The sequence below is a fragment of the Planktomarina temperata RCA23 genome (assembly GCF_000738435.1).
GTDB classification, from domain to species: Bacteria; Pseudomonadota; Alphaproteobacteria; order Rhodobacterales; family Rhodobacteraceae; genus Planktomarina; species Planktomarina temperata.
In genome coordinates this window covers 918,322-975,992 of sequence record NZ_CP003984.1, presented here as the reverse complement: position 1 = coordinate 975,992, position 57,671 = coordinate 918,322, and the positions used below count along the sequence as shown (strand labels likewise).

The following is a 57,671-nucleotide window of genomic DNA, read 5'->3' as shown; positions in this document are numbered from 1 at the left end:
TTGGGTCATTCTTGCGGCGGTGGCGCTCCTGGCCATTTCAATGTTCCTGCCACTCAAATTTGTCCACCCCGTGCGCACGGAGCGCTGGCGCCCTCTGACCCTGCCCATTGCTTTGGCCTGGGTGGGCTTCGCCGCTTGGGCCGCTTGGGGCAATTTCACCGAGGTTTATTTGGCCAATCTCGGCTTGGTGGCCTGTTCGGCCTATCTTCTCTTTGCCGGCATTGCTCAGCAAATGAGTGCGAAACCTTAGAGACGGGTAAGAATTACCCCTGCAACGATCACCAGACCGGCCAAAATTTTGGCTGGCCCCATTGTGTCGCGAAAGAACAGCCAACCCAACAGCATCGCGAATAGAATGGAGCTTTCACGCAAAGCGGTGACCAGGGCAATTGGCGCTTTCGTCATCGCCCAAACCACAAGGGCGTAAGCAATAAAAGAAGCAAACCCGGCCAAAAGCCCAAGCGCCATCTGCCCACCCCCCCGCGGAAGAACCGAACGACCGCGTAACGCCAATATTGCGGGGGTGTAAAACACCGCAGAGAAAATCAGTAACCACGAGACATAGGCCAGCGCATCCCCCATCACCCGCGCGCCCATCCCATCCACCAGCGAATAGCCCGCCGTCGCGGCCGCAGACCCAAGCGCCAGCGGAATGAGCCTGCGATCCTCACCCGAGCTGAACACCCCATGCGCCATCAGGACAATCCCCAGTCCCAAAACCAATATCCCCAGCAGATCCAACCCGCGCAGCGAGTCAATGCCGAATGACAGGCTCACGATCAGAACGATCATCGGCGCAGCTCCGCGCGCAATCGGGTAGACCCGGCTTAAATCGCCACGCTCGTAAGCAAGGCCTAAGAACAGTTGGTAAAACATATGAATAAGGCCCGAGGCGATGAGCCAGAGCCAAGCCGTGCCCTGCGGCAGCGAAACAAAGGGGAGAATGCAAAGCCCAAAGAAGGCATGAGCCAAAGTCAAAAGCAGCATGCCCGATTGCTTGTTTTGTCCAGTTTTGACCAAAGCATTCCAGCCGGCATGCAGCAGCGCGGCAAACACCACCGAGCTGAACACCAGCCCAGTCACAGCGCCCTCACAAAATAAAGGGAAGCGGGGCGCATAGGGCGCCCCACCACAAAATCACAGCTCGCCCTAGCGCAACGCCGCATCGCAGCGCCCACAGACACCGGCGTGACTGTGTTGACCCACATCGGGCAAAATTTTCCAACACCGCTGGCATTTTTCACCGCTGGCTTTCGCAAAGGACACCGCCACCCTATCTGTGTCTTCTAAGACAAAGGCAGCCTCTGGCGCGGCTTGGGTCGAAATTTCAATGCCAGATGTGATACACAAATCGGCAAAACTCACAGACTTCAACACCTCGGCCACCTCTGCGGATACATAGACCACGGGTGCGGCCTCAAGGCTGGAGCCGATGTTCTTTTCACGCCGCTGCACTTCCAGGGCGCCGGTCACCACACGGCGCACCTTGCGGATGCTGGACCATTTCTCAGCCAAATCCGGATTGGACCAGCGCGATGGGGTCTGCGGCATGTCTTGCAAATGCACCGAACTGCCCTCCTCCGGGTGGCGCTCCAGCCAAACCTCTTCCATCGTGAAGGTCAGAACCGGCGCCAGCCAAGTCGTCAAACGGTGATAGAGAATATCCAAAACCGTCCGAGCCGCCCGGCGTTCTGCGGTATCGCCATCGCAGTAAAGCACGTCTTTGCGAATATCGAAGTAGAATGATGACAGATCCACGGTCGCAAATTGGAACAAGGCTTGGAAAACCCCTTGGAAGTCATAGGCTGAGTAGCCTTCCCGGACGGTGGCATCCAATTGCGCCAAACGATGCAATACCCATTGCTCCAGCTCAGGCATTGCCTCAGGCGCCACCTGATCTGACGGGGTGAAATCCGCCAGAGAGCCCAGCATAAACCGCATTGTATTGCGCAACCGTCGATAGCTATCGGCCACACCTTTGAGGATCTCCGGCCCAATCCTAAGATCACTGGTATAATCGGATTGCGCCACCCAAAGACGCAAAATATCCGCGCCATATTGCCGGGTCACATCCTCAGGCGAAACGGTATTGCCGATGGATTTGGACATCTTCATGCCCTTTTCATCCAGCGTGAACCCATGGGTCAACACGCCCCGATAAGGCGCGCGGCCCTGGGTGCCGCAAGATTGCAGCATTGAGGAATGAAACCATCCTCGATGTTGGTCTGTACCTTCAAGATAGAGATCGGCCAAGCCATCATCAGACCCATCTGCCCGGTCGCGCAACACAAAAGCATGCGTGGATCCGCTGTCAAACCAAACGTCCAAGATGTCGAACACCTGCGTGAAGTCCTCGGGTGCCACAATCCCGCTCAAGAAGCGCTCTTTCGCGCCCTCTTTATACCAAGCATCGGCTCCTTCGGCCTCAAAAGCCTCTAACACGCGGGCATTAACCTCTTCATTGCGCAGCAGATAATCGTCATCCGTGGGCAGGCTGCCGTTTTTGGTAAAACACGTCAAAGGCACGCCCCAGGCGCGCTGGCGCGACAACACCCAATCGGGCCGGGCTTCGATCATGGAATACAACCGATTGCGCCCGGTCGGCGGAGTCCAAGTGACAAGCTCATCAATGGAGGTCAGCGCCCGCTCGCGGATGGTCTTGCCATAGGTGTCTTGCCCATCGTTGACCGGCTTGTCGACGGCAGCAAACCATTGCGGCGTATTGCGATAGATCACAGGCGCCTTAGAGCGCCAGCTGTGCGGGTAGCTGTGCTTGATTTTGCCACGCGCCAACAAACCACCCACTTCGGCCAGTTTCTCAATAATCGCGCCATTGGCGTTGCCCTCTTTGCCATTGGGCTTGAGGATCGCCTTGCCGCCAAAGAATGGAAGATCCGCGCGAAAACGCCCATCTTCCATCACGTTATAGGTGATCACCTGCTCCAACATGCCCAAGTCGCGGTAGAGCTCAAACTCTTCCATGCCGTGCGAGGGTGCACAATGCACAAATCCCGTGCCTTCACTGTCGGTGACAAAATCAGCCGCGCGGAAGTCGCGAATATCATCCCATTCGCCCGCGCCACCTTCAACACCGTGCAACGGGTGAAGCAGCTGAATCTTCGCCAAATCCTCGGAGGTGATATCACAAAGGCGGCGATACATCGACGGATCAAGACGCGCACGGCCCAAGACATCTTCGGCCAGTGCATCTGACAAAATAAACCGCTCGCCGATCCGGGCCCAGCATTCCTCAGGCCGGCCGATCACCTCATACAGCCCGTAGGAAATTCCCGCGCCATAGACCACCGCCTTATTCGACGGCATGGTCCAGGGCGTGGTGGTCCATATCACAACTTTCGCACTGTCTAATGTCGCATCACCCGTGCCAACCACTTGAAATTTCACCCAAACGGTGAAGCTTTCCTTGTCGTGATATTCCACCTCAGCTTCCGCCAGGGCCGTTTTCTCCACAGGCGACCACATCACAGGTTTTGACCCTTGATACAGGGTGCCATTCATCAAGAATTTCTGAAATTCCGCCGCGATCACCCGTTCCGCATGAAAATCCATCGTCAAATACGGATTTTCCCATTTGCCGGTGATGCCCAGTCGCTTGAATTCATCGCGCTGGATATCGACCCAACCGGCGGCAAATTCGCGGCATTCCTGACGAAATTCGACCACAGGAACCGCGTCTTTATCTCGGCCTTTTTTGCGGTACTTCTCTTCTATTTTCCACTCAATCGGCAGCCCGTGACAATCCCAACCGGGGATATAGCGCGCATCTTTGCCCATCATTTGCTGCGAGCGCACCACCATATCTTTGAGGATCTTATTGAGTGCATGACCAATGTGCAGGTTGCCATTGGCATAGGGCGGCCCGTCATGCAGGGTAAAGCTCTCACGCCCTGTTTTCTCGCGCAATCGGTCATAGATACCTATCTCTTCCCAACGGGCCAGCCATTCAGGTTCGCGTTTTGGCAGGCCGGCACGCATGGGGAAATCTGTCTTAGGCAGATTGAGGGTGTCTTTGTAGTCAGGTGTTTGCTCGGACATATCTCGTCTCATCTTTAATAAACTGGGGAAAGGCGGCGCGGTGGGCTCCAACGCCTTTGGCCCGGCAGCTGCATTGTCACAGTGCCGGGGATATAATTCGTAGAATGATCAATATCCGTTCCATCTCGCGCCGGTTATAGGCCCCTCTGTGCCGCTGCACAACTGGCTTGACGCAGAGAGTTTGCCGCAGGGCAGAAAATTCCCTTCAGCGCGTCCGATCCGACAGGAAAACGCCCAAGAGTGCCCGCTTCATGAGGCCCGTCACACTGGGGGATGCCCCCGGCTGAAAGGCAAGGGGGCGGCACAGCTGCATGGCTGCAACCCCCACCCGCGCGGTCAAAGCCCCATTGATGACACCTTCGCCGAATTTTCTGGAAAACTTGGCCAAAACAGACCCTCCCGCAACCGACCCAATGAGATCATCACCAATGGCCACAGCCCCCGTTGCAATCACATGGGCCAAGACCAGACGCGTCAAACGCCAACTGCCAAAAAATCCTGAACGGCCGCCATATATCTCAGCAATCTTGCGGATCATGCGCAGATTGGTGACCAGAGTTGCGACCACATCCACCAAGGCGAGCGGCATCAAAGCGGTGAGGGTCGTGACCTGCCGGGCCGCGGCCTCGATCGTTTGCTCGGCCAAACGATCCAAAGGCGATAGCAGCGCGCGTTCTGCCGCCTCCATCATCCCATCGCCATCAAATATGTCTGGTTTTTGCTCCGCAAAACGGGCCATCTGCCAACGCAGCTCCTCCCGGCCACGGTAGAGTGCCTCAAGCTCGGCACAGACAAACTGCGCCTCGGCCAGCACCCCAGACCCGCGCGCAACGCTGGCCCTTTGCTGAATTTGATCAAGCCGCGTCAAACGGCGCAGGGCCGAGATTTCCTTGCCGACCAAGACCAAGGTCGCAACGCTGGCACCCACCAATAAGGCAACGGCCAACCACCCCAGGGCGGGAAAGCGCACGATCAGCCCGGTCAGAAATTCCCAGATGGCCAGGCACATACTCATCGCCACAAAGGCGCTGAAAAACCCAAAAGCCCAGCGCAGCGCCCGGCCAGGGCGGCGACCGAGCATCAGCGTTGTAGCCTGAAAATTGGTCGAGCGCTGCCCCGCATCCAGCCCCGCCTCAGGGATGGGTGGGGCGGTTTCAGGCGTCACATCTTGATCTGATGCCGGCAGCTCTACAACCAAAGGCGCATTGCGTTTCTCATCCATGGGTCTGCCTCCAACACAACATCATATCAGGCAGATTGTAATCATTATCCTGCCCATCACTGGTCTCCACCACCTGAAAGCCCAAGCTGCGATAAAACCCCTGCGCCCTCCGGTCACTTTGAAACACCCAAAGCCGAAGCTGGTCACATTGGGATTGCGCATAGCTCATGGCCGCGCGCCCAAACCCGCGCCTTTGAAACTGCGAGCGAATATAAAGCGATTGCACGATATCCCTTTCCAGAGCCAAAAATCCAACGCACTGCCCCCGCCAGTGCAACATCGTCACCTCAGAGTGATCCAGCAAGACACGGCCATAATCGGCCCGCTCCACCGGATCATGCACCGGAGGAATCCAGCTGTTCGCCAGATACCATTCCTCCAAAATTGCGCTGATCTCTGTGGCATCAGACAGGTCAGCCCGAGTGAAATGCAGGCTCACAAGACATCTCCAATCAAAAATTGCAGAGCTCGATCCAGGCGGATATGGGGCGGTCCGTAGCCCGGCGGCAAAGACAATGGCGCCGGAGCAAAGGCTTGATCGTGAAACGCACCCTCCTCCCACTGCGAAACGCCGGCCCGGGCTTGCGCCATAACCCGCGCGGGCGAGGCTGGAAACTCCCCGGGATAAAATCCCACGGTCTTACCAGACCCCAGCGCCAAGCCCTTTACGGCAGGCAAGCTTTGCCCGTGCCTATCCAAATCAATCTCAACCGTATTGCGCAGGGCCGCCATCGCGATTGAGCTGGTCAAGGCTCCCTTGAACCGCGCCGTGTCCCGCGCCGATTGCGTGAGCGCGGCCACCAAATCTTGCAATGCGCCATGCTGTAGGTGATGCAAGTGATCGGCCTTTGAGGCGGCAAATAAAATCCGGTCAATGCGCCGCCCGCGCAGCAATTCGCGCAAAAATCCCCGCTTTCCTGGACGAAACGCCCTCAAAATGCCTGTCATCGCCTGCTCAAGATCCGCGACGGCGGCCGGGCCGTCCGACAAGCTCTTCAGCAGATCCACCAAAACAATTTGCCGATCCAATTTCGCAAAATGATCGCGAAAGAACGGCTTCACGATCTTCTCCTGATAGGCCTCAAATCGCCGCTGCATTTCCGCACGCAAAGACCGCTTATCGCCCGCGCTCTTGGGCAAAGGCGCAAAGGTCAACACGGGGGAGCCGGCCAAATCACCGGGCAAAAGCATGCGCCCCGGGGTTAAATTTGAAAACCCTGCTTGCCGCGCCGCTGTGAGATAGGCCGCATAGGCTTTGGCCAATTGGGAGGCACTGACATCATCAAAGGGTTTTGCGCCGTCAACCGTGTTCAGTTTGGCGCAATATTCACTGGCCTGCGCGCGTCCTTCAGCCGATTGCAACGCTTGCTCTGACCACTGATCATAGGTCAAATCCAATAACCCCAAATCAAGCAGCCATTCGCCGGGATAATCCACAATGTCCAGATGCACCGTTTTTGACGGCGCCATGGCCGCGAACATCCCCTGCGGCGCGAGTTTGAACGACAGGCGCAACTGGCTGATGGTTTGGGTGCCTGGTGGCCATTGCGGCGCGGGGCGCAGTAAAGAATCGAGATTGGCCTCATAGTCAAAGCGCGCCAGCGTATCATCGGGCTGAGGCTGCAAAAAACTGGCCTGAATGCGCCCCTCACTGGCGGCCAAGAGCTGCGGCATCCGCCCTCGGTTGAGCAGATTGGCCACCAAAGAGGTGATGAACACAGTTTTTCCCGCACGGCTGAGCCCGGTCACCCCAAGCCGGATAACCCGATCAGTGAAACGCCCGGAGACCGCACCAACTGCGCTGCCTGCAGCATTGCCCAGGCGATCTGTCACTGAAGTTAAAACCATAGGGTCCCTTTGTCTTTGTCTCATAGATAGGAACCTGTATCCGCTTTGCCTAGGCTTAAACTGTCCCATGCGCGCATCTAAAAGACCTCCGCATAACGCCATCTCAACACGACATGAGCGCAGCGCCTGCCGGGGGGGCAGGCAGGCGCAGCCCGGTGTTGCCACCGGGCAAAGTGTTTTGGCGTGGCGGTTGGGGTATGCAGAGGTCTTTCGAAGCAATTCCAGTCAGGCTTTGCGGCAATTGCCAAATTCGCATGTACGGGGTAATGGCAGATCCATGCCTCGATATGCTCTCAAAATTGAATACCATGGCCAAGGTTTCTATGGCTGGCAGCGGCAAAATGATCTGCCCACCGTGCAAAGTGCACTGGAGCAGGCTTTGGCACAGCTTGAGCCTGATCTGCCCAGCATCGCGGCCGCCGGGCGCACCGATACGGGCGTGCATGGGCTGGGACAGGTCGCCCATTGCGACATGCGCAAAGCTTGGGATCCAATAAAACTCAAAGGCGCGCTGAATTATCACCTGAAACCCAATCGCATAGTCGTGCTCGATTGCCGGCAAGTGGATCCAGATTGGCATGCGCGCTTTTCCGCGATTGGCCGCGACTACCTGTTTCGACTTGTCTGCCGCGCGGCCCCGGTGACCCATGATGCCGGTTTGGTCTGGCAATCCAGGCACCCGCTGGATGCAGACGCCATGCGCGCTGGCGCCGCCTTTCTTGTGGGCAACCATGACTTCACGACTTTCCGCTCAACCATGTGCCAAGCGAAAAGCCCGATCAAAACCTTGGATGTCTTGGATATCACCACCCATGACTACCACGGGGGCCAAGAGATTCGCTTTCACGTCAAAGCTCGCAGCTTTCTGCACAATCAAGTGCGCAGCCTGGTTGGCACGCTTGAACGGGTCGGCGCCGGGGCTTGGCCGCCCGAGCGGGTGGCGGAGGCATTGGCGGCCTGCGACCGCGCCGCCTGCGGGCCGGTTTGCCCGCCCGATGGGCTCTATCTTGAACATGTGCGCTATGAACAGGACGTGTTCAGCTGGCCTTAGTCAGCATCGCCTAGTCAGTATAACCTAGTCATTATCACTCAAACCAGCCCCCGCCCCCGCAAGACGGGAGGCGTCGGTCTCTGGCACATAGGTCAATGCGGCGAAGCTGGCGACTTGCTGCCAAATTTCGGGCACCACTGCGCCGCGTGATACCTGCGGACGCACCGCCTCTTGTTCGGTGAAAACCACATCCGCCCCCTCCGCTGCAATCGACAGGCCGCGGGAGCGCGCGAGTGCATGGGCCAGATCACAGGCCGCCAAGCCGCAAAGACGCACCGGCTTCACCCCCAGCGCGGCCGCATCCGCACAGGCCGAAAAATCGCGCAGCAAAGCGGCACCCTGCACCGTCAGCCCGTCGGAAAAATCAAACTTCGCAGACTTCATAGGCAGGGCTAAATGCGGCAGCAAGGCGCCCAAGGCTTGCGGGCTTTCCGCCAAAGCCACGGCCACCTCTTGGGCCTGCCCCATTGGAACCCCCACGCCCCGGCAGGCTTTGAGCACCAGCATTTGCAGCTCATTGGACGAGACGATCATGGCGCAGACACCGGAAGCCACCAATCATCACGCGCAGTGCCATCGGCCAAATCTTGCGCCAGAGGTGCCCCCTGCGCCAGGGTAATCCGGGTCCAAAGCTGCGACTTTGGATCAAATTTACTGGCCCCAAAGAAGGACAATTTGCAGCGCAGCATATCAATTGGCGCCATATCCGCATCCACCAGATTGTCGCGAATCTCCGCATATGGATTTTGGGCCAAAGCCTGCACCCGCTGCACGGCATAGCGATGCTCAGGCAATTGTGCCAAAAACTGCCAAATAGGCCCGCTGTGACCGGTTAAATCCTTGGCAAGCTCCTGAATGCGGCGCGCGATATCAAGCGGGCTTTCCCGATCTGCACCCGGCTCCGATTGGCGCTGCCCGATGCGTGGCTCCAACTTGGCTTCAGAGACATACCAAAATTGCGCGCTGGCTTGCGGATCTGTGAAATCAATCTCGGTGGCAAATGCGCAATGCTCCTGCAAAAGCCCGCGCAGCTCATCACAGCTCATCTGCGGCTGCAAAACAGGGTCAAACGGGTTGGCCATACACTCTGTCAACCCATCCACCACATCGCCAAAAGGCTCGATCAGCCAGCTGACAGCCAGTTCTTGCAAATCAAAGCTGCCTGCACGGCTACGCTCCAAAAGCGCGTCAACAGCACCCTCCTGGCACAGCCCAGCCTCGGTCAGCCCCTGCGTGAGCCGCGCCCATTCTTGCCGCAGTGTGACAATCCGCGCTTGATGCATCGGGTCAGGGATATTCCACTCAAGCAAGTGTTGCGCGGCCCGGCGCGCCAGGGCGATCAGCCTCTGTGCCACGCCTTCGTCAATCTGCGCCGCGCGCACCCGCGCCAAAGCGGTCTCACGGCAAATCATCCAGGAGTGCAGCAAGAGGGGATGCGACACCAAAAACGGTGCCATGCCCAAGCCGGTTGAATTGCCAATGCCCAATTGCCGTTTCACCCGCGCCGGAAGAGGCGCCCCCCCCATATGCTCAATCAAATCATGAGTGAAGGCGCGGATCAGCCAAACGGTGAGCATTTCGGCCATGAAGGGCCCTTCAAGCCCCGGTCGTTGCGCCACGACACGCCGATCAGCAATGCCAAACTTGCCGTTGCCGTAAACCGCCGTGGTGCGCATCAAATAGCCGATCTGATGGATCATCCCCATCGGCAAGGCGCTGCCCGCGCGCAGGGCACCGACAATCTGCTCAAACAAGCGGACGGATTTATTGGCCCGCGACAGGCAGAGATCTTTTTGTGTGAACCGGCCCGCCTCTTGCAAGGGGGCCTGGCTTGACAGACGCGCAATCTCGGCGGCATCCGGCACCCCATCATACAAGACAAAGGCCGCATCCCAAGCCTCAGCAATCACCCGGTCGGTACGCATTTCTGGGTCAAGCGGCTGGGTGATGGCAAAGAGCGAATAGCGATGCCCGCCCAAGGTCACCGTATAAACTGCGGTGCCAAACCCATCCCCATCTATCTGCCAATGCGGCCGGCTCACCCGGCTGCCATCCGCGATCAGACGGCGGGTTAATGTGCGCAGAAACGACAGGCGCGAGGGAAACATAGACCCCATACGCCGCAAGCGCATCACCTCATCGGCCGGGCGCAAATCGGGCTGCTCGATCACGGAATCTTTCATGGCTTTACAAATGCCTCTTGCCAAAACCTCATCCAATTACCCCCCAAGAGGCCCGCGACTTCCGCCCCGGTCATGCCCGCCGCCTCTAGCCCCGGCGCCAGACCAGGAAAATCCCGATTGTCGCCAAACCAACTTGGGCAGTCCGGAAAGGCGACAGGCGGTGCGGGATGTTTACGCCAATGGCCATTACGCATCCAATTCACCACGCTGTCGGGTTGATCTTGGCACAGATCCGAGCCAATTCCAAACATCCCAGCCCGATAGCTTTGCATCATCTCCAGCGCCATTTCCGCGAAGTCAGCCAGGCTGCAATCGCTGCCGCCGCGCAGATGATGCGGATAAAGTGAAAAGCCCACCATGCCACCGCGCTCAGCCAAGGCTTGCAGCAAATCATGATGCAGGTTGCGCGGCGCGGGATGCCAAGCATCGGGGTTGGCATGGGTCACGGTGACGGGACGCGAAGAATAGGCCACCACATCCATCGCCGTTTGATGGCCCGCATGGGACAGATCAATGACCATACCGACGCGGTTCATTTCGTTGACCACTTCACGGCCAAAAGGGGTGAGACCGCTGTCATGGGGTTCAAAACAGCCAGCGCCAAGAAGGGATTGCTGATTATAAGTGATCTGGCAAAAGCGAATGCCCAATTGCGCTAGGATTTCAACCCGGCCGATATCCGCCCCAATCGCCAAAGGATTTTGCAGGCCAAATAAAATAGCGGTTTTGCCCGCAGCATTGGCCGCCCGGATCTCATCGCAGGTCACAGCCCGGGCAATCACATCGCCGCACTCCTCGAACCACCGATTCCAAACCTGCAGGTTTTGCACCACCCCAAGAAAATCTTCGTGGTATCCAACCGTCACATGAACGGCCGACAGGCGCCCAGCGCGCATTTGCTCAAAAACAGCGCGGCTGGGGACAATATATTGGAGGGCATCTATAAACATGCCATGACAGTAATTTATCACGGCAAATTGGCAAGAGCTTGTGCGACATCAACCTTTGCAATTGCGCCATCGCCCCTGAATGGGTCACATTTCGCGTCTAGCCATGTCGCCAATATCGGTGCAATGGCAGCACTTCTTCCTGTTTAACTTCTAAAATGCGCCCCCCGAAGGCCAATAAAAATTCATCAATTCGGCGCGCTGTCATTTTGGAAGCCTGTGCACCAAGCTGAGGCACTGCCCGATCTCCCATCGCATGGAGATAGGCCGAAAGGTTGCGCAATGGCAAAACAACATCTTCCAAAGCTGGCACTGCGCCCTCCGCGCTCGGTTTGGCCACCAACTGCTGAACGCCGCCGCGCGTGAGGCGCAGGGTGACCTGCGGATGAGTTTTGGAATCGACATCTGGTTGAAAATCTTCAAGTCGCAAACCTGGCAGGTCATAGAGGAACCAATCGCGCCGGACCGGCCGGCGCTGCGCGGCGCGCAACAGCTCCTCGCCCAATTCAGCAAGGTCTTCGCGCAGCCAATCGCCACCGCCATTGGCTTCCAGCGTCAAGCGATGCCCCGGCGCTTGTAACAACACGGAAAGCAGTCGCACCGCACCAGATGAGGTCAATTCGCCCGAAAATGTCAAAAAGGAGGCATTTTATTGTAAGCTGCTCATGATATCGCCCCAAAGTTAATAAAACCTCTATGACCCGAAAAGTCCTAACAATTGATTAAAGACTGTCGGTGGGCCGGTGGATTTAAGCATTAAATTGCCCGCCCCAAAAACGCGCCCCACGCATCCAAGGAATACAGCGATTGTGCCAAAGTTCTTTTGACCTAGGGGAAAAAACATGGATAAACTGCAGTCATCGCGGCCCAAAGGTCCAGGGGCGTGGCCGGTAGTTCATTAAATGACACGGAAAATTAAAAATAAGGATCGATAATTGGCAGGTGCCAATACTCACAACGAAGGGAAAAGAAATGTCTGATATCAACTATGGCGATCCAAACGCCACGCCCCCAATGGGGCAGGCTATCCCATTGGGATTGCAACACGTGCTGGCGATGTTCGCCTCAAACGTGACCCCATCTATCATCGTCGCCGGGGCCGCCGGTCTGGCCTTTGGCGGTGCAGAGCAGGTCTACCTCATCCAAATGGCCATGCTCTTTGCCGGCGTGGCAACTTTGTTTCAAACGGTTGGCATGGGCCCGATTGGCGCGCGTTTGCCCATCATGCAGGGCACCAGCTTTGCATTTGTCGGTGTTTTGGCCGGTGTGGCCGCAACACAAGGCTTGAGCGTCGCCCTCACCGCCTGTTTAATTGCCGGCATCATACACTTCGCTTTGGGTAGTGTGATCCAGAAGCTGCGCTTTATGTTCCCACCTCTCGTCACCGGTCTGGTGATCTTGGCGATTGGCCTCTACCTCATCCCCGTTGCGATTAAATACGCAGCAGGTGGCGCGGCAGATTTTCAAATGGCTGCTGAAAGCTTTGGATCCTTAAAGCATTGGACTGTGGCCTTGACCGTCGTCGTCGTCTCCTTGGCTTGTAAGTTCCTGACCAAAGGCCTGATTTCCAATGCAGCGGTTTTGATCGGTCTGATTGCCGGCTACTGTGTCGCCATTCTCGCTGGAATGGTTAGCTTTGGCGGCGTCACCAAAGCCGCTTGGTTCCAAGTGCCGACCGTTATGCCCTATGGATTCGAATTCAGCCTCGGCGCTGTGATCGGTGTCACATTGGTATCTGTCGTCTCGGCCATCGAAACTGTGGGTGATGCTTCAGCAACAACCAAAGCCGGCGCAGGTCGCGATGCAACCGATGATGAAATCGCCGGCGCGACCTATGCAGATGGTCTGGGCACAGCTGTCGCGGCCGTCTTTGGTGGCCTGCCAAATACATCCTTCAGCCAAAACGTCGGTATTGTGGGCATGACCGGCATTATGTCGCGTCATGTGGTGACCATCGCAGGGATTTTCTTGATCGTCTGCGGACTGATCCCAAAAATAGGGGCCGTCATTTCCTCCATGCCTTTGCCTGTTCTTGGCGGCGGCGTGATCGTGATGTTCGGAATGGTGGCTGCGGCCGGTATGAATATGTTGACCGAAGTGAAGATGTCCCGTCGCAACATGATCATTATCTCTGTATCGCTTGCGGTCGGTCTGGGCCTCAACCTGGTGCCAAGCGCTGTACAATATCTGCCTGGTATCTGGAAAACTTTGGCAACTTCTGCCGTAGCGCCAACAGCTTTGCTGGCCGTGGTGCTTAACTTGATGCTGCCTCAGGACGACTGATTGTCCGCGTGAAACACGCCAACATTGCCCCCGCATCGAAAGACGCGGGGGTTTTTTAATGATGATTGGCCAGTGTCACCCGACAGGCGGAAAGCGGAAGCGTTCGGCCACCACGGTCCAATCCATATGATTGCGCACATATTGCTGTGAGGCGTCAGACGGCGGGTTGTAATCCCAATGCTGCGATGCCCCGGCCTGCATCGCAGCATTGAGTGCAAATCGATTTTTCTGGGTCGCCATGACCTTATCGCGCAAGGCCGCACTGTCCCAACGCTGCACCACCTCCTGTGCAAATCCCTCGGCAATCACCCGATAGGCCGGATGGTCAGCCAGATTTTCAAGCTCCCAAGGATCATTCGCCAGATCATACAGCTGTGCCGGATCACTGTCGCAGTGGATATATTTCATATCGCCCCGTCGGATCATAAATACCGGGTGCCCTGTCATCTCCGCACAATATTCACCAATCGCCTCTGAGACCCCATCATCCTCTCCCCGCGCCAAAGCCATCAACGAGCGCCCGTCCACAGGCATGCCAAACATATCCGCTGTTCCACCGCCGATCTCGACCATCGTCGGCAATAAATCCACCAGCGAACAGGCATTTGCAGTCTGCCCCCGGGCCACGCCTGGGCCCGCCATAATTAGGGGTACGCGCGCGGAGTGCTCAAAGAAATTCATCTTATACCATAGGCCTTTTTCGCCCAGCATATCGCCGTGATCTGCGGTGACGATGATGATGGTATTGTCCAGCTGGCCCATCTCTTCAACCGTTTGAACCAACGCACCGATCTTACTGTCAAAATAGCTGACATTTGCGTAATAGGCTCGGCGCGCGCGCCGGACCTCCTCCTCGGTCAGAGGCTTAGAATAGGCCTCAATCCCCTCCAATACCCGCTGACCAAAGGCATCGGTTGCATAATCGGGATGGCGCGGCATATCAATTTCTTCATCACTATAAAGACCCCACCACTCGGGCCGCGCAACATAAGGGTCATGAGGATGAATGAAAGAGGCCACCATGCACCAAGGTTGGGCCCCATCGCGGGCATAATCAAACAGCTTGCGCTTGGCTGAAAATTCCACCTCGTCATCATAGTCAATTTGAAAGCTGGCCATGGTTTGCCCGCTTTCTTTCACGGTCTGCATGTTGTGGTACCATTTATCGATCCGCTCATCGGCCTGCTGCCAATTTGGGGTCCAGGCAAAATCAGAGGGGTAGATGTCTGTGGTCACCCGGCTTTCAAAGCCATGCATTTGATCTGGGCCCACAAAATGCATTTTTCCAGACAGGCATGTGCTGTAGCCTAGAGATTTGAGATAATGGGCAAAGGTTGGGATAGAGGCGGCAAATTCAGACGCATTATCGTAGGCGCCAATCTTGCTAATCAATTGCCCCGCCATCATAGAAAAGCGCGATGGGGCGCAAAGCGGGCTATTGCAATAGGCCGCATCAAATCGCATCCCGCGTTCGGCCAAAGCATCCAAATGCGGGGTTTTCACCACCTCATGACCATAGGCACCGGTGAAATGTGGCGCCAGTTGATCGGCCATGATCACTAGAATATTCGGGGGTGTCATTGCGTTGCTCCATCAAACCAATTTGGTTTGATGTGGCGCAGTTTCAAATTGTAAGCCATCCCAAAAACGACACTGCTGCGCTGCCAAGTTTACGGATCGGCGCGTGCCTCCGCCACGAGCGTGGTGATCTCGTCCAGACTCAACATGCCTGGCGCAGTTTTATCGCCGACAATAAAGGCCGGCGTTCCGGTAAAGCCCAATTGTTGCGCCAAAGCATTGCTCAAGGCGATATGCGCCTCCACAGCCGGGCTCACCATATCCGCTTCAAGTTGGGCCACATCCATGCCCAGATCTCGCGCCACTTTGAAAATTAGAGCCTCCGTGACACGCCCTTCCCCATTCATCAAAGCCCAATGGAAGGCTTCATATTTGCCCTGCTCGCGTGCGGCCAAAGCAGCGCGGGCCGCAATCACGCTGTCATCGCCCAAAATTGGCCATTCGCGATAGATGACCCGTATATTTTTATCGGCCGCAAGAAGCGCCTGCACCGTCTGACCCGCGCTTCGGCAATAGGGGCAATTATAGTCGAAAAACTCCACTACGGTGACATCCCCCTCGGGGTTGCCAAGATTGGGGGCGTTGGGGTCGGATTCGAGTTCCAAACGCACGGTATTGGCTCCAGAGGCCGCCCGTTCCTTCTCGCGCTGTTGCAAAATAGCGACCGCCTGCATGATGATTTCTGGATTTTCCAAAATCGCCTCAAGCGCCAGCTGTTTGACCTGATCCTCCGTCATGCTTTGGGCGGGGGCACTCTGTGCAAAGCCTGCAAAGGCAAGGGCCAAAAGGATTGCGCGCATTCTCTAAACTCCTATAGATCCGGTTCAGTCTGGCAGATGCCTGTGCCGAAGACCAGCGGCCAATCTGCCGCAACGGGTAAAAATTCTCACACCGCACCCTTGCCCCGCGCCGGTAAACCGCAGTATTCATTGACCGGAAACTCTGACAGAACCTCGCAAGATCTTCCGGCGACGCCAGCTCTGCGTGGACAACATTATGGATGAAGACATGCGCCCCTCTCCACCCAAAGCCTGGCAATGCGTTTTGATCTGTTGGGGGACAAAATATGGCGCGGCTGATGTCAATAGATTGGTCAAACGGGTGGCGGATCAAAACAGCTCTGTCGCGCGCTTCGTGCTGGTTTCGGATCGCCCGCATGAGGGGCTTGACCCAAGGGTCGAACATGCCGCCTTGCCAGAAGTCTATCTCAAACCCGAATTCATGACCGGCGGATGCCAAGCGAAATTAGGCATGTTCAAATCGGGCGTTTTGAAACCTGACATGCCGGCCATTTATATTGATTTGGACACAGTGATCTTGGGGCCGATTGAACAGGCCTTTCAGTTTCGCAAAGACGACAGGTCCATTGTGATGTTTCAAAGTGCGGTCCTGCCCTTTTCAGGCTTGGCGCGTATGATCTATCGCCTGACCAAGGGCAAACGCTATGCGCGGGGCAATTCGTCTTTTATCGTCTTTCACCCCAAGCATTGCAGCAGGATTTCTGACGAATTTCTCAAAACTTACGACGCGGGCAAGTTTTTAAAATTCCGCCCAACCATTGCCGATGAGCGCTTCATCAGCTGGGTCGCACAGGAGCATATGATTGCACTTCCCAATCATTTTGCAGTGAAATTTCCCACGGAATTTATGATGCATCATTGGCTGCTTACCTATGCAAAATCCTGCCTGCCTTGGGTGCGCAAACGGCGGGACAAGCTGACGGTGGTCACCCTGTGTGACGTTGGGAACAAGCCAGAGAACTTGATGAAACTTGAGCTCGGCGCTCACATCTCTGACCCCAAAGGTCGGGTCCTGGTCTGGACAGACTTCGCCCTCGGCAGCATGCGTCAAAAACTCATTGCTTATTATTCTGACAAAACAGAGGCAGATGCCGGCTAGCAACCCGCTCAAGAGTGGTTTTGACTTCACCTTACCCGGGCTTCGGTCTAAGTTGCGGCAAGTTTCACCGGAGCGGCACATGCAAATCGGACATCGAAAAATAGGACCCAATGAAAAGCCATTGGTGATTGCAGAAATTGGTATCAACCATGGAGGTGATCTTGCGGTGGCCAAACATATGGTGGAGCTGGCCGCGCGCTCGGGCTGCGAGTGCATCAAACATCAGACGCATTTTGTCGAAGATGAGATGACAGAGGCCGCCAAGCAGATTTTCCCTCCCAATGCAGATATGTCGATTTGGGATGTGATGGCCAGCTGCGCCCTGTCCAAAGACGATGAAATTGCCCTCAAGGCCTATACGGAAGATCTCGGTTTGATCTACCTATCCACCCCTTTCTCACGCGCGGCCTCGGACTTTCTCGAAGAAATTGGCGTGCCTGGATTCAAAATTGGCTCGGGCGAGGCAGATAATCTGCCACTGATCCGACACATTGCCAAAAAAGGTAAGCCGGTGATCCTGTCCACGGGCATGCAGACGATTGAGACGATTCGCCAAAGCGTTCAAATTCTTGAAGACTCCGGCGTCGATTATGCGCTGTTGGAGTGCACCAATCTCTACCCCTCGCCACCGGAAATTGTCTCTCTGCGGGGCGTGAGCGATCTTAAAGCGGCTTTTCCCAATGCCATTATTGGCTTTTCCGATCACTCCATTGGCCCGGAAATGGCTTTGGCCTCAGTGGCTTTGGGCGCCTCAATTTTGGAACGTCATTATACGGACAGCCGCTACCGAAAAGGACCCGATATCGCCTGTTCGATGGACCCTTCCGAGTTGCGCCACCTGATCGATCGGTCGCAGGAAATCCACACCGCGCTGCACAATCCCAAACACCGCACCGGACCGGAGGAAGATGTCTACCGCTTCGCCCGGGCTAGCATTGTTGCCGACAAAGATTTGCCCAAGGGCCACCGCATCACGGAGCAAGATATCTGGGCCCGTCGGCCCGGTAATGGCGAAATCCCTGGCTTTGAATTTGACAGTGTTTTGGGCAAATGCCTCACCCGGCCGGTCAACCGAAACGACCAACTGACCTGGAGCGATTTGACTGATTAGCCCCGCGCCCCTACCGCACGTCTTTTATGGTCGCGCGATTTAGAGTATTGAGCCTTATGATCCAAAAACAGCGCCTTCTCTTTGTCACCGGAACACGGGCCGATTTCGGAAAAATCGAACCGCTGGCCAAAGCCGCGATTGCGGATGGGTTTTCAGTCTCTTTTTTCGTCACCGGCATGCATATGCTGGAAAGCTATGGTCTCACCAAAATCGAAGTAAACCGCCTTGCGGGGGCTTCAGTCCATGAATTTGTCAACCAAAGGCCCGGTGATCCGCAAGACGTGATCCTAGCCAAGACCATGCTCGGATTTTCTGACTTTATTATGGAAGACAAGCCGGATCTCGTGCTGGTGCATGGGGATCGGGTGGAGGCCCTCGCCTGCGCTCTCGTATGCGCGACAAACTATGTGAAATGCGCCCATATCGAAGGTGGCGAAGTTTCTGGAACCATTGATGAAATTCTGCGTCACTGCAATTCCAAACTGGCCTATTGCCACTTTGTCAGCTCCCAAACCGCAGCCCGCCGCGTGCAGGCTTTGGGGGAGGATGACAGCTCTATTCATGTGATCGGCTCGCCTGAACTGGACATTCACGGCCAGCCCTCTGGCTTTACCTTGCAAGATGTCTTGAGCCATTACGAGATCCGCACAGCGGATTATGGCATTTGCATTTTGCACCCCGTCACATCCGAAGCTGCCACCATGGGCCAGCAGGCCCAGGACTTATGTGCAGCCTTACAAGCCAGCGGCAAATATTTCGTCGTGATAAAGCCCAATAATGATCCCGGTTCAGAAGGCATCCTCAAAGTCCTGGAAACCCTGCCAAGATCGCAGTTTCAAATTATCCCATCCATGCGCTTTGGCAGGTTTTCAGAGCTTTTGCGCAACGCCGGCTGTCTGGTTGGCAACTCTTCTGCGGGGGTGCGCGAGGCGCCATTTTTGGGGGTTGCCTCTCTTGACGTGGGCACGCGGCAAACGGATCGTGCCTTCGGTCCATCCATCTCCAAGCTCCCCGCCTCAGACATGCAGGGAATTTTGCAATTTATTGAAACCAATTGGCACAAACGCTTTGCCCGCGGCGCTGAATTTGGCGATGGCAATGCAACCGAGCATTTCATCACCCTGCTGAATTCTGAGGCGTTTTGGCAAAGATCCATGCAAAAACAATTCCATGACATTGCGTCCTAATCTCTTCGGCCGCATCAGCTTAGCGATGTACCAAGGGGCCACGGCCCTCATCACCCCTATTTTGCCTTGGCATCTTAAGCGCCGGAAAAACAACGCCAAAGAACACCCTAAGCGTTGGCGCGAAAAACTTGGCCATGCTTGCCAGCCGCGGCCCCAAGGGCAGTTGGTCTGGATCAACGCTGTGGGGCTGGGCGAGGTCATGGCCCTGCGCGGCCTGATCGCGGCGCTTCACGCAGCCCGGCCAGAGCTGCATTTCTTGGTGACCTCAACAACTCTGGCCTCAGCGGAAACTTTTGAGAAAAATCTTCCGCCTCGAACCCTGCACCAATTTCTGCCCCTGGACACGCCACTCTACAATCGTCGATTTCTAGATCATTGGCGGCCAGATCTGGCGTTGTGGTCAGAACAAGACATTTGGCCTGGTCTGGTGGTAGAGACCGCCCGCCGGCGCATCCCACAAGCGCTGATCAACCTGCGCATGGCGCCCAGCTCTTTTCGGCGCAAACGCATGGCTCGGATCTTGTTTCGGGCCCTTTATCAGAAATTTGATCTGATCTCCGCTCAAGAGGCCCAAAGCGCCGCTGCAGTGGCCGAACTGTCACAAAGGCAGGACATTCAAATTGGCGGCTCCCTTAAGCCCCATTGCCCACCGCTGGCCTATACATCCGCCGCAAAACAGGCATTTTTGGAGCAAATCGGTGAGCGCCCGATTTGGCTTGCCGCGTCTTGCCATGCGGCAGACGAAGATATCGCCCTGCAGGTGCAAAGGCAGGTTGTAGAGCAAGGCGGATCGCATTTGCTCATCCTTGCCCCCCGGTTTCCAGACCGCCGCAAGGAAATTTTGGCCAAACTTTCGGGCCTGCGTCATGCGCAACGCAGCCAGGGCGAAGCGCCAGATACTCAGACGCAAGTCTATCTCGCCGATACGTTTTCTGAAATGGGGCTTTGGTATGCCTGTAGCGATCACGCGCTGATCGGGGGCAGTTTTTGCGCAGTGGAAGGGCATAACCCTTGGGAGGCTCTGCAATTGGGCTGTGCCGTAATGCACGGCCCACGGGTGGCCAATTTTGCGGCCGATTATGCCGCCCTCAACGCAGCGCAAGCGGCCACCCTTACCCCGCGACCCGAAGATCTCTATGCGGCGCTGCAGGTGCCCGCAGCGCGGGGACTTGAAGGATTTGAACGCTTACAAACGGATTGCCAGGCCAAGCTGGACGATTTGACAGGCCAGCTGCTCGAACGGATCAGTCCTTAAAGCGCGTGACGTAATCTTGCAGAAAATACCTATGAGCTTGCGCGTGATGTGGGGGATCTGCCTAAAAAAGCCTGTTATCATCGGCCCCAATGACAGCACCATCGAGTGTCCAACCCGTGAAGCCATTGCAGCGGGTCTCTGTGAGAAACTGGATTTTTCCGGACTTGCGGCGCGGTGCCATCAAGGTCAACAAAGACCGAAACTTGACCAATTTTCTTCAGCAGCGGCCCGTGAATGTTGCCAAACTGGCCATTTTGGCGCCGTATCAGTGCAAAGCTCTGCGGGGCGACGGCCGATATCAACCGTGTTTTTGGCGCGGGTGTGGGCATAAATCTCTTCATCATCGGTTGAGACACCCACCGCCTCAATACGGCTGTTGTTCAGCAATTGATCCAAAGACCAATCAATCAATGCCGTACACATCGCGGGTGAACAGTTTATCCTCAACATCGGCCAGGGTGGCATCGGCTCTATTTGCCAATATGACGTCTGATTGCGCCTTAAAGGCCACCAAATCAGGCTCCACACGCGCGCCGTCAAACCGCCCAACTGACAGCGTTGGCTCGTAGATGATCACCTCAACATTCCGCGCCTTCAACCGATCCATAATCCCTTGGATCGCCGACTCGCGGTAATTGTCAGACCCTGTCTTCATCACCAAACGGAACACCCCAACTGTTTTGGGCGCGCGCTCCACAATTTTCTCGGCCAGGAACGTCTTCCGAGTGTCATTGGCATCCACAATCGCTCGAATGAGATTTTGCGGGACCTGGGCAAAATTGGCGAACAATTGCTTGCTATCCTTCGGCAAGCAATACCCGCCATAGCCAAAAGACGGGTTGTTATAATGGCTCCCAATGCGCGGATCGAGGCAGACGCCGTCAATGATCTGGCGTGTCTGCAGATCGCGCGCCATGGCATAGCTGTCCAGCTCATTAAAAAAACCAACCCGCATGGCCAAATAGCTATTGGCAAAGAGTTTGATCGCTTCCGCCTCCTGCGCATCCGTGAAGAGCAAAGGCACCTCGCGCGTTTGCGCGCCCTCCAAGAGTAAATTGGCAAATACCTTGGCCCGCTCAGACCTCTCACCGACAATGATCCGCGAGGGGTGCAAATTGTCAAAAAGAGCCCGGCCTTCGCGCAAAAATTCCGGCGAAAAAATTATGTTATTAGAGGCAAACCTTGCCCGCGCTTGCTCCACAAACCCCACAGGAATGGTTGATTTGATTACGATCACCGCAGACGGGTTGATCGCGCTCACTTGCTCAATCACCGCTTCCACAGAGGAGGTGTCAAAGAAATGTGTGAGCGGATCATAATTGGTGGGCGTGGCCACGATGACATAATCTGCCTGACTATAGGCACGCTGCGCATCCACCGTGGCGCTAAGGTCCAACGCGCGATTTCTCAAGAATTCTTCTAGCTCTGGATCGGCAATTGGGGATTGGCGCGCATTGACCAATTCCACCCGAGCAGCATCAATATCCAAGGCAATAACTGGATTATTTTGGGCAAGCAGAACGGCGTTGGTTAATCCAACATAGCCAAGCCCAGCAACGGCAATTCTCAATCAAAACTCCTAGGACCGCACGCCAAAATCTGCATCACGGATAATATTATCTGCCCCAATATCGGCGCTTATTTATCAATCTATCAAAACGATAGGCCTCTTTTTCGGATTTTCCTAAAAATGTACAGCCCCATTATAAAAAATTTACCCCTATGGGGGGGCGACCAAGTCACCACCATGCCCTTGTGCAGCCGTCCCCGTATGTGCTCAAAAGTTCAAGCGAGGTCATTGGCAATCTTAAACAAGCCCGCTTCAAACCAGCCCTTCACTATATCTCTTGCAGTGTCGCATTTGACGGGCCAAGACTGTGATTAAAAAGCTAACCTAGGTTGAAATACCATTTTTTAATCGGCCCTAAAATGACAATCCTATCCTCAACTCCGGTTCGTGCAGATGCTCACAAATATGGCGTATTTTTCGTTTTCGCAGCGGGAATTCTATGGTCGACAGTCGGGCTCGGAATTCGCATGATCGAAGATGCCTTTGTTTGGCAGATCTTACTTTATCGGTCGGTAAGCATGTCGCTGTTTCTTTACGTGCTTATTAAAATTCGCTCAGGCGAAAGCCCTTTTGCTCAAATTCGACGCATTGGCTATCCGGTCATCATAGCCGGACTTTCACTGGTCGCAGCGTATTCTGGCGGTATTTACTCCATACAAAATACTTCGGTCGCAAATGCCATGCTTTTATTTGCAACAGCCCCGTTTATGGCGGCCGTGCTGGGATGGGTTGTTCTGCGCGAACGCGTACGCCTTGCAACCTGGATTGCGATTGTCATTGCTATTGCCGGAATCGCAGTCATGGTTGCAGACAAGTCCGGCAGCGTTGCGATTAAGGGCAGTTTAGCGGCGCTCGGATCGGCCTTTGGCTTCGCTATTTTCACAGTCGCATTGCGCTGGGGTCGAACGGGCGAAATGCTGCCCGCAGTGTTTCTGTCAGGCCTCTTTGCAATCATTATTACCCTTGTCATCTGCCTCAGCCTTCAGCTCCCACTCATTTTGAGCCCGAACGATGGCGTGATATCAATGGGAATGGGGGTGTTTCAAGTTGGGGCCGGTCTCATCCTATATACGTTAGGCTCTCGCAGCCTGCCCGCCGCAGAACTTGCCTTATTGTCGCTCGCCGAAGTCCTATTGGGTCCAATTTGGGTTTGGTTATTTCTCGGCGAAACCGCAAGTCTGAACACGCTAATCGGCGGAATGGTTTTGCTTGCAGCGATTGCGGGCAATGCCCTCTCAGGCAAGAGAAGAAAACCCCCGCCAATCACCTCCCCATGACTATTGGCGTCGATACAGCGCAGTATACGATCCTAGACGGTTCAATAGAGCGTACGGGTACAATCTCGATCCAACCCCAATTGCGTCATAAAATATTAGGTCTGGTTTGAGGTTATCTGCAAACCTTATCATCAGGAACCAGATTTTTCTTGGGTATTTTATGAGATGGTGCAAGAGTTACAGCACCAAAACGGGTAAAGGCGGTAGAGATGAAACATAGGGGCAGATGTTATTGCGGAGATATTGAGTTTGAGTTTAAGGAGCCAATACATGCGCAAATTTTATGTCATTGTAGGGAATGCCGTTATCTTTCAGGCGGTGAACCCAATGCCTCAATTGTGATTTCCGAAAACACGTTTATGGTCATAAGCGGTGAACTCAAAACCTTCGCAAGAAGCGATTTAAACGAGCCCCGTGTTCGATATTTTTGCGGCAATTGCGGAACTCACATCTGCGTCAAAAGCCCGCCTCGACCCGGCATGTTGGTTTTAAAAATTGGTACGTTAGATGATCACTCATGGTTTCAGCCGCAATCCGCAATTTATTGTGTAGACAAGCAGCCCTTTCATCAGATCCCAAAGGGTCTGCCAAGCTTTGAGAAAACGCCTCCTCCGAAATAGCCGAACATTGGACAGAACAATACGCGCGCTGCAAGATATTGGGGACCAGAGAAGCTAGATCTCAAATTAAAAACGCTATTTCCACCTACTCGGTGTGACATAGAGCATAGTGTCCCCCACACTTACCATGACATCCCCGTCTTGAATATTCACTTGCAACTGCATGGAACGGCTGGCCAGATCCCCCAATTGGGCACAATTGGTTTCTGACATATTCATGACACTTAGGTTTTTGAATCTTGTGGTGCCGTTTTGAACTTTATCCCACCACACTTCGGCAGATTTTCCACCGTAAGAATAGATGATGACGGTCTTAGCTTTGCCACAGGATTGCCGAAGAAGTTTCTCGCTGGGCAACCCGAGCGCAATCCATAGATCTGTCTCACCATTCAAGCTTTTTTCCCAAAGGTCCGGTTCGTCATCGGTGGAAATGCCTTTGGAAAACTCCAGACGTTCGCTTGCGTGCAATGCAAAGGCAAGCAAGCGCAGCATCATACGCTCATAGGTTTCGGAAGGATGCTTCGCCACCGTAAGCTTGTGGGTTTCGTAGTAATGGCGATCCATATCAGAAACGGAGAGTTCGGCTTTATAGATCGTAGATTTTTGCGCCATTTTTGTCCCGTCCATGAAAGTTGGAACCAGCTTAAGCGCTCCTGCCTTTTTTTGATAGAATAGAAATAGCTAACTGGTAAAATAAATCTCAGCTCTAAGGTTTAAATCACTGGCGAAGCGGGCGCGCTTTTCAACCTTATAACCTTATTATTTATGTATCGCCTATTTGTATCCAATGGGTTTAAACTGGACTGTGTCTTTAATTCGGTAGCGATCGACAGATTTGGAATATGACGTGCAAACAGACTACATCATTGTTGGCGGGGGATCGGCTGGCTGCGTCTTGGCCAACCGTTTGAGCGAAAACCCCAATGTGCATGTCACATTGGTTGAAGCTGGGGGCGAGGATTGGAATCCGCTGATCCATATACCCGCCGGCTATATCAAAACCATGGTCGATCCAAAGGTGAATTGGATGTTCGACACTGCGCCAGATGCACGCACGGCGGATCGAAAAATTGCGATGCCGCGGGGCAAAGTTCTGGGCGGGTCTTCTGCTATCAACGCGATGCTCTATGTGCGCGGTCAAGCGGAAGATTATGACGCTTGGGCGGCGCGGGGCAACGCTGGCTGGTCCTATTTGGACGTTTTGCCTTACTTCAAGAAATCCGAAAATTGCCAAATTGCATCTTTGCAGGAGCCAAAAGACATGCAATTTCGCGGCGCTGATGGGCCTTTAAAAGTCAACGCTATTCGCTCGACATATCCCATATTGGACCGGCTTATGGAGTCGGCCCAGTCTTTGCAATTTCCGATAAACGCCGACTATAATGGCCAGACGCAAGAAGGGTTTGGCTACTACCAATTGACGCAAAGCCACGGGTTACGATTTTCCGCAAAAAAGGCCTATCTCGCACCGGTTCGGCGCCGTTCCAATCTGACGGTTCTGACCAAATGTCAGGTCATTGGCCTCGATATTGACCACAACAAAACGGCGCGCGGCGTGCATGTCTTTCGCAGCGGGCGGAGGCAAAACTTGCAGGCAACCCGCGAGGTCATTCTATCCGCCGGTGCCATACAATCCCCGCAGCTGCTCGAATTGTCCGGCATTGGCGATCCAAAAATTTTGCAAAAACACGGCCTCGCTGTCACTCATCCGCTCAGCGGCGTAGGAGAGCATCTGTCCGACCATTATATTTCCCGCCTGTCGTGGCAGCTATCTGCGGATCTTTCTATCAACAAAAATTCTAGGGGGCTGCGCCTTTTGGGTGAAATCTTGCGGTTTGGCTTGACCCGCAGAGGCACGCTGTCGCTCCCGGCGGGAATGCTGGCGGGATTTGTGAAATCGGATCCCTCACAACCACGGCCAGATATTCAGTATCATATCGCAAATGCAAGTTTTGAAAATCCAGCGGAACGGGTGTTTGACCGCTTTCCAGGCCTGACGATTGGACCTTGCCAATTGCGCCCCTTCAGTCGCGGTCATGTGCATATTCAATCGCCAAACCCGTCAGACGCGCCGCTTATCGTCCCGAATTACTTAGAGGATCAAAGAGATCAATCCGTGCATATCGCCGGTATGAAAATTGCGCGCGATCTCATGGCAACCCCAATAATGTCACAGTGGGTTGATCGTGAGATTGCCCCAGGGATTGATAGATTGAGCGATGCGGATCTGCTGAGCTATGCGCTCGCAACGGGCGTCACGCTCTATCATCCCGTATCAACCTGCCGCATGGGGCCAAGCCCGGATGCGGGCGACGTGGTCGACAGTAGACTTCGCGTGTATGGCATTCATAATTTACGCGTGGTTGATGCCTCCATCATGCCAGAGTTAATCTCCGGAAATACGAATGCACCAACCATTATGATCGCAGAAAAAGCAGCGGATATGATCAAAGCTGATGCTGTGTCTATCAAGGGCAAATGAGTCTGCAAAGGGCCACACCCTTAAGCGGTATTCCTCACTGACACCCTGCCCCACGGCCTCGCTTTTCAGATCGGCCCGTTGTGAAGGGTCTCGAAGATAGCGGATTTTGGGACCACATGATCGCCAATTCCAACTCTGACTGTTGCGCAGGTCTTGCGAGCGGTCACCATGCCGAAGCGATAGCGCCAACGTAGGCAAGGAAGAGCTCTGGGTCGTAATCTGTTATGCTTGCACAGGTGATAGAGGACAGGTGAACCGTAACCGCGCGCCACCATCGATGCTGACGATTGAAAACTCGCCATTACTGTCAAGAATACGCCTTTTCATGTTTTTAAGCCCGAAGCCGGGAGTTTTTTCAATCTTGGACATATCCAGAGTTTGGCCACCGGTATTTTCTATCGTAACCTCCAAGATATGACCCTCGATAATGTTGAACCTAATGTCGAGACATTCACATTTTGCTCTATGGACAGCATTGTTTATCGCCTCTTGAACTACCTTTAGCATTCCAACATCCGGTGAAAGATATGCATCAATTTCCGCATTAAAACTATCAATATTTGTGGTTACCGTAATGGGTGTCTCGATATCGATTAGCGGAACAATAAATTTATTTCTTACGGTATTTACAAAAAATTCAGGCTTTTCAAATCTGTATTTCTAAACTCTAAGATTAACTGTAAAGAACGAGATTTAATCTGACAATTTTGTATATTTGAACAAAAGGAGTCAGAGAGATGACGAACATCGAAAGTAAACTAATCAAGCCCAAGCTTGGCGTTTTGGAATTGGCAAAGCAGCTTGGCAGCGTCAGCGCGGCTTGCAAAACCATGGGCTATTCGCGTGACAGTTTTTACCGCTTCAAGAAGCTTTATGAGAACGGTGGCGAAGAAGCCTTGCGCGAGATCAGCCGTAAGAAGCCGATCATCCGCAACCGTGTACCGGAACATGTCGAACGCGCGGTGATTGAGCTTGCGATTGAAAATCCTGCCTTGGGCCAGCTGCGTGTCGCCCAAGAATTGTTGCAGCGGGGCATCGTGGTCTCCAGTGGTGGGGTGCGGTCGATTTGGTTGCGCAACGAGCTGGAAACCATGAAAAAACGCCTGAAAGCCTTGGAAACGCGGTCCGCGCAAGAAGGGTTTGTTCTGACCGAAGCGCAGATTGTGGCGCTGGAAAAAGCCAAGTCACAACGTGAAGCGGCTGGTGAGATTGAGACCTACCATCCCGGCTATCTTGGCAGCCAGGATACCTATTTTGTCGGCACAATGAAGGGGGTTGGACGGATTTACCAACAAACCTTCGTCGATACATATAGCCGCGTGGCAATGGCAAAACTGTACATTGAGAAAACGGCGATCACTGCCGCCGATATGTTGAATGACCAAGTCGTACCCTTCTTTGACGAACAAGAGGTGCCCCTGCTGCGCATCTTAACAGATCGGGGCACGGAATATTGCGGCACCGTTGAGCGTCACAGCTATCAACTGTATCTGGCCATGGAAGATATTGATCACAGCAAGACAAAAGCCAACCATCCCCAAACAAACGGGATCTGTGAACGCTTTCATCGCACCATGAAAAATGAGTTCTATGACATAGCGTTCCGCAAGAAAATCTACGGATCGCTGGAAGAGCTGCAAACAGACGTTGATCATTGGTTGGCAAAATACAACGAACAGCGACCCCATTCGGGAAAACATTGCTACGGAAAAACGCCCATGCAAACATTCCGTGAAGCTCGACATTTGGTAGGCGAAAAGACTATCCCTATCACAAACCAATCTGACAGCATGTACGAAATGACACACGCTGGATGATAACAATGTCAGATTAAATAATGTCTTTTACAGTTAAATCCAGATATTGCCACCATACTTTATGGGGTGCATGAGAAACACTGCGCAACCATTTTTAGTCTTACAGCAGCTGTGATGCCACGATGGCCATGTTGGGACGATCTTTTTATGACTAGGGTCATTTCGCAACCTGATCCGGTGCCTTCTCCATCTTTTCAATGATGGACTAGTCAACGCGCAGAACCTGCCGCAAAATTTGTGATCCCCCTGAGCCTCCCCCTTTGAAGTGGTCCACCGCTGTTCGGAAATGGAGGACCATAAATGGCCATCAAGACACCGAACTGTTTCGTGAAAGATGTCGATGCCACGTTCATGCAAGATGTCTTCCACCGGACGAAACCTCAATGGATAGCGCATGTGATAGATCACTGCCATTGGGATGATTTTTAGGTGAAGTCTTGAAATATTTGAAGGGACAACATGTTGTCATTTCAAAATAGCGGAATGGGAAGTGTTGTCTCATTCACGCGTCCGATAAACTCGCCTGCCCGCTTCAACCGAGTTTGATCTGACCGTCCCAGTTAGGGTCTTCAAACCCACCAATAGCCGCCAAAAGGCTGATCACTTTATCTGCACCAACTCCATTGCGCAGGCTCGTGAAACAAAAGGGCTTATCCCCACGCATCCGTATTGCATCGCGTTCCATCACTTCAAGCGAGGCCCCAACGTGGGGCGCAAGATCTGTTTTGTTGATGACCAATACATCTGACTTGGTGATTGCAGGTCCCCCCTTGCGTGGTATCTCTTCACCTGCCGCAACATCAATCACATAAACTGTAACATCTGCCAATTCAGGGCTGAAAGTGGCAGACAGGTTGTCCCCGCCACTCTCAATTAGAACGATCTCAACATCGGGGTGACGCTCGCGTATTTCAGCAATAGCTGCCAAATTGATCGAGGCATCCTCGCGAATAGCCGTATGTGGACAGCCCCCTGTTTCCACACCGATCACGCGATCTTGAGGCAGAATTTGCATCCGCATCAAAGCTTCGGCGTCCTCTTGGGTGTAGATGTCGTTCGTGATTACAGCGATGGATGTCTGAGGATGAAGGATTTTTGCCAGTGCAGCTGTCAAAGTTGTTTTTCCTGCTCCAACAGGGCCACCAATACCAATGCGCAGAGGGCCGTTTTTCGACGCCATGGGCTGTCTCCTTATGTGCGAAAGACGCGTGAATATTGAGTTTCGTGACGCATAGATGTGATATCTGACATCCATGCACTGTTATGAAGATCGTCTAATGTTGCGCCCTGCAGCTGTTTGGCAATTTCAGTGCAGTGCTGCTGCAAAGCGAGTTGTGTTTTCTGCCCATCGACTTGGCCTAAAGGGACCAACCGCATTGCAGCGGCTGTTAAGTTTGCGATGAAAGATTGTAGATACATTGCAGTTGTAAGTTCAGACTCAAGCGCAAGTATTGCAGCCACGCGGCCAACAGCCACTGGATAGCAAAGCCGTCCAAGTTCTATGCCCCACACCGTCTGAACGGTTTCACAAAAGGCCGCGCCTTGCAGATCTGTTTCCCGCAAGCGTTCTGCGGATGCGGCAAATGCGCGTGCATGGGTGTCTATGTTCTGAACTGCGTCTTCAGCCGAACCAAAGGCTGCATTCAACATTAGAGCATCCGACTGCGCGCCACCATGTTCTAACAAGTCCGTCAGCCATGACTGCAGTGAAGGTGCGGACACAATCTGCCCCTCGCTTATAGCCGTCTCCAGCCCATGTGAGTAGGCGAAAGCACCAACAGGGAAGCTGGGCGACAAAAGCTGTGATAGGGTTAATATGTCAGTGGTCATGGTCATGCGCAGTGGCACCATGTTCATGCGCATGGGTGCGCCCGTGGCCATAGGCACCACCCTCCGGCGTGAAGGGGGCTTCAATCTGCGTCACTGTTGCACCCAGATGCTCAAGCATATGGCCTATGACGGCGTCGTTTTGGATCAAAAGGCGATCTCTCTCAATCTGGCAAGGGGTATGGCGATTGCCGATATGCCATGCGAGTTGAACCAGATCACCGGTGATTTCCAGCAATGGCTCGGGCGCAGCGACGACTTCAATGGCCTGACCGTCGGCCAATGCGAACGCGTCGCCATTGTCCAAAGATGTAGTATGAGCAAGATCCACCAAAAGACTCGCGCCTTTGACAGTTTTTAGAACCTTGCGGCGCAAAAATCTGTCCTCATACCGGAGAAAACACCTGTCGGAAGCATTAGACCAAGCGCCCATTTTTAAGATTGTTTGAGAAATATAATCCGTCATCAAAATAAAAAATACCTTTGGGCCATCGGAAGTTTTGTAGCGGGTTCACAGGTTAGAAGTTCACCATCGGCGCGCACCTCGTAGGTTTCTGGATTGACCTCCATATGTGGCGTGGCGGTGTTGTGTATCAGATGGGATTTGCCAATTTTGCGGGTGTTTTCCACAGCAACGGTTTGCTTTGACAGACCCAATTTGTCACCAATCCCATCCGCTTGGGCAGCGGCGGAAACAAAACAGACGGCTGAATGCTCGACCGACTTTCCATAGGCCCCAAACATGGGGCGTGAATAGACTGGCTGCGGGGTCGGGATTGAGGCGTTTGGGTCGCCCATCTGCGCACAAACGATTGTACCTGCCATTAGAACCATCTCAGGTTTTACGCCAAAAAACGCAGGGGCCCATAGCACCAGATCGGCACGTTTACCCTCAGTGATGCTGCCAATTTCGCGACTAATCCCATGAGCAATCGCAGGGTTGATCGTGTACTTTGCAATATAGCGGCGCACACGGAAATTATCATTGTCGCCTGTTTCTTCAGACAGCCGGCCGCGCTGTTTTTTCATTTTGTCAGCGGTTTGCCATGTGCGGATCAACACCTCACCCACACGGCCCATCGCCTGACTGTCAGAGGCTATGATCGAAAAGGCACCCATGTCATGCAGAATATCTTCTGCCGCAATGGTTTCGCGGCGGATGCGACTTTCTGCAAACGCAACATCCTCTGGGATGGATTTGTCGAGGTGGTGGCAGACCATCAGCATGTCCAAATGCTCTTCTAATGTGTTCACAGTATAGGGCCGCGTTGGGTTGGTGGAGGACGGCAGAACATGCTCTTCACCACAGATTTTGATGATGTCCGGAGCATGCCCGCCGCCTGCACCTTCGGTATGAAAAGCGTGAATTGTGCGCCCTTTCAATGCTGCTACCGTGGTTTCAACAAAGCCAGATTCATTGAGTGTGTCAGTATGGATCATAACCTGCACATCCATGTCATCAGCCACAGAAAGGCAGCAATCAATCGCAGCAGGAGTCGTGCCCCAATCTTCATGCAACTTTAGCGCGCACGCACCACCTCTTACCATCTCGACCAATGCGTTCGGTTGGCTGGCGTTGCCTTTGCCTGCAAAAGCGAGGTTCATGGAAAAAGCATCTGCAGCCTGCAACATGCGCCCAATGTGCCATGGTCCCGGCGTACAAGTCGTGGCCAAAGTACCATGTGCTGGGCCAGTGCCCCCGCCGAGCATTGTGGTCATACCAGAATGCAAGGCATCCTCGATCTGTTGCGGGCAGATAAAGTGTATGTGGCTGTCAAAACCGCCTGCTGTCAGGATGCGCCCCTCACAAGCAATGACTTCGGTTCCCGGGCCTATGATGATATCTACACCCGGTTGCGTGTCTGGGTTGCCGGCCTTGCCGATCTTATGAATGCGACCATCGCGCAAACCCACATCCGCTTTGTAGATGCCGCTGTGATCAATGATCAAAGCGTTGGTCATAACAGTATCCACAGCACCTGCAGCACGGGTGACTTGGGATTGGCCCATGCCATCACGAATGACTTTACCACCGCCGAATTTTACCTCCTCGCCATAGGTCATGCCATTGCGGCCATTGGTGCGTTCTGCGGTCAGATCGCGTTCGACCTCAATAATAAGATCCGTGTCAGCAAGGCGTATTTTGTCACCCACAGTTGGCCCAAACATGGCAGCGTAATCGGCGCGATTAATCGATGTGGCCATTATAAATCTCCCATAACTTGACTGTTGAACCCAAAGACACGCCGCGCGCCTGATATCTCGATCAAATGGACCTCGCGCCGTTGACCCGGTTCAAACCGGACTGCGGTGCCGGGTGCGATATCCAGGCGACGGCCAAAGGCGGCTAGGCGATCAAAATCCAGCGCGGCGTTGCTCTCAGCAAAATGGTAGTGACTGCCAACCTGCACTGGGCGGTCGCCAGTGTTGGCCACTATCAAGGTGATCGCCTCACGGTCTGCATTTAGGATGAGCTCGCCATCGGCTGGAAAAATTTCTCCGGGGATCATAGCACTCTCCTATCTAATGGGGTTGTGAACGGTGACCAATTTGGTCCCATCAGGAAAAGTGGCCTCTACCTGAACATCGTGGATCATCTCTGGGATGCCCTCCATGCATTGATCACGGGTGATCACATGGGCACCGCTCTCCATCATGTCTGCGACAGAGCGCCCGTCACGCGCACCCTCAACAACAGCGTCAGCAATCAATGCAATCGCCTCTGGATAATTTAGCTTCACACCACGGGCGAGCCGCTTACGGGCTACTTCGGCGGCCATTGCAACCAGCAGTTTATCTTTTTCACGCGGGGTCAAATGCATCGTTCATAGCCTCCAGTTTTTGGGAACTGCGTTGTGGGTTAGATGGGTCAGGATCGGGAGCAAGGCAGTGCGCAGCGCGAAGCTGTCAGAGCAAAGCAATCGAATAACGAGGATGTTGTCTGCCAAAAGACTTGCCCCACCAGAGGAAGGAAGCAGGGCGCGTACGCCATCAATCATCGCTTTGGCCATTTGATCGACAAGAACAATACTGGCCATGGCACGTGCTCCAGCTGCGACTGCAGGCCGCTTCAGGATACATGCGATGTCACCGTCCAGTTTGACGCGATCAACATAAATTGGTGTTCCTTCAGTGGTAATGCAAACTCTGTCGTCCAGGGAGCACTGTTGGAGGATTTCTCCAGAGGCCTCTCTACCGAAGACGAGTGGCTCGACCATGAGGAACTTTGCATCCCTTGCGACTTCAACTTCTAAGCGCCGGCATAAGCGGGAGCCTTCAAACAGGATCGTTTCTTGAGGCAGCCAATAAAGTTGCGCGTTCGACTTCACTTTGAGCCGCGTTTGCATCGATCCGGCTATTGCATTTGAAGCGCGGTAAATGCGTTCAGCCGCTTGAGTAGTAACGCTGATCTTAGCGTGACTGTTGGCAGTGACTTCAGTTGAGAATTTATCACCGCCTGTGATGCCGCCTGCCGTGTTAATTATTACGGCTTCGATCTCGTCATTTGCCGGGCGTGGAAAGATGGCACGATAGGACCCTTGTTGGCGCAGATCTTTCAAGCGCGACTGATCTCCATCAGCAAACACCGCGCTTATGTTGAGTGTCCCGCGCGCGCGCTGAAAGATGCCTTCTCTGTCTAGGGAAAGATGTTTTATCGTTCAATCCTCAGCACGCTTCAATTTTTTTTTTAGCGTGACTGGGATTCTTTTGGCGAACAAGGATCGGATCAGGTGCCCATGGGTTTTATCTATTTTTTGGTTTTTTGATTAAATTTTAAGCGGGGAATTCTATTAAACAAGCACTCTAAAAAGTTGGCATATGGTGCCGGTTGCCGGTACAGCCTTGATCGATGCGCTTAATAATTGACGCCACGCGGTGAGAGCAGCAGTGCTGTTCAGCTTGAACGCGCACTTAGAGCGGCACAAGTCCAGATCTCTGGGCGCGTTTTAAAGTAGCTGACTGGAGAGCGTTTTGTCATACGACGAGGCTACGAAACCGCCCTGAACGGCTCGAGCTCGTTTTGTCTGACAGTGCCATCCGAAGCGGTGCCCAATAATTCGCGAGCTATACGCTCAAAGATCGCGCAGCCGATAGGGATCAAATCATCGGGAAAATCATAGTCCGGATTGTGCAGCGCTGCATAATCTTCGCCAGGCCCTAGGCATAGCATGGCAGCCTTAGCGTCCCACCCAAACACGCCAAAGTCTTCTGAGGCGCGCATGGGAACACCTGCATCGCCGTAGGCAATGCCGATTGCTTTCATGGCCATTGTTGCCACCGCATAGGCATCTGGATCATTGATTGAGGCTGCAAAATTATCGCACACCTCAAAATCCACGCTAAGCCCAAATTCTTCCGCAAGCGTGATAGCCTGTTTGCGTGCCTTGGTCTCAAGACTTTCCATACCTTCGTCACGAGTTGTCCGCAACGTGGCGAAAACCTCGCCCTCACCGGGCGCCACGCCAAATGATGGTTCGCCAATTTTTACATGGGTAATCGTCACCAGTCGGAAATCATCGTCAAGTGGTCCTCCTTGACCAAGTGCATCCAAGGACGGGATCAGCTTGGCTATTGCCTGCGCTGGAGAAACGCCATCTTCAGGGTCGGCTGCATGGGCAGTTTTGCCCGCAAGCCTAATCTTAAGTCCTAAAGAGGCGCAGTTAATGAGCCCCTCGCAGGTGGAGACGTACCCAAACGGTCGTCCAGGTTCGATATGAATGGCGAATGCCCAATCAGCTTGGATTTCTTGATACGCTGGATCGGCGACCACAGCTTTTGCACCGCTGCCGTCCTCTTCTGCGGGCTGGAACATGAGAATGACACGCCCTTGTGCAACGGGTTGACGAGACATCATGCGCCCCAATCCAAGCAACATTGTCATATGGCCATCATGACCGCAAACATGGCTTTTCCCAGGTGTTTGCGACGACCAGGCAATATTATTGCGTTCCTCAATTGGCAGCGCGTCAAGCTCAGCACGGAAAAGCACTGTCGGTCCAGCTTTTCCGCTGTCAAAAACCGCAGCGACACCATGACCACCTAATCCAGTCAAAATGCGAGTTGGTAACATCGATCTCAGCGCAGCGGTGATCTTACTGGCTGTCTCCACCTCTTCCCCAGACAATTCGGGATGGCGATGAAGTTCACGGCGAAATTCAGTAAGTTCCGTGAGATCAAGATTTGTTAGCATGCTTGCTCTGCTTTCGACGTTCGTTAAAGCCAATCATGCGTTGATAATTTGCATGAGTGGGTGCTGTCAACGTGCTGAAAATTCGCATCGGATTGCTGGTTGAGCTAAAAATTGAGGCGTGAATAAAGATGGCGGTCCTGGTTGAAGTCGTTCTGTCTGACAGTGCCATTTCCCTCTATCCGAGCGAATAACCAACACCCCGTACGGTCCTAATCGTATCCGTTCCGCCATGTCTCGACAGAACCTTCCGAAGGCGGCCTATGTGAACATCAACCGTGCGGGTCTCAACATATAAATCTCGCCCCCAAATCCGATCCAGAAGCTCTTCGCGGCTCCATACACGTCCCGGTTTTTCCATAAATGTTTTCAATAGCTGAAATTCAGTGGGCCCAAGCTTTAAATCAATTTCACCACGGGTAACTTTGTAGGTTTCCAAATTTAAAATTAAATCCTCAAATTTAATTTCCCCCCCCAAAGAGGAGGGGCGCGAACGGCGCAGCTGAGTTCTCACCCGCGCCATTAACTCAACCACCGAATAGGGTTTCACAACATAGTCATCTGCGCCAATTTCCAGCCCACGCACTTTATCCACATCTTCTGATCGCGCCGAAAGTATGATGACCGGGATCGAGCGGGTTTCCGGATTGCTTTTGAGGCGCCGACAGACTTCGATTCCAGACAGATGTGGCATCATCCAATCCATCACGATGACATCTGGCACATCCTCACCAATGACAAGAATGGCCTCTTCTCCATCGCGCGCCCGGCTCACCAAAAACCCTTCGGATTCCAGATTATATGCCAAAACCTCGAGTTGAGCTGGCTCATCCTCTACAACAAGAACGCGGGGCTGCTCTTTGAACATTTTCTCGGTCCCCCCCTGGATCGACTACACAGTGGTGTTGGCTTTTTCACGCTCCTCGTCCGGCATCGCTCCGGTAACCAGGTAAACAACTTGCTCCGCGATGGCCGTCACGTGATCTCCCATACGCTCAATATTTTTAGCAATGAAATGCAGGTGCATGCAGGACGTGATGTTGCTTGGGTTTTCCATCATGAATGTTAAAAACTCTCGAAACAGAGCGTTGTACATTTGGTCGACCACGATGTCTCGGTCAATCACGTTCTGTGCCAATTCCGCGTCGCGTGAGACATAGGCATCAAGCGCATCATTAAGCATACGCTCAACCTCCTTGGCCATACGGCGGAGCGAGCTGGCACTGCCGTTCATAGGCTCCATATGCGCCAGGATGCGCGTCCGTTTGGCAAGATTTTTTGCATAATCACCAATACGCTCCAAGTTGCCGCTTACTTTCATCACTGAAAGCACGACCCGGAGATCAATCGCGGCAGGTGCACGCAAAGCGATTACGCGCGCAGCTTCCTCGTTGATACTCTCCTCAAGAGCATCGATGGCTTTGTCATTGCGGCGCACTTGTTCGGCACGCTCCTCGTCTCTTTCTTCTAAGCTGACCGCGGCCTCAAGTATGGCGTTTTCGACCAGGCCGCCCATTTTCATAATTTGAGCCTGAATTTTCTCAAGATCTCTGTCAAAAGCGGATGCAATGTGTTGATCGGTCATTTTGAACTCCTCAGCCGATACGGCCAGTAATATAGCTTTCAGTGCGCGGATCGATTGGGTTGGTGAAAATTTTGGAGGTCTCACCAAACTCAACAAGGCTGCCGAGATGGAAGAAAGCCGTCTTTTGGCTCACACGTGCGGCTTGCTGCATCGAATGGGTCACAATCACCACCGAATAACTTTTGCGCAGCTCATCAATAAGTTCTTCAACTTGCGCGGTGGCAATGGGATCAAGAGCGGAGCAAGGCTCATCCATCAGCAGAACCTTGGGTTCCGTCGCGATGGCGCGTGCAATACATAGCCGCTGCTGTTGCCCACCAGACAGCCCTGTCCCTGGCGCCTGCAACCGATCTTTCACCTCATCCCAAATCGCGCCACTGCGCAGCGAACGCTCGACGATCTCGTCCAATTCCGCCTTGTTCCGGGCCAGGCCATGTATTCTCGGCCCATATGCGACATTGTCATAGATCGATTTTGGAAAGGGATTTGGCTTTTGAAAGACCATTCCAACCTTGGCGCGCAGCTGGACCGGATCAATCTTTGGATCGTAAATATTTTCACCGTCAATCCGAATATCACCCACGACACGGCACACTTCAATCGTATCGTTCATACGATTGATACACCGCAAAAATGTCGATTTCCCGCATCCAGATGGGCCAATAAACGCAGTTACAGTCTTGTCTTCGATTTCGACAGTGACATCTTTAATGGCGTGATTATCTCCATAAAAGACCTGTACGTCCTTTGCTGAAATTTTGACATTGTTTACTGCCACATCTCTCTCCACAGTTGTTACATCGAGCATTTTTGACATGTCCTTACCAACGCCGTTCGAAGCGACGTCTTAAGATGATTGCGATAGCATTCATCGTAATGAGGAATAGCAGCAAAATGATAATGCCGCCCCATGCTTTTTCATAAAATCCGGGATCAGCGCGACTGGCCCAGGTATAAATTTGCGCCGGCATTGCCGAGTTGGCGTCCGTAAAGCCTGACAGAAACCCCTCGGGATACTCGCGCGCAACAAAACCGACCATCCCGATCAAGAGCAAAGGCGCCGTTTCGCCAAGGGCCTGGGCCAGGCCAATAATCGTGCCTGTCAAAATACCGGGCATCGCCAGCGGCAGGACGTGGTGGAACACTGACTGCATCTTGGATGCACCCACACCAAGGGCGGCATCGCGGATAGAGGGTGGAACAGCCGCAAGCGATGCGCGGGTTGAGATGATGATCGTCGGCAATGTCATCAAGGTCAAAACAAGGCCACCGACAAGCGGGGCAGATTGTGGCAACCCCGCAAATTGTATGAAAACGGCGAGGCCAAGAATACCAAACACGATGGACGGCACCGCGGCGAGGTTGGAGATATTCACCTCAATAAAATCCGTCCAACGATTTCGCGGGGCAAATTCTTCAAGGTAAATCGAAGCGGCAACCCCAATCGGGAGTGACAAAAACAGCACCACCAACATCATGAAGAACGATCCAATAACGGAAGCCCCAAGTCCGGCGCCTCCAGGGTTATCCACGCCGGAATCCGTGCCGGTGATAAAATTCCAATTGAATGCCTGACGAATTATGCCGCCGGCCTGTAAAGCATCGACCAGATCCAGATCCGTTGCCTTCAAAAAGCGGCTGTCAACCAAAGTCTCACGGGTGACGCGGCCGTTAAAATAGCCATCCACCCGGCTGGAGGCCGCAAGCTCGAAAGTCGCAGGCTGTCCGACCCGGCTTGGATCTTCGGTAAAATAACTTCGAATTGTGCCGCCCGGCTTGCCCACAATGCGTTCGATCGCTTTATTATCGAAGGCCACATCCAAGTTCCTTCTTGCAAGCTCCGCGCTCAATGCCGCAACGAATATGTCTTGATAGGCCTTGGTTTTCAGCATTTTGCTTTCGGCTTTGTCAAACTCTTCTTGAGACACAACAAATTCAACATTCATTACGGTCTGGGTGAAGGCCGGCAAACCTGAGCGTAGGATCGAAGCAAATAAGAATATAAGAAACAACACGCCGATGGAGAGGGCGACCATCCCGTAAATGCGGAACCGCTTTTCGGCTGAGTTGCGTTTTTGGGTATGCCCATCCCTTATTGAGAGCAGTGACGTATGTGACACGCCGCGAGAAGTCTGGTTCTTAATGGCCATTAGTCATACTGCTCCCGGTATTTGCGTACGATGAAGAGGGCAAAAACATTAAGCCCCAAGGTCAGTACGAAGAGGGTCATGCCAAGTGCGAAGGCAACCAAAGCCTCCGGAGATGAGAAATCGGCATCTCCGGTCAATTGGCTTACGATTTTGGCCGTGATTGTTGTCATCGCGTCAAAAGGGTTCATCGACAGGCGCGCCGCCGCACCGGCCCCCAGCACGACAATCATCGTTTCCCCAATGGCCCGCGACGCCGCCAAGAGGATCGCGCCAACGATGCCCGGCAGGGCCGCTGGCAAGATAACCAGACGTATGGTTTCAGACTGGGTTGCACCCAAGCCATAAGATCCATCGCGCAAGGCCTGCGGTACGGCATTGATAATGTCATCGGAAAGCGATGACACGAATGGGATAAGCATGATGCCCATCACCAAACCCGCGGTCATGACCGCAGTGCCCCCCTGCATCCAGTTCAAAGTATCTTTGCCAAAAAGGCTCACCAGCAAAGGCCCAACGGTCAAAAGCGCAAATAGCCCGTAAACAATCGTCGGAATCCCGGCTAGAATTTCAATCAAAGGCTTGGCGACACTGCGCACCCGAGGGCTTGCATATTCAGAGAGGTAAATTGCTGAAAACAGCCCAATAGGAACCGCGACCAACATCGCAATGAAAGAAATATAAAAAGTGCCCCACAACAGAGGCAAAACACCAAGATCAGACAGCCCGCCCCGACCGGAAAAACTGGGCGCCCAATTGGTTCCAAAGAAGAATTCGGTAGCAGGATAGAGTTTGAAAAACTCGATGGTGTTAAACAGCAGCGCGAATAGGATGCCGATGGTCGTCAAAATAGCAATTGAGGCTGCCCCGATGAGTAGCCCCAAAACCCCACGCTCAACCACATTGCGCGCGCGGAAATCTGCGTTTGACCGCCTATAGGCATAGGCAGCCCCTCCGGCAGAAATTGCCAGCACAATCAAGGACATAAGCGCAGACCCGGTTGCATTGAACCCGCGGTAAAGCTGCGCCGCGGCCACCACTTCAGGGCTGACATCTGAGCCAAGAGCCACGCCTATGGATCCTAAAAATTCGCGAATATTGACCGATGAGGATCCGATTGACGCAGCCTCATCGCGGCTCAAAGCGCCTTGGGCCACAGCCACATCAAGCCCCTCTGCCACGCGGCGCACATCGCTCATGATCAGGCCAATTGAGCTGCCTTCATCGAGCAAGCTACCAGGCAAGGTTTCCGCCACGCGGGAATTCACGAACAATGGCTGCACAATAAGCCAGACGATGAGGGTCGCAGCCGCGGGCACGACGGCCCATAAAGCAACGTTCGACCCGTAATATATCGGCAAGGAATGAAGCCGGCGCGCATCGCCACCGGCCGATTGCAAAGCACGTGCGCGCCCAGTGATGAACCCAACAACGGAAACAACAAAAATCACTGCGACAACCCAGAGTATCGGCATAACGCCTCCATCCATTTTGTTCTTCCTACCGTCAAATGCGCCCCCAGCAAAGGGGGTAAGCGTTTTTTAAGGATGGCGGAAGCCGCCACCCTCACTATTGTTTTACAGCAGCTCTTAATTGCTGCCCATGGCTGTCTCATTAGATACGGCCGCCTGGGTTGTCGCCAGATCGGGATCTGCAACCAAACCATAGGCAGATAGCGGGCCGTCTGGTCCAGCAATCTCATCGGCGATGAAGAATGAGGCATATTCTTTCAGACCTGGGATCACACCAATGTGGGCTTTCTTCACATAAAAGAACAACGGACGAGACACAGGATATTGGCCCGTCGAAATCGTTTCAGTCGACGGCGCAACGCCGCCCATTGTCGCCACTTTCAACTTGTCTTGATTGTTTTCATAAAAGGCCAAGCCAAAGATGCCGATGCCGTTGGGGTTGGCATCAATGCGTGCGAGAGTTTCGGTATAATCGCCATCGATATCAACAGAGCGGCCATCTTGACGCACATCGAGGCACGCATCTTCGGCATCATCTTCAGACATACCAGAGGCCATCATGGCTTCCATAGCACCGGTGACCTCGCAACCTTTAAGCAACACTTTGTCCTCAAAAACTTCGCGTGTTCCGTGCTTTGTGCCGGGAATAAAGGCCATGATATCAGCCGCTGGAAGTTGACCATTGAAGTCAGCCCACTGTTGATGCGGATTTTCGACAATCGCACCGTCGACAAGAACCTTGGCGCCAAGTGCATTGAAAATATCAGCCGGTTGGAAAGCAGTGTAAGCTGGTCCGTCAATCTGGCTGGCAAAGACAATACCGTCATACCCGATGCGCACTTCGATGATGTCAGTGACCCCAGCTTCGGCGCAGGCTTTGTTTTCTTTTTCGCGAATTGCGCGTGACGCATTTGCAACGTCGATTGTGTTTTCACCGACGCCCTCACAAAAGCGCTTCAGACCTGAGCTGGAGCCACCGGACTCAACAACGGGTGTTGGAAAGTCAAAGTTTTCGCCAAACGCCTCTGCGACGATCGACGCATATGGCAGAACGGTTGACGATCCGGCGATCTGCACTTGATCACGCGCGGCAGCGGTTGTTACGCAAAGCCCCGAAAGAGCCAGCGCGGAAGTTGCAAGTTTAAGTAAAGACATGGATGTCTCCTGTTTTGTCCATTTGCAAGCAATCCCCCATGGGATTCTCCGGACCTTTGTAACGGCTGGACGTAACAGTTTTGTGACAGGGATATTACGTTTTCATGACATTTTATTTTCTTCGAAATTCACGATAGCGGCTCGGTCGGCAGCATCACAGTGACCGTGGTGCCTTCCCCCAAAGCGCTTTCTATGTTCAATTTCCCACGGTGGCGATTGATGATATGTTTGACGATCGCAAGACCAAGACCTGTGCCACCGAGTTCACGGCTGCGGTGCCCATCAACGCGGTAGAACCTTTCGGTCAGGCGCGGCAGATGGACAGGATCAATGCCCGCGCCATAATCAATGACTTGGAGTCTGACGCCAGGGGCGCGCAAAGCCGCTTCCCGCGCGACAGTCGTCATGCGCAGGGTAATGCGCCCGCCAGACGCGCCATATTTAAGAGCGTTTCCGATGATATTGGTAAAAACTTGCGTCAGCTGATCGGAATCGCCGTATATTTCGACGGGAAGCTCTGGGCTCTCAAACTCAAATTTCACCCCAGCCTGAAGAGCCAAGGGCTGCAGGCTGTGGCATGTCGATTGGATAATGTCATTTAACACAACGCGCTGCGTGGGCCGCACGCGTTCATTTTCTTCTACTCTGTTAAGTGACATCAAATCGCCCACCAAACGATTCATGCGCTCCGCCTCATCTTGCATAATGTTCAAAAACCGCGCGGCGGCTTTTGCATCATCCCGCGCCGGCCCGCGCAAGGTTTCAATAAATCCGATCAGTGCGGTGAGAGGCGTGCGCAATTCATGACTTACATTGGTCACGAAGTCACGACGCATCTGCCCGACCTCTTCCATTTGGCTGATATCTTCAAAGAACAATATTATTGCCTTTGTACCGCCGTTACCAACGCCGGGGGCCGCTCGGCAGGTGACTTTGTAAGTTGTGTCCTGTGCACCGTCTGTGCTTAGATACTTCGTGGTGCGCGGCACATCATCTTTTAATGTCGCCTCAATAGCTTCCAACAACGCGGGCTGACGTAAAATGGTTACGTAACTGTGTTGCATGGCTGTATGACCGACCAAGGAAACCGCGGCACTATTCACAGCAAGAATGCGTTCGCTCGCATCAATCGCAATGATGGGTTGTGGTATTGCACCTAGAATTGAATCAAGAATCTTATTGTCCATATCCGACCCCACAAACGCCATTGACACCGAGGCCATACCATAAGGCAGATCAATAGAACATATCAGAGGCCGCTGGGCGCTTTATGCAGGCCCTGACGCATGGCTCACAGGCCCGCAGCCATGCCCGCTTCACCCTCGTATAATTTGGCGGTGGCATTTTCGCCCATCTCAATTCATTTGTGAAACTTGACTTCGATCAATTAGGGGCAGACTGTCCATCGATAAGGCGTATTTGCCTTAAGTTTTGAGGTTTAATGACGACCAATATTCGCGCAATTCTTGTTTGCTTGCTCGCTTATCTTTGCTTTGATCTCATGAGCGTCCACGTCCGAATTTTATCAGCAAGTTATTCGCCTCAAGAGCTGTCAGTTTATCGGAATGTTTTGGGTGTCCTGCCATCAATTTTATTGCTCATGTATACGCGTGAACTTAGTTTTGACATCAAAGACTATAAAATAAAAAAATGGAAATTGGCTTTTGGCCGCGGTCTCTTGGTCGCTTTAGCTCAACTTCTATTTTACACCGCTTTAGCGGACCTAGAGTTGGCAACAGTGTCGGCCTTGGGCCAAACCAATGCAATTTTTATAGTGTTAATTGCAGTCATTTTTTACGGAGAAAAGGTGGGCGCGTGGCGCTGGAGCGCTGTCATTATAGGATTTGGCGGCGCAGTTTGGATCATGCAGCCAGGCTCTAACATGTTTACCTGGACAGCAGCTTTACCCATCGGTGCAGCCTTTTGCTATGCCGCTTCTATGGTGACACTTCGAAGTTTCGATGTTTCTATTTCAAGTGCAATAATTTATTTGTATTCCTCCATAGCTGCTGCGCTTGGAGCGATCCTTTTGGCGACTGGAACCACTGATTTCAGCCCGATCCAATCCATGAGTGATGCACTTCTCATACTTAGCATGTCTCTGTGTGGAGGCTTTGGAGTCGTTTTTCTAATGTATGCATTTCGACAGGCTCCAGCCTCCGTTTTAGCCCCATTTAGCTACTTCGGAATTTTAACAGCATTTGGTTTAGGTTGGATAGTTTTTGACGAACTTCCCTTAGATAAGTTATTCCCCGGTGTAATATTAATTATTCTTTCAGGGTTAACAATTCTTTGGCGCGAAGAAAGAAACAAGACGTAGAGATCTCTAACCCTACTCGTTGTCGCGACTGTCAGCCTCATTCGCATAGGCATTAGACTTCGGTCATGGTTTAAATCTAACCGCCCTGTTATTTTCGCCGCTCTGCAAGCGCATCGGCGCGGTTTCGCGTACACGTGTTGCGCCAGTTGCGCACCAGAGAGAATGAAGGGGCGGAGCACCATACCGCTTCATATTATAAACTAGATTGAGGAAATTTGGCCTACAAACACAATCTGCAAGAAACGGCGATTACCCCAAGACCGTGCCGATGAAAAACGCTTGGTCGCAGACATGATCGAGTTGACCCATCAATACGGTCGGTATGGCTATCGCCCACCCGCGCCAGAAGCCACGACACCGATGGACCAAAGGCCAATCATGCACTAACATTCAAATTAGACCACTCAACTGGGGCGGCTCAGCAGTATCAAGAACGGCTCGCAGTGGAAACCATCCAATCGAAAAGCCAAAATGGCGCGTTTAGAAGGCTATTCAACGATATCAAACACTCTACCCGTCTATTTGAAGCCCTCAGGAAAGATAATGTTCTCACAACCGGTGATCGGATGATGGCCACCAATAACAACCCAAAGGCTAAAACTGTCTGTGAATAGAATGTTTCAAAGTCATGCCGCGATGCTTGGTTTTTCCATGCTCATTGGAGGATCCTTTTCATTTGGGTCGATGATCGCAAATGATATTTCTCCCGTTGCGTTAACGGCAGTGCGTTTTGGGTTGGCTGCCTGCATTATGGGGCTGATTGCATTTTTTACCGGAGCAATTACTCAACGGGCAATGCAAGCCTCTTGGCGTTATTTCATTCTTGGCGGTACATTTGGCATATATTTTACCTTGATGTTCGAAGGCCTAAAGAGCGCGACGCCGATTTCTACTGCAGCTGTGTTTACGCTGATGCCGGCGATGTCCAGCTTACTCGGGTTTATTATTTTAAAGCAAAAAATAAGACTGCATGGCCTGGTGGCAATTCTTATTGGAACCATTGGATCTGTGTGGGTTATTTTCCGAGCGGATATTCTTGCCATAGCACAATTTAAGGTTGGCACAGGAGAACTGATTTATTTTCTTGGATGCATCGCCCATGCGTTTTTACCAATCCTTTTTCGCCAATTGAACCGAGGCGAAAACGCCATCATGGTCACCTTTGGAATGCTCACAAGCGGCACAATCATACTGAGCATTTACGGTGCCCCAGAAATTTTGCAAACGAATTGGACCGGATTACCGCTCTTGATCTGGGGCACAATTATCTATCTTGCGGTATTTGCCACATCGCTCTCCTTCCTCTGCCTACAATTCGCGTCGATGCATCTGCCGGCAACGAATGTCATGGCCTACACCTATTTGACCCCCATTTGGGTGCTGGTTTGGGAGAGGCTCTTGGACCACGAGAATCCGCCGATTTGGATCAGCGGCGGCATTGCCTTGTCAATCATTTCGGTTGTCATCCTCTTATGCACATCCCTGAAATCTCGAACCTAAATTACTAGGCTTGCTCACACATAATTTGCCTGTGTCTCATCGAATTTCTCAAGTATTTCTGCGTGGTTGATTTTGGCCAGAACGGCTCAGCCAGAGCAAAGAGTCCAACCGTCCGCGACGCTTATATTTCTTCAAATTTCGCACAAATTACAAAAAAACGCCCTACACTGTGCAGGGCGTTTCAAATTTTCACTATGATCGGTGTGACTACTTCAACGCAAGGTCCGTAATTTTATGCGTCCACGCACCTTCTGGAACGGCAGAAATAACCGGATCAGATCCACCTGACAACAAAGTCGCAACCGTACGATCAAAATCAGCCACATCCAACGCACCGTTGGAACCGGCTGTGAGTTTGGCAATTTCGCCCATCATCCGAATTTGAGCGGCTTCATTCTGTGCGCCTGTGTCGTCGTTATCAAGAATAATTCCAGCAGCTTCTTCTGCATTGGCTTCGGCATATTTCCAACCCTCCATAGACGCGCGCACGAAGCGCACCATTTTGTCTACGAACACCGGATCATTTAGGTTCTCTTCAAGAACGTAGATACCGTCCTCAAGCGTGGCCACACCTTGTTCTTCGTATTGGAACGTCACCAACTCATCTGGATTGACCCCGGCATCAATCACCTGGCCGTATTCATTATACGTCATGGTTGAGATGCAGTCTGCTTCACGGTTCAAAAGTGGATCAACATTAAAGCCTTGCTTCAGAACAGTGACACCATCAGCACCGCCCTCGGTTGGAATGCCCACTTGGCTCATCCAGCTTAGGAACGGATATTCGTTGCCAAAGAACCAAACACCAATGGTCTTGCCACGGAAGTCTTCCACCTTGGTGATACCGGTGTCTTTCCAACATGTTAACATCAAGCCAGATCTCTTGAATGGCTGCGCAATGTTCACAACCGGCAGACCTTTTTCACGTGCCGACAAGGCGGAAGGCATCCAGTTCAGCATCGCATCCGCGCCGCCACCTGCGAGAACCTGGGGTGGGGCAATATCCGGGCCACCGGCCAATATCGTCACATCCAGACCTTCGGCCTCATAAAACCCTTTATCCAAGGCCACATAGTAGCCTGCAAATTGTGCTTGCGTCACCCACTGCAATTGCAATGAAACGGAGTTCGCGTGACCGTCTGCAATGGCAGACGTGCCCCCCAGCCCCGCTGCGATAGCGGCGGCAATAATCATCTTTTTCATCGTTTAGACCTCCTAGTCTGTGGTTTTGCTGCAATCTTCATTGGACTGTCAGCGTTGTGATGGGTGCCAAAAAGTAACGCCCTTTTCGATTAATGTCACAATACCGTAAAATGCGGTCCCCGCGATTGCGGCGATGACGATCTCAGCCCAAACCATATCAAGGGCGAGTTGGCCAAAGCTGGTGGAAATACGAAATCCCATTCCGACGGTTGGGGAACCAAAGAACTCAGCAACGATCGCACCGATCAGAGACAATGTTGTGGCGACCTTTAAGCCATTGAAAATAAATGGCATCGCCGCTGGAAGGCGCAGTTTGAGCAAGGTTGGCCAATAGCCAGCCCCATAGGTGCGCATGAGGTCACGCTGCATCGATGTGGTGTCGCGCATCCCGGCGACGACATTAACCAGGATGGGAAAGAACACCATAACAGCCACCACGGCCGCCTTAGATTCCCAATCACTTCCGAACCATTTAACGAAAATCGGGGCTATCCCAACGATGGGCAAAGCGGCCATAAAGCTTCCAACAGGCAGCACACCGCTTGTTAAAAACTCGGAGCGATCCGCAAGGACTGCGATGGCAAAGGCTGCCAAGCCACCGAGAATGTATCCCGTCAACGCCCCTTTAACGATGGTTTGAACGAAGTCTGCCCACAGCCGTGGCATTTCAATCGCCATACGCAAGACGATGTCAGAGGGACGCGGCAAAAACACAGGGTTCACGTCAAAGCCTATGACAAAGCACTCCCACACAAGCAAAACGGTCAACCCAAAGATGAGCGGAACTGCAATATTCATCGCGCGATAGTCCGACCACTTACTGTTTGCCAAATATAAATTCAGCAACCACCCCAGACCCCAGATAGCAAATCCCGCGATTACATACATCATGCCGGTTTCATCCCCATTTTACGAAGCGCACCGCGTTCAACCAATGAAATGATCCCAACCAAGGCCGCAGCCGTCAGAGCCGCCGCAAAAAGAGCCGCCCATGACAGGATTGGTTGACCATATTGATCACCAACCAACATGCGTGCCCCAAACCCTGCCTTTGCACCAGTGGGCAATTCGGCAACGATTGTGCCAATCAAGGATGCTGAGATGCCAATTTTCAATGAGGCAAACAAATAGGGCGTCGAGGAGGGCAAGCGCAGCTTCCAAAAGCTTTGAACATTGTTGGTGCTATAGGTCCGTAGCAGATCCAGCTGCATATGGTCCGGACTGCGCAGCCCTTTGACCATGCCTACCACCACAGGAAAGAAAGACAGATAAGCGGCAATAACAGACTTAGGTAAGACACCGTGAATGCCGGCGGCTCCGAGGACAACAATGATCATAGGAGCCAGAGCAAGGATCGGAATGGTTTGACTGACGATGGCCCATGGCATGACCGATTTGTCCATCACACGGCTAAAAACGATACCAACCGCGAGCAGCACACCGAGCAAGGTGCCAATCGCGAATCCCAGCAAAGTTGGCGCCAGTGTGATCCAACCATGGTAAACAAGGCTGCGTTTTGAGGTGATCTTTTTCCCAAAAATTGTGTCAAACATTTCCAGCCCAACTTGATGAGGAGACGGCAAATTTGGGCGTTTCCCAACGTAGGTCAGCGCGATCAAATGTGGGTTTTTGAGCGCAAGGACAATACCATTTGTCTCCTTGCGCGCAACCGGAGTGTCGGGCGTCACAATCGCGCCACTGCGTTGTGCTTGATCAGCCGTCAGATGCATATTCATCGGAACAACCGCCAAGGTCCAGATGAATAGCACAGCTGCAATAATGGTAAGAACAGGTAGAATTGACTTCACACGATCCGCCCTTTCTTGGTGATTGACTTACACATGGGCGTGCCCTGCCCGCAGCCCATCACGCACGCGTTGAGCAATAGAGATGAATTCAGGACTATCGCGAATGTCGAGCGGTCGCTCCTTTGGCAAACTGCTGTCAATAACGTCCGTGATGCGGCCTGGTCGTGGGCTCATCACAACGATCTTAGTCGATAGGTAAACCGCCTCAGGGATCGAATGTGTCACAAACCCGATCGTCTTTTCCGTGCGGGCCCAAAGCTGCAACAACTGTTCATTTAAGTGATCACGCACAATTTCATCAAGCGCACCAAAGGGTTCATCCATCAGCAAGATATCAGCGTCAAAGGCAAGCGCGCGCGCAATACTGGCCCGCTGCTGCATTCCCCCAGACAATTGCCAGGGAAATTTTTTATCAAATCCGGTCAAGTCGACCAATTCCAAGACCCGTTCGACCCGCTGTGACATTTCAAATTTGGAAAAGCCCATAATCTCAAGGGGTAGGCGGATGTTGCCGCCAATTGTACGCCACGGATAAAGCCCCGCCGCCTGAAATACATAGCCGTAAGCGCGCACGCGACGTGCCTCATCCGGCGTCAGGCCATTGACCGAAATATGACCTGAAGTGGGTGTTTCAAGCCCTGCAATACAGCGTAAGAACGTGGTTTTACCGCAGCCAGACGGACCGATAAAGCTCACAAAATCGCCCTTATTGATCTCAAGGTTCACGTCCTGAAGCGCGTGGACAGGACCATCATTGGTCTCAAAAGTCAGATGAAGCCCTTTGGCATCGATGGTTGGCTCTTGCGTCATATTGCATCCTGAAAATGGGTCAACGAAATTGTAATCACGGCCTCAGACTCCACTGGCGGGAATTCCTGAACGCTCAATAGGGCGCGGTGACGTAAGAGCTTTCCATGATGATAGAGCTTTGTTCGTTGCGGTATTGCCGGCGCGTTTTACGAAATTGCCATGCCCTTCCTGGGTGCGCATCTCACCATCATAGGCCGCAACATGCCCACGTGTTAAGGTAAAGCGCGGCAGGCCTTTGACCTTTTTACCCTCGAATACATTGTAATCAATGGCCGACTGCTGCGTACCTGCTGCGATCGTCTTTTCTTTCTTCGGGTCCCAGACAACAATATCCGCATCCGCACCGACAAGGATTGCCCCCTTGCGCGGATAACAATTCAGGATCTTGGCGATATTGGTTGATGTGACAGCCACGAATTCATTCGGCGTTAGGCGACCGGTCGCAACGCCATAGGTCCATAGCATCGGCATGCGATCTTCCAGACCACCTGTGCCATTAGGGATCTTAGTGAAGTCCCCCAGGCCGAACCGTTTTTGTTCTGTTGAAAATGCGCAGTGATCGGTGGCCACAACGCTCAGGGAGCCGGACTGAAGGCCAGCCCAAAGGCTATCTTGGTGATGTTTGTTGCGAAAGGGTGGAGACATAACGCGACGCGCGGCGTGGTCCCAGTCCTTGTTGAAGTATTCGCTTTCGTCCAGTGTTAGGTGCTGGATCAATGGCTCGCCCCAAACCCGTTTGCCCTGTTGACGTGCCCGGCGAATTGCCTCGTGGGACTCTTCGCAAGAGGTATGAACAACATAGAGCGGCACCCCTGCCATATCGGCGATCATAATTGCGCGATTGGTGGCTTCGCCCTCAACTTGCGGCGGCCTGGAATAGGCATGCGCTTCTGGTCCCGTATTGCCCTCAGCCAGTAATTTGGCGGAGAGTTCAGCAACGACATCACCGTTTTCGGCGTGAACCATCGCGATGCCTCCCAATTCGGAAAGGCGATTGAAGCTTGCGAACAGCTCGTCGTCATTAACCATCAAGGCGCCTTTATAGGCCAAGAAATGCTTGAACGTATTAATGCCCCGGTCTTTGATCACGCTCTCCATCTCGTCAAACACCTGTTCGCCCCACCAGGTCACCGCCATGTGGAAGGAATAATCGCAGTTGGCGCGGGTGGATTTATTGTCCCACATTTTCAGCGCATCATGCAGTCCTTGCCCTGGGCTCGGCAGTGCGAAATCGACAACCATCGTAGTGCCGCCAGCCAATGCCGCGCGAGTGCCGCTTTCGAAATCATCCGAAGAATATGTGCCCATGAATGGCATCTCAAGATGGGTATGGGGGTCAATGCCACCCGGCATCACGTAGCAGCCTGTTGCATCCAATTCATCCGTGCCAGATAGGTTTCTTCCAATCTCGATGATCTTACCATCTTCAATCAAAACATCTGCTTCATATGTCAAATCATGCGTGACGACTGTGCCGTTCTTGATGACTGTGCTCATAATAATCTCCCTGTCTATTGGTATCTGCGCCGCGGCTTATGGTGTAATTACGGCCGTCTCCAAAACGGCATGCAACAAAACATCTGCGCCCGCAGCTGCCCATTCCTGGCTGATGTCCTCGGCCTCATTATGGCTCAGACCGTCGACACAAGGGCACATGATCATTGCCGTGGGCGCAACCTTATTGATCCAACAGGCGTCATGACCCGCGCCTGAAATGAGATCCATATGGCTATATCCCAAACGCTCTGCCGCGCGGCGCACGGCCTGAACACATGTTGCGTCAAAGGCGACAGGATCAAACCCACCGACCTTTTCAAACTCAATGTCCATTCCCATCGCTTCACAGATGGGCTGGGCTTCTGTCCGCAAACGCGCCTCCATGTCAGTGATGACAGTCAAATCGGGAGAGCGAAAATCAATCGTAAACACGACTTTGCCAGGGATCACGTTGCGTGAATTGGGGTAAACATCGATATGACCCGCCGCCCCGACCGCATGAGGTGCGTATGACAGCGCGATCGCTTCAACTTTATCCAAAACCCGTGCCATGGCGAGCCCTGCATTTTTGCGCATGGGCATCGGGGTCGATCCTGTGTGGGCGTCTTTGCCAGTGATCGTCACTTGGGTCCAGGACAGACCCTGCCCATGGGTCACAATCCCAATTTGCTTATTTTCTGCCTCTAGGATCGGACCCTGTTCGATGTGCAGTTCAAAGAAGGCGTGCATTTTGCGCGCGCGCACGTCTTCATCACCCCGCCAGCCAATGCGCTGCAATTCATCCCCAAAGGCTTTACCCTCAGCATCCACACGATCATAGGCCCAATCTTGGGTGTGAACACCAGCAAATACACCTGAGGACAACATCGCCGGCGCAAAGCGTGTTCCCTCCTCATTCGTCCAATTAACCACAACAATTGGGTGTTTGGTTTTGATATCCAGATCATTCATGGTGCGCAAAATTTCGAGGCCACCGAGAACCCCAAGCACCCCATCATATTTCCCACCAGTGGGTTGGGTATCTAAATGCGACCCCACATAAACTGGCAGGGCCTCAGGGTCTGTTCCCTCGCGACGCGCAAACATATTGCCCATTTGATCAAGGCCCATCGTGCAGCCAGCAGCCTTGCACCAATCGAGAAACAATTGACGGCCTTCGCTGTCTTCATCTGTCAGAGTTTGTCGGTTATTGCCGCCTGCCACACCCGGCCCAATCTTGGCCATCTCCATCAGACTGTCCCAAAGACGTTCGCTGTTAATCTTCAGATTTTCGCCAATAGCAGCCATGAGACGGTCCTTCACTTTCGAATTATTACGGTTGCTCAATTAATAATTTGACCAACTGGTCAAACTAACGCTAGCAGAGGCCAGACATGTGTCAAGGAATTGCTTTTATAATTTGCCAATCCATTGCCGAACTGCCTTCGAATTAGTCATTTACTCCCTCAACTGTTCCATGTGATAGACCGGTATGAAAAAGACAGAGACCCGTATCCAGAAAAAAAACCACTCAGCAATCAAAGCCGCTGGGCTAAAGGTCTTTGCCCAATTTGGGTTTCGCGGCGCGACATTAGATCAGATCGCAGCGGAGTCTGGTCTGTCAAAACCCAACATCCTGTATTACTTCGCATCCAAAGAGGCTATTTACGAGGCACTATTGGCCCAGTTATTGACCGATTGGTTGCAGCCTGTTCGCGATATTGACCCCGCCGGTGACCCTGTTGAAGAAATACTGAAATACGCCAAACACAAACTGAAAATGAGCCGGCTCTACCCCCGTGAAAGTCGCCTTTACGCCACTGAAATCATCCAAGGCGCCCCGCGAATTAAATCCGTTTTGACCGGTGAACTGCGTGAGGTTGTCGAGAACTTAGCGCTGTTAATTAACCACTGGGCAGACGCGGGATTGATTCGTGCTATCGATCCTTATCATCTCATCTTTTCGATCTGGGCCATGACGCAACATTATGCTGACTTTGATGTTCAAGTGAAGGCGATCTTGGGAGAACGAGATCATTTTGAGGATGCCGAGCAATATTTAGAAGATATGCTACGACGCATGTTGACTGTTTAATACGGCGCGTGGGTTTTCCCCACACGCCGATTTGATCATCCTTTATTCAGCCGCGACAGAATCGGGATTATTCGGGTGTGTTGTCCAATTGGCGTATCCATCCGAAATGGTTTGACCTGTGCGCGGATCAACAGTGCCGGCAGGCTGCTGCACCATGGTTATGCAATTTTCAACGGGGCAGACTTCGACACAAAGGTTACATGCCACACATTCCGCATCAAGCACGGAGAACTTACGATCTTCAGACATTACAATAGCTTGATGCGATGTATCTTCGCATGCGGCAAAGCAACGTCCACAGCTGATGCAGTCATCTTGGTTAATCACTGCTTTGGCGACATAATTAAGATCAAGATATTGCCAATCGGTCGTGTTGGGGATCGCAGCGCCCATAAAGTCTTGGATGCTTTTGTGCCCTTTTTCATCCATCCACTGAGACAGACCCGTGATCATTTCTTGCACAACCTTGAAACCATAAGTCATCGCCGCGGTGCAAACCTGGACGTTGCCGCAGCCGAGCGCGATGTATTCAGCCGCATCCCGCCATGTTGTGACCCCACCAATACCGGAGATGGGAAATCCAGCGGTTGCGGGCGCGCGCGCAATTTCAGACACCATGGACATTGCAATCGGCTTAACCGCAGGACCACAATAGCCCCCATGCGTACCCTTGCCATTTATGGATGGTTCTGGGCTCATGCTATCGAGATCCACTGAGACGATAGAATTTATTGTATTGATCAATGACACAGCGTCCGCGCCACCCCGTTTCGCTGCCGCGGCCGGCAAACGCACATCTGTGATATTCGGCGTCAGCTTGACGATCACTGGTTTGGAATAGTATTTTTTACACCAGCCTGTGACCATTTCAATATACTCAGGAACCTGTCCAACAGCCGCGCCCATACCCCTTTCGGACATTCCGTGTGGGCAACCGAAGTTGAGCTCGATCCCATCCGCACCTGTCGCTTCGACCTTTGGTAGAATATCTTTCCATGCCTGTTCTTCACAAGGCACCATGATGGACACGATCACAGCGTGGTTTGGGTAATCTTTCTTAACACGGGTGATTTCTTCTAGGTTCACATCGAGTGGTCGGTCGGTGATTAACTCAATATTGTTCAGCCCAAGAACGCGGCGATCTGGGCCGTGGATGACGCCGTAGCGTGGGCCATTCACATTGACCACTGGTGGACCTTCAGCCCCTAAGGTTTTCCAAACAACGCCCCCCCAACCGGCCTCAAATGCGCGGCGCACATTATATTCTTTATCAGTTGGCGGCGCAGAAGCGAGCCAGAATGGATTTGGGCTTTTGATACCCAAGAAATCTGTCGTTAGATCAGCCATTAGTTTGCCCCTCCCATTAAGGTTGCATAAATATCCATTGCGGCATCGCGCCCTTCAGCGACCGCAGTTACAGTCAGATCATCACCACCGGAGGCGCAATCGCCACCTGCCCAAACCCGATCACGGCTCGTGCGACCTGCACCTGTCACAGAAATCTTGCGCCCATCAAGTGCCAGTCCACCATCGGTGGCAAGTGTTTGACCGATGGCAGAAAATACTTGATCCGCAGAGATCCGCATGGTCTCGCCTGTACCTGTCAATCGACCGTCTTTTGTCGCCGTATATTCCAGGACAAGCGCCGCGCTTGGTTCCAAAGTCTCCAGTGTTACCGGTTGGACGTTGAACAAAAGCTTCACGCCATGGGACGCTGCGAGGTCTTGTTCATAGCGGCTCGCACTCATGGCTTCGCGGCCCCGTCGGTAGGCAATCGTGACCTGCTCTGCACCAAGCAATTTCGACTGCACAGCTGCATCAACCGCTGTCATGCCGCCACCGATAACAACCACGTTGCGCCCAATGGGTATGCTGGCCAGGTCAGTCGCTTGTCTCAATGTTTCAATGAACCCAACTGCGTCTGACATACATGTATCATCTTCACTCGACATGCTCAGGGCGTTAACGCCGCCCAAACCAACACTCAGAAAAACCGCATCGAAATCAGAGCTAAGGCCGTCCAGCGTCATGTCCACGCCCAGCGTTTTGTTGTTTTCAATCGTGATACCACCGATAGACAACAACCACGCCACTTCCTTTGCGGCAAAGTCGTTTGTGGATTTATAGGCGGCGATCCCGTATTCATTCAGGCCGCCTGCTTTAGAACGGGCATCATAGATCGTCACGTCGATCCCCTTTAATGCCAATCGGTGGGCGCAGGATAGCCCCGCAGGACCCGCCCCAACCACGGCAACCTTCTTGCCAGTGGCGGCTGCACGCTCAAAGGGATGAATATTTTTTGCCATCAAACGATCAGTGGCGTGGCGTTGAAGGCGGCCAATTTCAACAGGCTTGCCCTCTGAAACTTCACGCACGCAGGCTTGTTCGCAAAGCACTTCCGTTGGGCAAACACGGGCACACATTCCGCCCAAAATATTCATATCAAGAATCGTTTTGGCCGCAGCCTCTGACCTATCCGTACTAATTTGGCGGATGAATAGCGGAATATCGATATCCGTCGGGCAGGCGGTCACACAGGGTGCATCATAGCAAAAGTAACAGCGATCAGCCGCAACCCGCACTTCATGCGGTTCGAGTGGCACATGTAGGTCTGCAAAGTTTTGTGCAAGCGCTTCGTTGCTTAGGCGATCCGCTGCAATGCCTGGCGTCATAGGATTGGTCATAGATCCTCCGTCGATCAAATTACAGAATCACTATTGCACAGATTATTTTTTTATCAAACGGTAAAATTTTTGCGGCCGAGAATCTGAAGCTCTCGGCATTTTCGACCAATGCGAACAAAAACATAAACCTCAAAATAGACTTTGGCTATAGTGATCAAAAATCATATATAATCAATAGCTTAACTCAAAAAACGGTGCTGTTTCAGCCGCGTTTCAGCCGCCCCTGCAATGGTGTGCTTTCAGCATTGCTGCCCATTCACAATGCCGGCAACCACAGTGCTATTTGAGGAAAGACAATCAGCAATATCACCAAGAATAGCGAGCAAAAGATGTAGGGGAAAGCTGAGGTGTATATCTCTCGCATCGTCGTTTCTGGCGGAGATACCCCCTTCATCACGAACAATAAAAGCCCGAATGGTGGGGTTGTAAAGCTAATCTCCAAGGAGAGCAGCATGATCAACGCAAACCAAATCGGATCAAAACCGAGTGTTTGGGCCAGAGGGAAAAAGATCGGCACAGTAAGCAGCATGATTGAGATCTGCTCCATGAACATGCCCAGCAGCAAGAGCACAGCAAACATCACCATCAGCATGGCCAGGGGCGCCAAATCAAAACTGGTCGCCCAGCTGACCAGCCCACGCGACGCACCCGAGAAAGCGAGCAGCTGACTGAATGTTGCCGATCCGAAGACAATCAAATAAGCCATGAGTGTTACCCTCAAAGCCCCGATGACTGACTTTTTCATAGCCTCCCAAGTGAGGCAGCGAAACACTGCTGCAAGAACAAGTACACCCAAAGCGCCAAAGGCAGCGGCTTCCGAAGGGGTCACAAACCCCTGGATCATCAGCACAATGATAATGATCATCACACTCACCATTGGGACGACCTCCCGCAGGAGCAGGCCAATCTTTTTGGCAAAAGACAGCCGCTCAACCTCATAGGCTGGCGCGGCCGTTGGGTCGATTTGAGTCTGAATCCAAATGGTGGCGATATAGAAACCCGCAAGAACGAGACCCGGTATCACACCGGCAAGCAGCAAAGCCGCCACATCAATCTGCGCCAGCGTTGCGAGAAGGACAGCCAAAGCCGATGGCGGAATAATAATCGCCAGACCTCCGGTTCCCAGGATCGGGCCAATACTCATGTGGGATTTATAGCCACGACGGCTCATCTCTGGAACCATGAGCGAGCCCAAAAGCGCGGTTGACCCCATGGACGAGCCTGACAGGGTTGAAAAAGCAGTGCCGCCCAAAACTGTTACATAACTTAAGCGCCCCGGAAGACGACCCAGCAATTTGTCAATTGCGGTGAACATACGGCCGCCAAGTCCTGTATGGAAGAATATTTCCCCCATAAGTAAAAACAATGGGATCGGCATCAGCGCGTATTTTGTGAGCGAGCCAAGCCCGTTGTTTAAAAGTTGGGTGATGCCACGCTCTCCGCCCATGAACACCCATGCACCGATGATATTGGCTGCCAAAAAGGCCAGCGCTATGGGCATGCCAACAGCCATGAGAAGCATAATTGTGCCGAGCAGCAGGGCGAGCGCCTCAAACCATTCCATTATTCATGTATCCCAGCTTCACCGCTGTGCATCAGCTCAGAGCCAAAGACGAAACGGGAAAATTCAACGGCCATAAGGCCAAATGAGAGCGGAAAAGTAATGCTGAGCAGCCAGCGCGGATAGTAATAGGCGCGGGTATCAAAGTCGCCGCGCTCCAGATTGGTCAACACCAGCTCTATTCCTTTCCATGCGAGAATTGCACAGACCACAACACAGGCGAGCGCAACAGCGCGGCTCAGCAATTGGCGCGGCCCCTCCGACAAGGCGGATGTCAGCAATTCGATATGAACATGCCCTTTCTCACGGACCAGCCAGGGTGCACCCAACATCGTCATGTAGAGAAGACCATATTCTGCCGAAGTAAAAAGCCAAGCAAAAGGCTGAAGCCCAAAATTGCGCATCAACACCGAAGCGATCACAGAGACCATGATCCAGACCAATGTGAGACCCG

At 52.9% G+C, this 57,671-nt stretch carries 54 protein-coding genes and 1 pseudogene (2 of these 55 only partly in view); 14 read left to right on the top strand and 41 right to left on the bottom strand.

Annotated features, from left to right (window positions below):
• Positions 1-250, top strand: partial view of a CDP-alcohol phosphatidyltransferase family protein gene (locus RCA23_RS04670; protein WP_044049311.1) — the end only. Its footprint begins 440 nt before the window's first position; the window shows 250 of its 690 coding nt (coding positions 441-690); the start codon falls outside the window, past its left edge; the stop codon is at positions 248-250.
• Here RCA23_RS04670 and RCA23_RS04665 read toward each other — a convergent pair.
• The 5 genes from RCA23_RS04665 to RCA23_RS04645 all read right to left on the bottom strand — a co-directional run bounded on the left by RCA23_RS04665 (position 247) and on the right by RCA23_RS04645 (position 7,126).
• Complete coding sequence (locus RCA23_RS04665) at positions 247-1,083, bottom strand: EamA family transporter (RefSeq protein WP_044049310.1); 837 nt, start codon at positions 1,081-1,083, stop codon at positions 247-249. The two genes, RCA23_RS04670 and RCA23_RS04665, sit on opposite strands and share 4 nt — an antisense overlap.
• Before the next feature lie 66 nt (positions 1,084-1,149).
• Positions 1,150-4,056: an isoleucine--tRNA ligase gene (gene ileS, locus RCA23_RS04660; protein WP_044049308.1), complete on the bottom strand. Its 2,907-nt coding sequence runs from the start codon at positions 4,054-4,056 to the stop codon at positions 1,150-1,152.
• Positions 4,057-4,261: 205 nt separating this feature from the next.
• Positions 4,262-5,278 (bottom strand): YcjF family protein, encoded by a 1,017-nt coding sequence (locus RCA23_RS04655; protein WP_044049307.1) that lies wholly within the window; start codon positions 5,276-5,278, stop codon positions 4,262-4,264.
• Positions 5,271-5,717: a GNAT family N-acetyltransferase gene (locus tag RCA23_RS15930; protein ID WP_052377041.1), complete on the bottom strand. Its 447-nt coding sequence runs from the start codon at positions 5,715-5,717 to the stop codon at positions 5,271-5,273. The genes RCA23_RS04655 and RCA23_RS15930 overlap by 8 nt, the downstream gene beginning before the upstream one ends.
• Positions 5,714-7,126 (bottom strand): YcjX family GTP-binding protein, encoded by a 1,413-nt coding sequence (locus RCA23_RS04645; RefSeq protein WP_044049306.1) that lies wholly within the window; start codon positions 7,124-7,126, stop codon positions 5,714-5,716. The genes RCA23_RS15930 and RCA23_RS04645 overlap by 4 nt, the downstream gene beginning before the upstream one ends.
• Before the next feature lie 277 nt (positions 7,127-7,403).
• On the opposite strand from RCA23_RS04645, the gene truA reads away from it, so the two are divergent.
• Complete coding sequence (gene truA / locus RCA23_RS04640) at positions 7,404-8,177, top strand: tRNA pseudouridine(38-40) synthase TruA (RefSeq protein WP_044051291.1); 774 nt, start codon at positions 7,404-7,406, stop codon at positions 8,175-8,177.
• A gap of 24 nt (positions 8,178-8,201) precedes the next feature.
• Here truA and RCA23_RS16650 read toward each other — a convergent pair whose 3' ends face one another.
• The 4 genes from RCA23_RS16650 to RCA23_RS04620 form a co-directional block, all read right to left on the bottom strand.
• Positions 8,202-8,732, bottom strand: coding sequence for a hypothetical protein (locus RCA23_RS16650; RefSeq protein ID WP_201770476.1), 531 nt, complete (start codon positions 8,730-8,732; stop codon positions 8,202-8,204).
• Entirely contained in the window at positions 8,708-10,360 is a 1,653-nt protein-coding gene (locus tag RCA23_RS04630; RefSeq protein ID WP_044049303.1) for a hypothetical protein, read from the bottom strand. The genes RCA23_RS16650 and RCA23_RS04630 overlap by 25 nt, the downstream gene beginning before the upstream one ends.
• Positions 10,357-11,310, bottom strand: a complete 954-nt coding sequence (locus RCA23_RS04625; protein ID WP_044049301.1) for a membrane dipeptidase — start codon at positions 11,308-11,310, stop codon at positions 10,357-10,359. The genes RCA23_RS04630 and RCA23_RS04625 overlap by 4 nt, the downstream gene beginning before the upstream one ends.
• A 97-nt stretch (positions 11,311-11,407) precedes the next feature.
• On the bottom strand, positions 11,408-11,908 hold the full coding sequence (locus tag RCA23_RS04620) for a hypothetical protein (protein WP_169701329.1): 501 nt from the start codon (positions 11,906-11,908) through the stop codon (positions 11,408-11,410).
• Between the two features lie 371 nt (positions 11,909-12,279).
• On the opposite strand from RCA23_RS04620, the gene RCA23_RS04615 reads away from it, so the two are divergent.
• Positions 12,280-13,590: a uracil-xanthine permease family protein gene (locus RCA23_RS04615; RefSeq protein WP_044049297.1), complete on the top strand. Its 1,311-nt coding sequence runs from the start codon at positions 12,280-12,282 to the stop codon at positions 13,588-13,590.
• Between the two features lie 75 nt (positions 13,591-13,665).
• On the opposite strand, the gene betC is transcribed toward RCA23_RS04615, so the two are convergent.
• Both betC and RCA23_RS04605 read right to left on the bottom strand, forming a co-directional pair.
• Positions 13,666-15,171, bottom strand: coding sequence for a choline-sulfatase (betC, locus tag RCA23_RS04610; protein ID WP_044049296.1), 1,506 nt, complete (start codon positions 15,169-15,171; stop codon positions 13,666-13,668).
• 89 nt (positions 15,172-15,260) lie between these two features.
• On the bottom strand, positions 15,261-15,968 hold the full coding sequence (locus RCA23_RS04605; RefSeq protein WP_052377040.1) for a DsbA family protein: 708 nt from the start codon (positions 15,966-15,968) through the stop codon (positions 15,261-15,263).
• A gap of 196 nt (positions 15,969-16,164) precedes the next feature.
• Between RCA23_RS04605 and RCA23_RS04600 the strand changes: the two genes are divergently transcribed.
• The 4 genes from RCA23_RS04600 to RCA23_RS04585 all read left to right on the top strand — a co-directional run bounded on the left by RCA23_RS04600 (position 16,165) and on the right by RCA23_RS04585 (position 20,620).
• Positions 16,165-17,067 carry a hypothetical protein gene (locus RCA23_RS04600; RefSeq protein WP_044049295.1) on the top strand — a complete coding sequence of 301 codons (903 nt, stop codon included), beginning with the start codon at positions 16,165-16,167 and terminating at the stop codon, positions 17,065-17,067.
• Between the two features lie 79 nt (positions 17,068-17,146).
• Positions 17,147-18,178, top strand: coding sequence for an N-acetylneuraminate synthase family protein (locus RCA23_RS04595; protein ID WP_044049294.1), 1,032 nt, complete (start codon positions 17,147-17,149; stop codon positions 18,176-18,178).
• A gap of 56 nt (positions 18,179-18,234) precedes the next feature.
• A complete protein-coding gene (gene neuC / locus RCA23_RS04590; protein WP_044049293.1) occupies positions 18,235-19,365 on the top strand; it encodes a UDP-N-acetylglucosamine 2-epimerase in 1,131 nt (376 codons plus the stop codon).
• The gene (locus RCA23_RS04585; RefSeq protein WP_052377039.1) at positions 19,349-20,620 is read left to right on the top strand and encodes a glycosyltransferase N-terminal domain-containing protein; all 1,272 of its coding nucleotides are present in this window, start codon (positions 19,349-19,351) and stop codon (positions 20,618-20,620) included. Before neuC ends, RCA23_RS04585 begins: the two co-directional genes overlap by 17 nt.
• A gap of 186 nt (positions 20,621-20,806) precedes the next feature.
• On the opposite strand, the gene RCA23_RS04580 is transcribed toward RCA23_RS04585, so the two are convergent.
• Both RCA23_RS04580 and RCA23_RS04575 read right to left on the bottom strand, forming a co-directional pair.
• On the bottom strand, positions 20,807-21,031 hold the full coding sequence (locus tag RCA23_RS04580; protein WP_169701328.1) for a glycosyltransferase family protein: 225 nt from the start codon (positions 21,029-21,031) through the stop codon (positions 20,807-20,809).
• A complete protein-coding gene (locus RCA23_RS04575; protein WP_044049291.1) occupies positions 21,024-22,190 on the bottom strand; it encodes a nucleotide sugar dehydrogenase in 1,167 nt (388 codons plus the stop codon). Before RCA23_RS04575 ends, RCA23_RS04580 begins: the two co-directional genes overlap by 8 nt.
• 359 nt (positions 22,191-22,549) lie before the next feature.
• On the opposite strand from RCA23_RS04575, the gene RCA23_RS04570 reads away from it, so the two are divergent.
• Positions 22,550-23,467 (top strand): DMT family transporter, encoded by a 918-nt coding sequence (locus RCA23_RS04570; RefSeq protein WP_044049290.1) that lies wholly within the window; start codon positions 22,550-22,552, stop codon positions 23,465-23,467.
• Between the two features lie 209 nt (positions 23,468-23,676).
• The gene (locus tag RCA23_RS16975; protein WP_081870892.1) at positions 23,677-24,087 is read left to right on the top strand and encodes a GFA family protein; all 411 of its coding nucleotides are present in this window, start codon (positions 23,677-23,679) and stop codon (positions 24,085-24,087) included.
• Between the two features lie 75 nt (positions 24,088-24,162).
• Here RCA23_RS16975 and RCA23_RS04565 read toward each other — a convergent pair whose 3' ends face one another.
• Complete coding sequence (locus tag RCA23_RS04565) at positions 24,163-24,699, bottom strand: YaeQ family protein (RefSeq protein WP_044051288.1); 537 nt, start codon at positions 24,697-24,699, stop codon at positions 24,163-24,165.
• 235 nt (positions 24,700-24,934) lie between these two features.
• Here RCA23_RS04565 and RCA23_RS04560 point away from each other — a divergent pair, with 235 nt between their 5' ends.
• Entirely contained in the window at positions 24,935-26,569 is a 1,635-nt protein-coding gene (locus RCA23_RS04560; RefSeq protein ID WP_052377038.1) for a GMC family oxidoreductase N-terminal domain-containing protein, read from the top strand.
• A 222-nt stretch (positions 26,570-26,791) separates the two neighbouring features.
• Here the strand turns inward: RCA23_RS04560 and RCA23_RS16970 are convergent, their stop codons facing one another.
• On the bottom strand, positions 26,792-27,076 hold the full coding sequence (locus RCA23_RS16970) for an ATP-binding protein (protein ID WP_044049288.1): 285 nt from the start codon (positions 27,074-27,076) through the stop codon (positions 26,792-26,794).
• A gap of 230 nt (positions 27,077-27,306) precedes the next feature.
• On the opposite strand from RCA23_RS16970, the gene RCA23_RS04550 reads away from it, so the two are divergent.
• Entirely contained in the window at positions 27,307-28,386 is a 1,080-nt protein-coding gene (locus RCA23_RS04550; RefSeq protein WP_044048845.1) for an IS481 family transposase, read from the top strand.
• Between the two features lie 315 nt (positions 28,387-28,701).
• Here RCA23_RS04550 and RCA23_RS16735 read toward each other — a convergent pair.
• From RCA23_RS16735 to RCA23_RS04475, 16 genes and pseudogenes are all read right to left on the bottom strand, one after another.
• Positions 28,702-28,855 (bottom strand): annotated as a pseudogene (locus RCA23_RS16735) (IS6 family transposase); the annotation flags it as partial.
• 63 nt (positions 28,856-28,918) lie between these two features.
• A complete protein-coding gene (ureG, locus tag RCA23_RS04545; RefSeq protein WP_044049287.1) occupies positions 28,919-29,566 on the bottom strand; it encodes an urease accessory protein UreG in 648 nt (215 codons plus the stop codon).
• 11 nt (positions 29,567-29,577) lie between these two features.
• A complete protein-coding gene (locus tag RCA23_RS04540; RefSeq protein WP_236631394.1) occupies positions 29,578-30,267 on the bottom strand; it encodes an urease accessory protein UreF in 690 nt (229 codons plus the stop codon).
• Entirely contained in the window at positions 30,206-30,679 is a 474-nt protein-coding gene (locus RCA23_RS04535) for an urease accessory protein UreE (protein WP_044049286.1), read from the bottom strand. Before RCA23_RS04535 ends, RCA23_RS04540 begins: the two co-directional genes overlap by 62 nt.
• Positions 30,679-32,418 (bottom strand): urease subunit alpha, encoded by a 1,740-nt coding sequence (ureC, locus tag RCA23_RS04530; RefSeq protein WP_044049285.1) that lies wholly within the window; start codon positions 32,416-32,418, stop codon positions 30,679-30,681. Before ureC ends, RCA23_RS04535 begins: the two co-directional genes overlap by 1 nt.
• The gene (locus RCA23_RS04525; RefSeq protein WP_044049284.1) at positions 32,418-32,723 is read right to left on the bottom strand and encodes an urease subunit beta; all 306 of its coding nucleotides are present in this window, start codon (positions 32,721-32,723) and stop codon (positions 32,418-32,420) included. The genes ureC and RCA23_RS04525 overlap by 1 nt, the downstream gene beginning before the upstream one ends.
• Before the next feature lie 9 nt (positions 32,724-32,732).
• Positions 32,733-33,035, bottom strand: coding sequence for an urease subunit gamma (locus RCA23_RS04520; protein ID WP_044049283.1), 303 nt, complete (start codon positions 33,033-33,035; stop codon positions 32,733-32,735).
• Between the two features lie 3 nt (positions 33,036-33,038).
• Positions 33,039-33,809, bottom strand: coding sequence for an urease accessory protein UreD (locus RCA23_RS04515; protein ID WP_488578121.1), 771 nt, complete (start codon positions 33,807-33,809; stop codon positions 33,039-33,041).
• Positions 33,810-34,201: 392 nt separating this feature from the next.
• Positions 34,202-35,404 (bottom strand): amidohydrolase, encoded by a 1,203-nt coding sequence (locus RCA23_RS04510; protein ID WP_052377036.1) that lies wholly within the window; start codon positions 35,402-35,404, stop codon positions 34,202-34,204.
• 175 nt (positions 35,405-35,579) lie between these two features.
• Positions 35,580-36,269 (bottom strand): phosphate regulon transcriptional regulator PhoB, encoded by a 690-nt coding sequence (gene phoB, locus RCA23_RS04505; protein ID WP_044049281.1) that lies wholly within the window; start codon positions 36,267-36,269, stop codon positions 35,580-35,582.
• A gap of 24 nt (positions 36,270-36,293) precedes the next feature.
• The gene (gene phoU, locus RCA23_RS04500; RefSeq protein WP_044049280.1) at positions 36,294-36,986 is read right to left on the bottom strand and encodes a phosphate signaling complex protein PhoU; all 693 of its coding nucleotides are present in this window, start codon (positions 36,984-36,986) and stop codon (positions 36,294-36,296) included.
• A 10-nt stretch (positions 36,987-36,996) separates the two neighbouring features.
• Positions 36,997-37,794 (bottom strand): phosphate ABC transporter ATP-binding protein PstB, encoded by a 798-nt coding sequence (pstB, locus tag RCA23_RS04495; RefSeq protein WP_044049279.1) that lies wholly within the window; start codon positions 37,792-37,794, stop codon positions 36,997-36,999.
• Positions 37,795-37,807: 13 nt separating this feature from the next.
• A complete protein-coding gene (pstA, locus tag RCA23_RS04490) occupies positions 37,808-39,136 on the bottom strand; it encodes a phosphate ABC transporter permease PstA (RefSeq protein WP_052377035.1) in 1,329 nt (442 codons plus the stop codon).
• On the bottom strand, positions 39,136-40,608 hold the full coding sequence (gene pstC / locus RCA23_RS04485) for a phosphate ABC transporter permease subunit PstC (RefSeq protein ID WP_044051284.1): 1,473 nt from the start codon (positions 40,606-40,608) through the stop codon (positions 39,136-39,138). The genes pstA and pstC overlap by 1 nt, the downstream gene beginning before the upstream one ends.
• Before the next feature lie 114 nt (positions 40,609-40,722).
• The gene (locus RCA23_RS04480; protein ID WP_044049278.1) at positions 40,723-41,760 is read right to left on the bottom strand and encodes a substrate-binding domain-containing protein; all 1,038 of its coding nucleotides are present in this window, start codon (positions 41,758-41,760) and stop codon (positions 40,723-40,725) included.
• Positions 41,761-41,888: 128 nt separating this feature from the next.
• The gene (locus tag RCA23_RS04475) at positions 41,889-42,947 is read right to left on the bottom strand and encodes an ATP-binding protein (protein ID WP_044051283.1); all 1,059 of its coding nucleotides are present in this window, start codon (positions 42,945-42,947) and stop codon (positions 41,889-41,891) included.
• Between the two features lie 254 nt (positions 42,948-43,201).
• On the opposite strand from RCA23_RS04475, the gene RCA23_RS04470 reads away from it, so the two are divergent.
• Complete coding sequence (locus tag RCA23_RS04470; protein ID WP_044049277.1) at positions 43,202-44,080, top strand: DMT family transporter; 879 nt, start codon at positions 43,202-43,204, stop codon at positions 44,078-44,080.
• Between the two features lie 615 nt (positions 44,081-44,695).
• Positions 44,696-45,580 (top strand): DMT family transporter, encoded by an 885-nt coding sequence (locus RCA23_RS04465; RefSeq protein ID WP_044049276.1) that lies wholly within the window; start codon positions 44,696-44,698, stop codon positions 45,578-45,580.
• A 207-nt stretch (positions 45,581-45,787) separates the two neighbouring features.
• Here RCA23_RS04465 and RCA23_RS04460 read toward each other — a convergent pair whose 3' ends face one another.
• Genes RCA23_RS04460 through RCA23_RS04435 form a run of 6 tightly spaced genes read right to left on the bottom strand, consistent with a single transcriptional unit; the run spans position 45,788 to position 52,185 of the window.
• Positions 45,788-46,783, bottom strand: coding sequence for an ABC transporter substrate-binding protein (locus RCA23_RS04460; RefSeq protein WP_044049275.1), 996 nt, complete (start codon positions 46,781-46,783; stop codon positions 45,788-45,790).
• A 48-nt stretch (positions 46,784-46,831) separates the two neighbouring features.
• Positions 46,832-47,674: an ABC transporter permease gene (locus RCA23_RS04455; protein ID WP_044049274.1), complete on the bottom strand. Its 843-nt coding sequence runs from the start codon at positions 47,672-47,674 to the stop codon at positions 46,832-46,834.
• Positions 47,671-48,591, bottom strand: coding sequence for an ABC transporter permease (locus RCA23_RS04450; RefSeq protein ID WP_044049273.1), 921 nt, complete (start codon positions 48,589-48,591; stop codon positions 47,671-47,673). Before RCA23_RS04450 ends, RCA23_RS04455 begins: the two co-directional genes overlap by 4 nt.
• Positions 48,592-48,618: 27 nt before the next feature.
• On the bottom strand, positions 48,619-49,401 hold the full coding sequence (locus tag RCA23_RS04445; RefSeq protein WP_044049272.1) for an ABC transporter ATP-binding protein: 783 nt from the start codon (positions 49,399-49,401) through the stop codon (positions 48,619-48,621).
• Between the two features lie 42 nt (positions 49,402-49,443).
• Positions 49,444-50,898 (bottom strand): dihydropyrimidinase, encoded by a 1,455-nt coding sequence (gene hydA / locus RCA23_RS04440; protein WP_044049271.1) that lies wholly within the window; start codon positions 50,896-50,898, stop codon positions 49,444-49,446.
• 36 nt (positions 50,899-50,934) lie between these two features.
• Positions 50,935-52,185: an allantoate amidohydrolase gene (locus RCA23_RS04435; protein WP_044049270.1), complete on the bottom strand. Its 1,251-nt coding sequence runs from the start codon at positions 52,183-52,185 to the stop codon at positions 50,935-50,937.
• A 184-nt stretch (positions 52,186-52,369) separates the two neighbouring features.
• On the opposite strand from RCA23_RS04435, the gene RCA23_RS04430 reads away from it, so the two are divergent.
• Positions 52,370-52,972, top strand: coding sequence for a TetR family transcriptional regulator C-terminal domain-containing protein (locus RCA23_RS04430; protein WP_044049269.1), 603 nt, complete (start codon positions 52,370-52,372; stop codon positions 52,970-52,972).
• A 42-nt stretch (positions 52,973-53,014) separates the two neighbouring features.
• On the opposite strand, the gene preA is transcribed toward RCA23_RS04430, so the two are convergent.
• From preA to RCA23_RS04410, 4 genes are all read right to left on the bottom strand, one after another.
• Positions 53,015-54,319 (bottom strand): NAD-dependent dihydropyrimidine dehydrogenase subunit PreA, encoded by a 1,305-nt coding sequence (gene preA / locus RCA23_RS04425; RefSeq protein WP_044049268.1) that lies wholly within the window; start codon positions 54,317-54,319, stop codon positions 53,015-53,017.
• The gene (locus RCA23_RS04420; protein ID WP_044049267.1) at positions 54,319-55,656 is read right to left on the bottom strand and encodes an NAD(P)-dependent oxidoreductase; all 1,338 of its coding nucleotides are present in this window, start codon (positions 55,654-55,656) and stop codon (positions 54,319-54,321) included. The genes preA and RCA23_RS04420 overlap by 1 nt, the downstream gene beginning before the upstream one ends.
• A 256-nt stretch (positions 55,657-55,912) precedes the next feature.
• Complete coding sequence (locus RCA23_RS04415) at positions 55,913-57,220, bottom strand: TRAP transporter large permease (protein WP_044049266.1); 1,308 nt, start codon at positions 57,218-57,220, stop codon at positions 55,913-55,915.
• On the bottom strand, positions 57,220-57,671 hold the 3' portion of the coding sequence (locus tag RCA23_RS04410) for a TRAP transporter small permease subunit (protein ID WP_044049265.1). Its footprint extends 49 nt past the window's final position; only the last 452 of its 501 coding nucleotides appear in the window; its start codon lies beyond the right edge, outside the window — the gene reads right to left on this strand; it ends in the stop codon at positions 57,220-57,222. Before RCA23_RS04410 ends, RCA23_RS04415 begins: the two co-directional genes overlap by 1 nt.

What these genes read in the sequence shown, in the direction of transcription:
- ileS (WP_044049308.1), bottom strand. Translation starts at nt 4,056, where the DNA reads ATGTCCGAGCAAACACCTGACTACAAAGACACCCTCAATCTGCCTAAG.
- RCA23_RS04655 (WP_044049307.1), bottom strand. Translation starts at nt 5,278, where the DNA reads ATGGATGAGAAACGCAATGCGCCTTTGGTTGTAGAGCTGCCGGCATCA.
- RCA23_RS04645 (WP_044049306.1), bottom strand. Translation starts at nt 7,126, where the DNA reads ATGGTTTTAACTTCAGTGACAGATCGCCTGGGCAATGCTGCAGGCAGC.
- truA (WP_044051291.1), top strand. Translation starts at nt 7,404, where the DNA reads ATGCCTCGATATGCTCTCAAAATTGAATACCATGGCCAAGGTTTCTAT.
- RCA23_RS04630 (WP_044049303.1), bottom strand. Translation starts at nt 10,360, where the DNA reads ATGAAAGATTCCGTGATCGAGCAGCCCGATTTGCGCCCGGCCGATGAG.
- RCA23_RS04625 (WP_044049301.1), bottom strand. Translation starts at nt 11,310, where the DNA reads ATGTTTATAGATGCCCTCCAATATATTGTCCCCAGCCGCGCTGTTTTT.
- RCA23_RS04615 (WP_044049297.1), top strand. Translation starts at nt 12,280, where the DNA reads ATGTCTGATATCAACTATGGCGATCCAAACGCCACGCCCCCAATGGGG.
- betC (WP_044049296.1), bottom strand. Translation starts at nt 15,171, where the DNA reads ATGACACCCCCGAATATTCTAGTGATCATGGCCGATCAACTGGCGCCA.
- RCA23_RS04605 (WP_052377040.1), bottom strand. Translation starts at nt 15,968, where the DNA reads ATGCGCGCAATCCTTTTGGCCCTTGCCTTTGCAGGCTTTGCACAGAGT.
- RCA23_RS04600 (WP_044049295.1), top strand. Translation starts at nt 16,165, where the DNA reads ATGGATGAAGACATGCGCCCCTCTCCACCCAAAGCCTGGCAATGCGTT.
- RCA23_RS04595 (WP_044049294.1), top strand. Translation starts at nt 17,147, where the DNA reads ATGCAAATCGGACATCGAAAAATAGGACCCAATGAAAAGCCATTGGTG.
- neuC (WP_044049293.1), top strand. Translation starts at nt 18,235, where the DNA reads ATGATCCAAAAACAGCGCCTTCTCTTTGTCACCGGAACACGGGCCGAT.
- RCA23_RS04585 (WP_052377039.1), top strand. Translation starts at nt 19,349, where the DNA reads ATGACATTGCGTCCTAATCTCTTCGGCCGCATCAGCTTAGCGATGTAC.
- RCA23_RS04570 (WP_044049290.1), top strand. Translation starts at nt 22,550, where the DNA reads ATGACAATCCTATCCTCAACTCCGGTTCGTGCAGATGCTCACAAATAT.
- RCA23_RS16975 (WP_081870892.1), top strand. Translation starts at nt 23,677, where the DNA reads ATGAAACATAGGGGCAGATGTTATTGCGGAGATATTGAGTTTGAGTTT.
- RCA23_RS04565 (WP_044051288.1), bottom strand. Translation starts at nt 24,699, where the DNA reads ATGGCGCAAAAATCTACGATCTATAAAGCCGAACTCTCCGTTTCTGAT.
- RCA23_RS16970 (WP_044049288.1), bottom strand. Translation starts at nt 27,076, where the DNA reads ATGCTAAAGGTAGTTCAAGAGGCGATAAACAATGCTGTCCATAGAGCA.
- RCA23_RS04550 (WP_044048845.1), top strand. Translation starts at nt 27,307, where the DNA reads ATGACGAACATCGAAAGTAAACTAATCAAGCCCAAGCTTGGCGTTTTG.
- ureG (WP_044049287.1), bottom strand. Translation starts at nt 29,566, where the DNA reads ATGGCGTCGAAAAACGGCCCTCTGCGCATTGGTATTGGTGGCCCTGTT.
- RCA23_RS04540 (WP_236631394.1), bottom strand. Translation starts at nt 30,267, where the DNA reads ATGGCCACGGGCGCACCCATGCGCATGAACATGGTGCCACTGCGCATG.
- RCA23_RS04535 (WP_044049286.1), bottom strand. Translation starts at nt 30,679, where the DNA reads ATGACGGATTATATTTCTCAAACAATCTTAAAAATGGGCGCTTGGTCT.
- ureC (WP_044049285.1), bottom strand. Translation starts at nt 32,418, where the DNA reads ATGGCCACATCGATTAATCGCGCCGATTACGCTGCCATGTTTGGGCCA.
- RCA23_RS04525 (WP_044049284.1), bottom strand. Translation starts at nt 32,723, where the DNA reads ATGATCCCCGGAGAAATTTTTCCAGCCGATGGCGAGCTCATCCTAAAT.
- RCA23_RS04520 (WP_044049283.1), bottom strand. Translation starts at nt 33,035, where the DNA reads ATGCATTTGACCCCGCGTGAAAAAGATAAACTGCTGGTTGCAATGGCC.
- RCA23_RS04510 (WP_052377036.1), bottom strand. Translation starts at nt 35,404, where the DNA reads ATGCTAACAAATCTTGATCTCACGGAACTTACTGAATTTCGCCGTGAA.
- phoB (WP_044049281.1), bottom strand. Translation starts at nt 36,269, where the DNA reads ATGTTCAAAGAGCAGCCCCGCGTTCTTGTTGTAGAGGATGAGCCAGCT.
- phoU (WP_044049280.1), bottom strand. Translation starts at nt 36,986, where the DNA reads ATGACCGATCAACACATTGCATCCGCTTTTGACAGAGATCTTGAGAAA.
- pstB (WP_044049279.1), bottom strand. Translation starts at nt 37,794, where the DNA reads ATGCTCGATGTAACAACTGTGGAGAGAGATGTGGCAGTAAACAATGTC.
- pstA (WP_052377035.1), bottom strand. Translation starts at nt 39,136, where the DNA reads ATGGCCATTAAGAACCAGACTTCTCGCGGCGTGTCACATACGTCACTG.
- pstC (WP_044051284.1), bottom strand. Translation starts at nt 40,608, where the DNA reads ATGCCGATACTCTGGGTTGTCGCAGTGATTTTTGTTGTTTCCGTTGTT.
- RCA23_RS04480 (WP_044049278.1), bottom strand. Translation starts at nt 41,760, where the DNA reads ATGTCTTTACTTAAACTTGCAACTTCCGCGCTGGCTCTTTCGGGGCTT.
- RCA23_RS04475 (WP_044051283.1), bottom strand. Translation starts at nt 42,947, where the DNA reads ATGGACAATAAGATTCTTGATTCAATTCTAGGTGCAATACCACAACCC.
- RCA23_RS04470 (WP_044049277.1), top strand. Translation starts at nt 43,202, where the DNA reads ATGACGACCAATATTCGCGCAATTCTTGTTTGCTTGCTCGCTTATCTT.
- RCA23_RS04465 (WP_044049276.1), top strand. Translation starts at nt 44,696, where the DNA reads ATGTTTCAAAGTCATGCCGCGATGCTTGGTTTTTCCATGCTCATTGGA.
- RCA23_RS04460 (WP_044049275.1), bottom strand. Translation starts at nt 46,783, where the DNA reads ATGAAAAAGATGATTATTGCCGCCGCTATCGCAGCGGGGCTGGGGGGC.
- RCA23_RS04455 (WP_044049274.1), bottom strand. Translation starts at nt 47,674, where the DNA reads ATGATGTATGTAATCGCGGGATTTGCTATCTGGGGTCTGGGGTGGTTG.
- RCA23_RS04445 (WP_044049272.1), bottom strand. Translation starts at nt 49,401, where the DNA reads ATGACGCAAGAGCCAACCATCGATGCCAAAGGGCTTCATCTGACTTTT.
- hydA (WP_044049271.1), bottom strand. Translation starts at nt 50,898, where the DNA reads ATGAGCACAGTCATCAAGAACGGCACAGTCGTCACGCATGATTTGACA.
- RCA23_RS04435 (WP_044049270.1), bottom strand. Translation starts at nt 52,185, where the DNA reads ATGGCTGCTATTGGCGAAAATCTGAAGATTAACAGCGAACGTCTTTGG.
- RCA23_RS04430 (WP_044049269.1), top strand. Translation starts at nt 52,370, where the DNA reads ATGAAAAAGACAGAGACCCGTATCCAGAAAAAAAACCACTCAGCAATC.
- preA (WP_044049268.1), bottom strand. Translation starts at nt 54,319, where the DNA reads ATGGCTGATCTAACGACAGATTTCTTGGGTATCAAAAGCCCAAATCCA.
- RCA23_RS04420 (WP_044049267.1), bottom strand. Translation starts at nt 55,656, where the DNA reads ATGACCAATCCTATGACGCCAGGCATTGCAGCGGATCGCCTAAGCAAC.
- RCA23_RS04415 (WP_044049266.1), bottom strand. Translation starts at nt 57,220, where the DNA reads ATGGAATGGTTTGAGGCGCTCGCCCTGCTGCTCGGCACAATTATGCTT.